Annotated in this window: 40 protein-coding genes, 4 tRNA genes and 1 pseudogene (2 of these 45 cut by a window edge); 20 read left to right on the forward strand and 25 right to left on the reverse strand. The window is 45.0% G+C overall.

Features of this window, described 5'->3' with window-relative positions; all coding sequences use genetic code 11:
- Together vexH and L8S15_RS01845 are read right to left on the reverse strand one after the other, a co-directional pair.
- Positions 1 to 767, reverse strand: partial view of a vibriobactin export RND transporter permease subunit VexH gene (vexH, locus tag L8S15_RS01840; RefSeq protein ID WP_010439574.1) — the 5' end (the start) only. 2,347 nt of this gene lie to the left of the window's left edge; the window shows 767 of its 3,114 coding nt (coding positions 1-767); its start codon is at positions 765 to 767; its stop codon lies beyond the left edge, outside the window.
- Entirely contained in the window at positions 767 to 1,864 is a 1,098-nt protein-coding gene (locus L8S15_RS01845) for an efflux RND transporter periplasmic adaptor subunit (protein WP_022570816.1), read from the reverse strand. The genes vexH and L8S15_RS01845 overlap by 1 nt, the downstream gene beginning before the upstream one ends.
- Positions 1,865 to 2,254: 390 nt before the next feature.
- On the opposite strand from L8S15_RS01845, the gene L8S15_RS01850 reads away from it, so the two are divergent.
- From L8S15_RS01850 to L8S15_RS01865, 4 genes are all read left to right on the forward strand, one after another.
- Positions 2,255 to 2,339 (forward strand) — tRNA-Tyr (locus tag L8S15_RS01850).
- Positions 2,340 to 2,441: 102 nt separating this feature from the next.
- Positions 2,442 to 2,526, forward strand: a tRNA-Tyr gene (locus L8S15_RS01855).
- A 102-nt stretch (positions 2,527 to 2,628) separates the two neighbouring features.
- Positions 2,629 to 2,713, forward strand: a tRNA-Tyr gene (locus L8S15_RS01860).
- A gap of 102 nt (positions 2,714 to 2,815) precedes the next feature.
- Positions 2,816 to 2,900, forward strand: a tRNA-Tyr gene (locus tag L8S15_RS01865).
- 178 nt (positions 2,901 to 3,078) lie between these two features.
- On the opposite strand, the gene L8S15_RS01870 is transcribed toward L8S15_RS01865, so the two are convergent.
- Positions 3,079 to 3,219 (reverse strand): hypothetical protein, encoded by a 141-nt coding sequence (locus L8S15_RS01870; RefSeq protein ID WP_016800939.1) that lies wholly within the window; start codon positions 3,217 to 3,219, stop codon positions 3,079 to 3,081.
- 318 nt (positions 3,220 to 3,537) lie between these two features.
- Positions 3,538 to 4,452 carry a TIM44-like domain-containing protein gene (locus L8S15_RS01875; protein ID WP_010439568.1) on the reverse strand — a complete coding sequence of 305 codons (915 nt, stop codon included), beginning with the start codon at positions 4,450 to 4,452 and terminating at the stop codon, positions 3,538 to 3,540.
- A gap of 196 nt (positions 4,453 to 4,648) precedes the next feature.
- Here L8S15_RS01875 and L8S15_RS01880 point away from each other — a divergent pair, with 196 nt between their 5' ends.
- From L8S15_RS01880 to L8S15_RS01890, 3 genes are all read left to right on the forward strand, one after another.
- Positions 4,649 to 5,239, forward strand: coding sequence for a TetR-like C-terminal domain-containing protein (locus tag L8S15_RS01880; protein WP_010439565.1), 591 nt, complete (start codon positions 4,649 to 4,651; stop codon positions 5,237 to 5,239).
- A 17-nt stretch (positions 5,240 to 5,256) separates the two neighbouring features.
- On the forward strand, positions 5,257 to 7,131 hold the full coding sequence (locus L8S15_RS01885; RefSeq protein WP_280571936.1) for an MFS transporter: 1,875 nt from the start codon (positions 5,257 to 5,259) through the stop codon (positions 7,129 to 7,131).
- Between the two features lie 259 nt (positions 7,132 to 7,390).
- On the forward strand, positions 7,391 to 8,311 hold the full coding sequence (locus L8S15_RS01890) for a putative sulfate exporter family transporter (protein ID WP_010439560.1): 921 nt from the start codon (positions 7,391 to 7,393) through the stop codon (positions 8,309 to 8,311).
- Positions 8,312 to 8,525: 214 nt separating this feature from the next.
- On the opposite strand, the gene L8S15_RS01895 is transcribed toward L8S15_RS01890, so the two are convergent.
- Together L8S15_RS01895 and L8S15_RS01900 are read right to left on the reverse strand one after the other, a co-directional pair.
- The gene (locus L8S15_RS01895) at positions 8,526 to 8,690 is read right to left on the reverse strand and encodes a hypothetical protein (protein ID WP_010439557.1); all 165 of its coding nucleotides are present in this window, start codon (positions 8,688 to 8,690) and stop codon (positions 8,526 to 8,528) included.
- A gap of 106 nt (positions 8,691 to 8,796) precedes the next feature.
- The gene (locus L8S15_RS01900; protein WP_010439555.1) at positions 8,797 to 9,675 is read right to left on the reverse strand and encodes a LysR substrate-binding domain-containing protein; all 879 of its coding nucleotides are present in this window, start codon (positions 9,673 to 9,675) and stop codon (positions 8,797 to 8,799) included.
- Between the two features lie 193 nt (positions 9,676 to 9,868).
- On the opposite strand from L8S15_RS01900, the gene nagE reads away from it, so the two are divergent.
- Entirely contained in the window at positions 9,869 to 11,314 is a 1,446-nt protein-coding gene (nagE, locus tag L8S15_RS01905) for an N-acetylglucosamine-specific PTS transporter subunit IIBC (RefSeq protein WP_016794406.1), read from the forward strand.
- A gap of 146 nt (positions 11,315 to 11,460) precedes the next feature.
- Here nagE and menE read toward each other — a convergent pair whose 3' ends face one another.
- The 6 genes from menE to L8S15_RS01935 form a co-directional block, all read right to left on the reverse strand.
- Positions 11,461 to 12,894 (reverse strand): o-succinylbenzoate--CoA ligase, encoded by a 1,434-nt coding sequence (menE, locus tag L8S15_RS01910; protein WP_102269981.1) that lies wholly within the window; start codon positions 12,892 to 12,894, stop codon positions 11,461 to 11,463.
- A gap of 89 nt (positions 12,895 to 12,983) precedes the next feature.
- Positions 12,984 to 13,991 (reverse strand): o-succinylbenzoate synthase, encoded by a 1,008-nt coding sequence (gene menC, locus L8S15_RS01915; protein ID WP_102269980.1) that lies wholly within the window; start codon positions 13,989 to 13,991, stop codon positions 12,984 to 12,986.
- A 72-nt stretch (positions 13,992 to 14,063) separates the two neighbouring features.
- On the reverse strand, positions 14,064 to 14,930 hold the full coding sequence (gene menB, locus L8S15_RS01920; RefSeq protein WP_010439547.1) for a 1,4-dihydroxy-2-naphthoyl-CoA synthase: 867 nt from the start codon (positions 14,928 to 14,930) through the stop codon (positions 14,064 to 14,066).
- 102 nt (positions 14,931 to 15,032) lie between these two features.
- On the reverse strand, positions 15,033 to 15,833 hold the full coding sequence (gene menH / locus L8S15_RS01925) for a 2-succinyl-6-hydroxy-2,4-cyclohexadiene-1-carboxylate synthase (protein WP_010439545.1): 801 nt from the start codon (positions 15,831 to 15,833) through the stop codon (positions 15,033 to 15,035).
- Positions 15,834 to 15,842: 9 nt separating this feature from the next.
- Positions 15,843 to 17,567: a 2-succinyl-5-enolpyruvyl-6-hydroxy-3-cyclohexene-1-carboxylic-acid synthase gene (menD, locus tag L8S15_RS01930; RefSeq protein WP_016788632.1), complete on the reverse strand. Its 1,725-nt coding sequence runs from the start codon at positions 17,565 to 17,567 to the stop codon at positions 15,843 to 15,845.
- A complete protein-coding gene (locus tag L8S15_RS01935; protein WP_016767086.1) occupies positions 17,564 to 18,871 on the reverse strand; it encodes an isochorismate synthase MenF in 1,308 nt (435 codons plus the stop codon). The genes menD and L8S15_RS01935 overlap by 4 nt, the downstream gene beginning before the upstream one ends.
- A 296-nt stretch (positions 18,872 to 19,167) precedes the next feature.
- Here L8S15_RS01935 and L8S15_RS01940 point away from each other — a divergent pair, with 296 nt between their 5' ends.
- From L8S15_RS01940 to L8S15_RS01950, 3 genes are all read left to right on the forward strand, one after another.
- On the forward strand, positions 19,168 to 20,400 hold the full coding sequence (locus tag L8S15_RS01940; protein WP_016767085.1) for a pyridoxal phosphate-dependent aminotransferase: 1,233 nt from the start codon (positions 19,168 to 19,170) through the stop codon (positions 20,398 to 20,400).
- Between the two features lie 169 nt (positions 20,401 to 20,569).
- On the forward strand, positions 20,570 to 21,154 hold the full coding sequence (gene yfbR / locus L8S15_RS01945; protein WP_010439536.1) for a 5'-deoxynucleotidase: 585 nt from the start codon (positions 20,570 to 20,572) through the stop codon (positions 21,152 to 21,154).
- A gap of 54 nt (positions 21,155 to 21,208) precedes the next feature.
- Positions 21,209 to 22,552, forward strand: a complete 1,344-nt coding sequence (locus L8S15_RS01950; protein ID WP_010439534.1) for an anti-phage deoxyguanosine triphosphatase — start codon at positions 21,209 to 21,211, stop codon at positions 22,550 to 22,552.
- A gap of 32 nt (positions 22,553 to 22,584) precedes the next feature.
- Here L8S15_RS01950 and L8S15_RS01955 read toward each other — a convergent pair whose 3' ends face one another.
- Complete coding sequence (locus L8S15_RS01955; protein WP_010439531.1) at positions 22,585 to 23,184, reverse strand: DTW domain-containing protein; 600 nt, start codon at positions 23,182 to 23,184, stop codon at positions 22,585 to 22,587.
- A gap of 9 nt (positions 23,185 to 23,193) precedes the next feature.
- On the opposite strand from L8S15_RS01955, the gene rrtA reads away from it, so the two are divergent.
- Positions 23,194 to 23,730: a rhombosortase gene (gene rrtA, locus L8S15_RS01960; protein ID WP_016767082.1), complete on the forward strand. Its 537-nt coding sequence runs from the start codon at positions 23,194 to 23,196 to the stop codon at positions 23,728 to 23,730.
- Positions 23,731 to 23,749: 19 nt separating this feature from the next.
- Here rrtA and L8S15_RS01965 read toward each other — a convergent pair whose 3' ends face one another.
- The 8 genes and pseudogenes from L8S15_RS01965 to L8S15_RS21810 form a co-directional block, all read right to left on the reverse strand.
- A complete protein-coding gene (locus L8S15_RS01965) occupies positions 23,750 to 24,049 on the reverse strand; it encodes a helix-hairpin-helix domain-containing protein (protein WP_010439527.1) in 300 nt (99 codons plus the stop codon).
- 244 nt (positions 24,050 to 24,293) lie between these two features.
- Positions 24,294 to 26,165, reverse strand: coding sequence for a peptidylprolyl isomerase (gene ppiD, locus L8S15_RS01970; RefSeq protein WP_016784700.1), 1,872 nt, complete (start codon positions 26,163 to 26,165; stop codon positions 24,294 to 24,296).
- Between the two features lie 221 nt (positions 26,166 to 26,386).
- Positions 26,387 to 26,680: an HU family DNA-binding protein gene (locus L8S15_RS01975; protein ID WP_012604504.1), complete on the reverse strand. Its 294-nt coding sequence runs from the start codon at positions 26,678 to 26,680 to the stop codon at positions 26,387 to 26,389.
- A gap of 170 nt (positions 26,681 to 26,850) precedes the next feature.
- On the reverse strand, positions 26,851 to 29,202 hold the full coding sequence (gene lon / locus L8S15_RS01980; protein WP_010439506.1) for an endopeptidase La: 2,352 nt from the start codon (positions 29,200 to 29,202) through the stop codon (positions 26,851 to 26,853).
- A gap of 132 nt (positions 29,203 to 29,334) precedes the next feature.
- Positions 29,335 to 30,615 (reverse strand): ATP-dependent protease ATP-binding subunit ClpX, encoded by a 1,281-nt coding sequence (clpX, locus tag L8S15_RS01985; protein WP_010439502.1) that lies wholly within the window; start codon positions 30,613 to 30,615, stop codon positions 29,335 to 29,337.
- A gap of 81 nt (positions 30,616 to 30,696) precedes the next feature.
- A complete protein-coding gene (clpP, locus tag L8S15_RS01990) occupies positions 30,697 to 31,323 on the reverse strand; it encodes an ATP-dependent Clp endopeptidase proteolytic subunit ClpP (protein WP_004736080.1) in 627 nt (208 codons plus the stop codon).
- Between the two features lie 105 nt (positions 31,324 to 31,428).
- Complete coding sequence (tig, locus tag L8S15_RS01995) at positions 31,429 to 32,727, reverse strand: trigger factor (RefSeq protein ID WP_065101226.1); 1,299 nt, start codon at positions 32,725 to 32,727, stop codon at positions 31,429 to 31,431.
- Positions 32,728 to 33,021: 294 nt separating this feature from the next.
- A pseudogene (locus L8S15_RS21810) lies at positions 33,022 to 33,204 on the reverse strand (hypothetical protein); the annotation flags it as partial.
- A 162-nt stretch (positions 33,205 to 33,366) separates the two neighbouring features.
- Here L8S15_RS21810 and L8S15_RS02000 point away from each other — a divergent pair.
- The 3 genes from L8S15_RS02000 to L8S15_RS02010 all read left to right on the forward strand — a co-directional run bounded on the left by L8S15_RS02000 (position 33,367) and on the right by L8S15_RS02010 (position 36,928).
- Complete coding sequence (locus tag L8S15_RS02000; protein ID WP_016784701.1) at positions 33,367 to 35,199, forward strand: ATP-binding protein; 1,833 nt, start codon at positions 33,367 to 33,369, stop codon at positions 35,197 to 35,199.
- Positions 35,200 to 35,326: 127 nt separating this feature from the next.
- Positions 35,327 to 36,676 carry a sigma-54 dependent transcriptional regulator gene (locus L8S15_RS02005; protein ID WP_010439492.1) on the forward strand — a complete coding sequence of 450 codons (1,350 nt, stop codon included), beginning with the start codon at positions 35,327 to 35,329 and terminating at the stop codon, positions 36,674 to 36,676.
- A 78-nt stretch (positions 36,677 to 36,754) separates the two neighbouring features.
- Positions 36,755 to 36,928 (forward strand): hypothetical protein, encoded by a 174-nt coding sequence (locus tag L8S15_RS02010; protein ID WP_016767079.1) that lies wholly within the window; start codon positions 36,755 to 36,757, stop codon positions 36,926 to 36,928.
- A gap of 33 nt (positions 36,929 to 36,961) precedes the next feature.
- Here the strand turns inward: L8S15_RS02010 and L8S15_RS02015 are convergent, their stop codons facing one another.
- The 3 genes from L8S15_RS02015 to L8S15_RS02025 all read right to left on the reverse strand — a co-directional run bounded on the left by L8S15_RS02015 (position 36,962) and on the right by L8S15_RS02025 (position 40,142).
- Positions 36,962 to 38,323, reverse strand: a complete 1,362-nt coding sequence (locus tag L8S15_RS02015; RefSeq protein ID WP_004736074.1) for a TRAP transporter large permease — start codon at positions 38,321 to 38,323, stop codon at positions 36,962 to 36,964.
- Positions 38,324 to 38,325: 2 nt separating this feature from the next.
- Positions 38,326 to 39,081, reverse strand: a complete 756-nt coding sequence (locus L8S15_RS02020) for a TRAP transporter small permease (RefSeq protein ID WP_016789153.1) — start codon at positions 39,079 to 39,081, stop codon at positions 38,326 to 38,328.
- A gap of 65 nt (positions 39,082 to 39,146) precedes the next feature.
- On the reverse strand, positions 39,147 to 40,142 hold the full coding sequence (locus L8S15_RS02025) for a TRAP transporter substrate-binding protein (protein ID WP_016788636.1): 996 nt from the start codon (positions 40,140 to 40,142) through the stop codon (positions 39,147 to 39,149).
- A gap of 356 nt (positions 40,143 to 40,498) precedes the next feature.
- Here L8S15_RS02025 and L8S15_RS02030 point away from each other — a divergent pair, with 356 nt between their 5' ends.
- Positions 40,499 to 40,906 carry a thioesterase family protein gene (locus tag L8S15_RS02030; RefSeq protein WP_016788637.1) on the forward strand — a complete coding sequence of 136 codons (408 nt, stop codon included), beginning with the start codon at positions 40,499 to 40,501 and terminating at the stop codon, positions 40,904 to 40,906.
- Between the two features lie 20 nt (positions 40,907 to 40,926).
- Here L8S15_RS02030 and L8S15_RS02035 read toward each other — a convergent pair whose 3' ends face one another.
- Positions 40,927 to 41,760: a 4'-phosphopantetheinyl transferase superfamily protein gene (locus L8S15_RS02035; protein WP_016798121.1), complete on the reverse strand. Its 834-nt coding sequence runs from the start codon at positions 41,758 to 41,760 to the stop codon at positions 40,927 to 40,929.
- Positions 41,761 to 42,289: 529 nt separating this feature from the next.
- Here L8S15_RS02035 and L8S15_RS21815 point away from each other — a divergent pair.
- The 4 genes in view from L8S15_RS21815 to L8S15_RS02050 are tightly spaced (each overlapping or abutting the next) and all read left to right on the forward strand, a layout consistent with a single transcriptional unit that may run on beyond the window.
- Positions 42,290 to 42,481: a hypothetical protein gene (locus L8S15_RS21815; RefSeq protein WP_017098773.1), complete on the forward strand. Its 192-nt coding sequence runs from the start codon at positions 42,290 to 42,292 to the stop codon at positions 42,479 to 42,481.
- Entirely contained in the window at positions 42,481 to 50,322 is a 7,842-nt protein-coding gene (locus L8S15_RS02040; RefSeq protein WP_280571937.1) for a type I polyketide synthase, read from the forward strand. The genes L8S15_RS21815 and L8S15_RS02040 overlap by 1 nt, the downstream gene beginning before the upstream one ends.
- Positions 50,322 to 52,379, forward strand: a complete 2,058-nt coding sequence (locus L8S15_RS02045) for a PfaB family protein (RefSeq protein WP_280571938.1) — start codon at positions 50,322 to 50,324, stop codon at positions 52,377 to 52,379. The genes L8S15_RS02040 and L8S15_RS02045 overlap by 1 nt, the downstream gene beginning before the upstream one ends.
- A protein-coding gene (locus L8S15_RS02050; RefSeq protein ID WP_280571939.1) for a beta-ketoacyl synthase N-terminal-like domain-containing protein crosses the window boundary here: on the forward strand, positions 52,376 to 57,671 show its 5' portion. The gene runs 653 nt beyond the window's last position; the window shows 5,296 of its 5,949 coding nt (coding positions 1-5,296); its start codon is at positions 52,376 to 52,378; its stop codon lies off the right edge, out of view. The genes L8S15_RS02045 and L8S15_RS02050 overlap by 4 nt, the downstream gene beginning before the upstream one ends.

The following is a 57,671-nucleotide window of genomic DNA, read 5'->3' on the forward strand; positions in this document are numbered from 1 at the left end:
AAATAGATAGGTGTATTATCAGAGGCACGTTTAACGACTAGGTATTCGAAATCTTCCGCTTCAGTGTAAGAACGAGCGGTACGCACCGACATTACAATCGCATCGTTACGTACTTCACCACCTGGGCTTTCAATGTTCTCACTGTTAAGAGCAGAAGTGATGTCCGAGGTAGTAACGCCACGACCCGCCATCTGCGCAGGTTTCAGCTTCACGTACATTACTTTGTACAAGCCACCCGAGATATCCACCGAACTCACACCAGAGATCAAACTAAAGCGGTCAATCAACACACGTTCTGTGTAGTCAGTTAACTGCGTTCGGTCCATCTCGGTTGAACTTAGGTTGATATAAACCGATGCTTCGCCACTACCGTTGTTCTTATAAACAATCGGGTCGTCGGCTTCATCAGGCAATGATCGCTGAGCACGAGCGACCGCATCACGCACATCACTCACACCCGTATTGAGGTCGTAACCAAGCTCAAAGGTAATCGTGATACGCGACATGCCGTTACGCGTTGTAGATTCGATCTCATCGATACCACTAATACCGGATAACTGATCTTCAAGATTGGAAGTTATTTGGCTTTCAATGATGGTGGCAGACGCACCCTCATAACGTGTACTGATCGACACCACTGGACTTTCAATATCTGGCATCTCACGAACAGCAAGCTTGTTAAATGAGACAATACCAAACACAACCAAAAGCAGGCTCAATACGATAGCCGCTACTGGTCTCTTTACAGAAACATCAGATAACAACATTAGTTAGCGCCTTCTTGTGTTGCTGCATTTTCATCAAGATTAGCTGTATCGGCCTCAAGTTTAGCGGGGCGATTAACGGCTAGCTCTTGAACCAAAACACCGTCGCGCATGTTCACGATACCTTGCACCACGATCTTCTGACCAATCTCGATACCTTTCTCAATCACGACTTCGTTATCGATACGTGCACCTAGGAACACTTCTGTTCGAGTTGCCTTGTTATCTTCATCAATTACGTAAACAAAACGTTTAGTGCCCGAATACTCCAATGCTTGAACTGGAATAATCGGCGCTTCTACTGGTGGAAAGTCCATATCAGCCGCCACTAACATGCCTGGCTTCAGATAATCATTGTTGTTATCGAAATGGATTCGAACTCGTAAGTTCAAGGTTTCAGCGTTGATACGAGAATCAATACCGACCACAGTACCTGTAAATTGAGTATCGCCCCACGCACTGGTGCGAGCCGTTACTTTCATGCCTTTAGATAGCTTAGAAAGATAACGCTCAGGAATTTGAAGGTCTAACTGCATCACAGACAAGTCATCTAATGTCACCAGTTCAGTGCCTGCAGTGACCATTTTTCCGCGGCTAAAGTCGATGAAACCAACGGTGCCAGAGAAAGGTGCGCTAATGTGAAGATCTTTTAGGTTTGCATTTGCGGCAGCCAGTCGAGCATTAGCAATTTCTACATTGGTTTTCTGAGCGTCGATTTCGGTTTGTGTGATCGCGTTACGTTTCACTAGGCGTTCAAATTCCGCTAGCTTACGTTTCTCATCTTTTAGATAAGCTTGCGCTTCTGAAACCGCAGCTTTAGCTTTGTCGTCATCTAACTGAACCAACATTTGCCCTTTGGTGACATCTTGATTAGCTTTGAAATTAATAGAATCAACTCTGCCAGCCACTTCAGAAGTAATAATCACAGATTGTTCGGCTTCTAACTTACCGACCAAAGAGAGAGATTGGCTAACTTGGTGAATATCAACCTGTTCAGTAACAACAGTAACAGTACTTGGGCCCATGCGTTTTGCGAGTGCGGCTGGAGACGCCATAAGAATAGACAAGCTAAGCAGGGTTAAAACAGATTTATGCTTCATAATAATGGTCTGCAAGTAAGATTTAAGATCTATAAATGAAATTAACGATATTCTATCAACTGATGAATGCTGTAACGTCAAGAAGTGTAAATCTAGGTCAAATTCCATTTACGTTTTGTCGCAAATTACACAAACCAAACACAATACAGAAAGCCAGTTACCTCAAGGTGTTACGTATCACTACGTAACACCTTAATAGAGATGTTCACTTCACGAGCAATATGCGTACTTTTCGCCATCTTTGCCCAAAAAGGCAGCATTTAACACAAAACCATAAGAAAAACTCTTTACAGGTTTAACGTGTTTGCTATGATGCGCTCCGCACTTGAGAGATGCGTTGGGAAAAACATCTCTTTAGCCTATCCATTACGAGTTAGGAAAAAACACCCTGGAGGGGTTCCCGAGTGGCCAAAGGGAGCAGACTGTAAATCTGCCGGCACTGCCTTCGATGGTTCGAATCCGTCTCCCTCCACCATATTCTTCTTACCTCTTTTAAGAGTTAAGAGAGCAACCTAGTTGATGGGCTTATGGGAAAACATCAATTTAGGCTTACTTTGTGAAGAGTAAGACATACCCTGGAGGGGTTCCCGAGTGGCCAAAGGGAGCAGACTGTAAATCTGCCGGCACTGCCTTCGATGGTTCGAATCCGTCTCCCTCCACCATATTCTTCTTACCTCTTTCGAGAGTTAAGAGAACAACCTAATTGATGGGCTTATGGGAAAACATCAATTTAGGCTTACTTTGTGAAAAGTAAGACACACCCTGGAGGGGTTCCCGAGTGGCCAAAGGGAGCAGACTGTAAATCTGCCGGCACTGCCTTCGATGGTTCGAATCCGTCTCCCTCCACCATATTCTTCTTACCTCTTTCTAGAGTTAAGAGAGCAACCTAGTTGATGGGCTTATGGGAAAACATCAATTTAGGCTTACTTTGTGAAAAGTAAGACACACCCTGGAGGGGTTCCCGAGTGGCCAAAGGGAGCAGACTGTAAATCTGCCGGCACTGCCTTCGATGGTTCGAATCCGTCTCCCTCCACCATATTCTCCTTAATTGGAAAATCGAAAAGCCAACTCATTGAGTTGGCTTTTTTCGTTTCCGAGCTTTATATCTTTCTAAACGCATCTTTCTAAACATTGCCCTCAACTTCCTAAACACTAACCCACTACTACAAAAAACTTGATCAGTCTGACTCATTCGGACATCAGTGCTCCCATACTTAAGCATGACGCTCACAAACCAGATAAGCAGCGCAACCTAAGTAGTTTGTAGAAACTTGCTCTTTGCATTTACTCTCAATGTCCTGTTTCTGATGCACCGTGATCTCAGGCGCCAATACGGATTCAAAGAACTTTGTCATTACTCATTACATCCAGATGAAATCAGTTAGTTAGTCTCAGGTTAATCCAATATTTGAATAAGATACATCTCTTATATTTGTCTTGATGACACTCTTCCTCTACTCATGTTATTTCTCTGTTCCGCATGTTTCGTCATATTGGTATTGCTCCGTGAATCTAAAACTCTCCCCCCTCAAAAAAAGCTTAAAGCCAATTTCCCAGACGCAACTTACAGATACATATTATTAGGCGCAAAAAAGCCCCTACAGATTTCTCCGTAGGGGCTTTCAATAATCAAAGCAATATCTAGTTAACTCATTTTTAGTTAACTATCGAGATTAACCTTGAATACCAACAATTAGCCAAGGCGCATTGTCAGTAGTTAGATCGCGTTCTAAATGCCAGATATCAGTGATATCTTCTTCGATGCCATCCGCTGTATCACGGTAACGACCACTAAACTGAAGGCTTAGCTGTGCTTTGCTACCATCGTGGTCTGCACGAACGATTTCAGCATCAACGTACATTACGTCTGTGTGCTGATCACCCTCTAGCTTGTTACGCTCAGCTTTCAGATCTTCAAATAAGCTTGGAGATACGTACTCTTCAATCGTGTTAAGCTCGTTGTGGTTCCATGCACCTTGCAGTGTACGGTAGTGCTCACGAGAGCCATTGATGAAGGCCGCTTGATCAAAACCCGGTGGGTAATTATGCGGAACATCGCTTTGAGCACCAAAGCCAAAGCCGCCAGCAGCACCTTGTGGTTGAGATTGAGGTTGTGCTTGCTCGAAGTTATGAACATTTGGCTGTTGCTTAGGTTGCTCATACTTGTTCTGACCCATACCACCGAATGCTGGCTGTTGGCCACGTCCATTCTGCTGATTCATTGAGCCCTGCTTGGCCCCCAACATTCCACGCAGGAATTTAAACGCTAGGAAAGCGATTAGACCCATAATCAGAATATCCATAAACTGGATACCTTCAAATGCGCCGCCAAAGAATGCAGCTAAAAGACCACCGGCAAGTAAACCACCTAGTAGACCGCCCATAAGGCCTTTCTTGCTAGAGTTAGCTGCTGTGTTCTTACCCGTCTGATCTTGTCGGATCGAGTTAGTGTTTTGTTGTTTTGGTGCTGGAGCCGTTTTGAAGCTTTTGCCAAATGACTTACCACCACCAAACTTTTTCGCTTCCGCGATTGGCGTCACCGCGACTGTTACCAACAGGATCGCGACTAGTGAGAAAAATCGTTTCATTATTATCCTTTATAGGGTTCTTTATCTTTCGACACCTTAATCATACTCGTTAACAAAGAACAATGAAATATTCACGGCGTTTACACATGTATCATAATATTGCTGCTATTAATTGGTTACTTAATTAGCGAAGGGATTGACGGCAATCGGGGGCAGCATTAAAATATTGAACGATGTTCATTTATAGAAAGTACTCATGGCAAGAAGAAACGATCATACTCGCGAACAATTAGTGCAATTAACTTTAAAGACAGTGACCGACTTCTTAGCTGAGCACTCCTACCACGAGTTAAGTCTACGTAAAATTGCCAATATGATTGGCTACGTTCCTAGTACCCTAGTTAATGTATTTGGTAACTACAACCTATTGCTCTTGCATGTTGTTGCGCAAACCCTAGACGAACTCGCTGCCGAATCCGCATCTGTCGTAGAACAATCGAGCAATCCTCAACAAGCATTGTTTAACCTTGCTTACTGTTATCACGACTACGCACAAAAGCACCCTCACCGCTGGCAGCTTATCTTCGAACACAACATGAATGGCGAAAACCTTCCTGAGTGGCAATCGAACCGAATCGATCGAATGACTGGCATGTTAGAACAATTACTTATAGCGATCGCACCAGAGCACACAGAAAGCGAAGTGGTTAAAGCGAGCCGTGTATTATGGTCAGGTGTGCATGGAATTACGCTACTTAGCGTTGATGACAAGTTTTTCGCGTCAGAGCCTATTGATGGTAAAGAGTTGATTAATAACCTAATCTCAAATTACTTGACCAACTGGTAATCATCCAAGGAAAGACAATGAACAACAGCAGCCACTCTTCGCTGTTAACGCAAAAAAGGTTCCTACCCTATTTTATCACCCAGTTTCTAGGAGCCTTTAATGACAACATATTCAAAAATGTGCTGTTGTTGTTTGTTGCCTTTGCGAGCATAGACACTCTTCCTATTTCCAGTAATTTATTCATTAACTTAGCTGCTGGCCTTTTTATTCTGCCCTTCTTCTTATTTTCTGCTTTAGCTGGCGTACTGGCTGATAAATACGAAAAATCTTGGTTTATCCGTAAAGTTAAGCTCCTTGAAATACTAATAATGTCATTGGGTGCGGTCGGATTTATCTACGAAAGCTACGGTATACTGCTTTTGCTTCTGTTTCTAATGGGAACGCAAAGTGCTTTCTTTGGCCCGGTGAAATATGCCCTGCTTCCTCAACAGTTAGAGACAAAAGAACTAGTAACCGGCAATGCGTTAGTCGAAACAGGCACATTCTTAGCGATCCTGATTGGCACTCTAGGCGCGGGGGTTATCGCGTCAGAAGAGAGCTCAAAGCTTATTGCCGCTGTGTGTATTGTTTTGTTTGCTGTTCTTGGGTACGTATCAAGCTGCTTTATTCCTGAAGCGCCAAGCAATGCTCCAGATCTAAAAGTGAAATGGCAGCCAGTGAAACTAACTCGCACCACACTGGCTATTGCTAAAAAAGATCGCCCTACTTTCCAAGCATTAATGTCTATTAGTTGGTTTTGGTTCCTTGGTGCAGCTTACCTAACTCAGTTCCCCAATTTCACCAAGCTGCATTTAAATGGCACAGAAAGCTCCGTTGCGTTTTTACTGGCGCTGTTTTCGGTAGGTATTGCGATAGGGTCTTTGGCTTGCGATAAACTATCTAATCATCGAATTGAAATCGGTATCGTGCCAATAGGCAGCCTTGGTATCTCAATATTTGGCTTGTTGATGGCAATATCGATTCCCGAATCACTGCCTGATTTTAGCTCTTTCCACCAATTCGTGACGTATTCTGAGCTGTGGCCACTATTTTTTCACCTCTTATTATTAGGCATATCAGGTGGTATCTTCATCGTTCCGCTTTATTCCTTAATGCAGTTGCGTGCCAAACCAAACGAGCGTGCACAGGTGATCGCAGGGCTCAACATCTACAACTCACTATTCATGGTGGGAAGCGCCGTTCTCGGTATCATCTGCCTAACTGTTCTTGAACTTTCGATTCCGCAACTGTTTGTATTACTCGCACTGTTTAACACGTTAGTTGTGTTTTACCTTTTCTATCAAGTACCTATCTATGCGTTCCGTTTTTTCACATGGGTAGTCACTCACACCATGTACCGTGTAAAGCATAAGAACCTACATCACCTACCAGAGAAAGGTGGAGCACTCATCGTATGTAACCATGTGAGCTATATGGATGCATTATTATTGAGTGCCGTTTGTCCTCGCCTTATCCGTTTTGTAATGGAAGAAGACTATGCAAAGCTTCCACCATTGCGACGCTTCTTGAGACGAGCTGGAGTTATTCCTATCTCATCAACAAATCGTAGTTCGATGCGTAATGCCTTCAAAGATGTTGAAGATGTACTGCGTGAAGGGCATATCGTCTGTATTTTCCCAGAAGGAAAGCTTACTTCAGACGGAGAAGTCGCCGAATTCATGCGTGGTATGGAACTCATCATCAGACGCTCTCCAGTCCCTGTCATTCCAATGGCACTTAAAGGATTGTGGGGCAGCTACTTCAGCCGTTTCAAAGGAAGAGCGTGCAAAGGCTTACCAACCCGTTTTTGGACGAAGCTAGAGATAGAAGCTGGCGAACCTATTCTACCGAAAGATGCAAATTGCGAGACACTCCGCCAGGCTGTTGCAGATCTTCGAGGCTCAAACCGCTAAGTTAAGTAAACTAAGCAGCGATTAGTTGAATGATTAAATAGTTAATATCGTTAAATAACGAGTTCTCTAGACAACATTTATGAAGCCGCATTCAACCGAGTAACATCCAGCCGCATCTATATCGATGGAAGAGTATATCCATGAACAAGCGTTAAGTTTTACTTAACGTTTGTTCAATTCATTTAGACTTACTTACCATTGAGTTAAGCGTATAGTCTTCCAATACGCTGCCATAACCATAAATGACAACCTAAATATAATGAATTTAAAAAAGTCTGTTCCATTTTATATTGCTGCTCTATTTTGCTTAACCCCTTGGGTAAGCTCACCGACTGCACTTGTTATTGGCTTCCTATTGGCGAGTCTAGGCTTGGTACCTGAGCACTTAGAAGTCGGCAAGTTAACGAAGAAGCTATTGGCCTACTCGATTGTTGGTTTAGGTTTTGGCATCCAGTTTGAAAAGGCACTGGCGGTAACAGGTGATGGCATTGGCTTGATTGTCACAACGATCATTGGCACGTTGGTCATTGGGTGGTTCTTAGCAAAACGTATGGGATTGGATCGCACCACGGGCTACCTTATCTCTTCTGGTACCGCTATTTGTGGTGGTAGCGCTATCGCAGCGGTCGCTCCTGCAATCAAAGCAGACGATGAGCAAATTGGCTTGGCATTAGCCACTGTGTTCGTATTGAACTCAGTCGCTCTGTTCTTATTCCCTATGATTGGCCATGCTCTTGAGCTAAGCCAGCAAACTTTCGGTACATGGGCGGCAATCGCAATTCATGATACTTCTTCGGTTGTCGGTGCAGCATCGGCGTATGGCGAAGAGGCACTCACGACAGCAACAACACTCAAGCTAGCTCGTGCACTTTGGATCATCCCAATCGCGCTGATCAGTGCAATGATTTTTAAGAACGATCAAAAGAAAATTACAGTCCCTTATTTCATTTTCTTCTATTGTGCCGCTATCGCCGTTAGCGACTTATTGCCGCAATTTGAGATGGTCTACCAGGGAATTTTTGATATATCTAAACGTGCACTCGTAGTGTGCCTGTTCTTGATCGGTTGTGGTATCTCAGTTGAGAAGCTCAAAGCAGCAGGACCAAAACCGTTAATGTTTGGTATTACGATGTGGGTAATGATTTCTACTGGGTCATTAGCGTGGTTAACACTCGTCTAATGCGAAGGGAAACGCGATCTATTGGTTAGCTTGCAACAAGCTAACGAGAAAAATAAAAAGGCAAAGCTCCAATGGGCTTTGCCTTTATCGTTTATTTCCTAAGTATCTATGGTTGCTTAAACATCTTTTGTTAATTAGGCACCTGTTGTTAATTAAGCATCCATTGTTGCTTAAGGATCTAATGTTACTTAAGTATCTGTGCTCGAAGCAGTCACTAATCAAACAGGGGCTTATCACTCTTTTTGCTCTCTTTTTTCATCAAAACAAGCACTACAACCAATACAAATGCGGTAAGCTCAGCTAATGATCGAGTCAATCCCGACGATGTTACTGCTTGGCCTATCTGCAGTAAGACCGCAACAATGAGGGCGATTTTCATAATAAGACCTTATTCTATAATCCGTTCTTTATAGGGCTTATTATGATGGATGGTTATAAAGATAATAAATTCTGTTTTGAACTATCTAATTGCTAAATTAACTAAACTAGTCCGATTGACCCTCTAACCACTTAATAAAAGTTCTGACCTTAGGCCGTTTTTCAGTGCCTAACGGACAAATTAAATCATATCCTTTGTCTGTATCCATACTCGGATAAGGCGTGATCAGTTCACCCGTCTCTATATATTGCTTAACAAAGTGATAGCGTCCCATCGCAACACCAATATTGTACAGTGCACTCTTTACACCCATATCTCGATGACTCACGCAATAAAACTGATCATACAGATCAACATCCAAACCGTTGTGCTTAATCCATCGTTGCCAAACATCGGACCCCAATGCATGTATAAAATTAATCCTATGTAACGACTCTACTCCATCATCAAAGATATTGTGTTCAGCAGCATAACTCGGTGTACATACCGGTATGTACTTTTCACCAAACAAGCGTTGTCGGTGCATATCTTTGAGGTCTTCAGCACCATAATAAATAGCAACATCTAAGTGGTTTTGATGAAAATCCTGCTCCTCTTGCGAGAAAATGTTGAGATTAAACTTAGGGTATCTCTGTTTAAAATCAGCCAGTCTTGGCAATAACCAACTGTTAGCAAATGCAGGGCTCGTACCAATATTGATCTGTCCGTACAAGTCTGTGTTAGTAATGTCTTCAATCTCACCAAAAATAGAACTTAACGACTTCGACAAGGTTCGTTTAAAACGCTGACCTTCTTCAGTTAACGCAAGCTTACGAGTTCCTCGCACAAACAAATTAAAACCGAGTTCTCCTTCTAATACTTTAATCCGATGGCTTACTGCACCTTGCGTGAGATGTAATTTTTTCGCCGCCAGTGTGAAGCTCATGTTCTCGGCAGCGACATTAAAAGTATGAAGGTTTCTCAGTAAAGATTGATGGTTAGCCATACGAACTCATGCATTAAAAATTTTAATTCATACTACTACCCGTTTCGTTTGTTTGCATCAAGAAATAAGTTTCTAATACCCACAGTTGCTTAAAATCCTGCTTCGATCAACATTTGGTTCTACGCTTTGACGATCAGGAACATTAAAAAAATTAATTACAAACTTAGGGGTACATATGAATATACTCGGGTATATGCAAAAAGTAGGTAAGGCATTAATGGTTCCAGTCGCCACACTGCCAGCTGCAGCAATCCTTATGGGGATCGGCTATTGGTTGGATCCTGTGGGATGGGGTTCAGAAAGTATTTTAGCCGCATTCTTGATCAAATCTGGCGGTGCTATCATCGACAACATGGCGGTTTTATTCGCGGTAGGTGTCGCATTTGGCTTAAGTCGAGATAAAAATGGCTCTGCCGCATTATCTGGTTTTGTGATGTTCCTTGTCGTCACCACACTTCTTGCTCCGGGCTCTGTTGCTCAATTAATGAATGTTGAACTCAGTGAAGTGCCTGCGGCATTTGGCAAAATCAGCAACCAATTCGTGGGCATCGTTGTTGGTATCATTTCTGCTGAAATCTATAATCGTTATTCAACCGTAGAACTTCCTCAAGCATTAGCCTTCTTCAGCGGTAAACGTTTGGTTCCTATCCTGACTTCAATCGCAGGTATGGCTCTCTCTTTTGCTCTGTTATACATCTGGCCAGCTGTGTACGACTCTTTAATCGTTTTGGGTATTAAACTCGAAGGTATGGGGGCTGTGGGAGCTGGCCTATTTGGCTTCTTTAACCGTCTGTTCCTATCAGTTGGTATGCACCACGCTCTTTATCCTGTGTTCTGGTTCGACGTTGTAGGCATTAATGATATTCCAACCTTCTTAGGCGGCGCACAATCTATCGCTAACGGTACGGGCATTCCGGGTAAAACAGGCATGTACCAAGCGGGCTTCTTCCCTATCATGATGTTTGGCTTACCCGCTGCGGCATTAGCGATGTACCACTGCTCAAATGCGGAAAACAAGAACCAAGTATTTGCAATCATGCTTGCAGCGGCCATGGCTTCATTCTTCACCGGTATCACAGAGCCGCTAGAGTTCAGTTTCATGTTCCTAGCACCAGTATTGTTCCTATTGCACGCAGTATTGACAGGTCTATCGCTTTACATTGCAGCAAGTATGGAATGGATGGCAGGGTTCGGCTTCTCTGCTGGTTTCGTTGACCTAGTACTATCAAGCCAAAACCCACTAGCAACTAACTGGTACATGCTCTTAGTTCAAGGTGTTGTATTCTTCGCGCTTTACTACTGCATTTTCCGCTTCGCTATCATTAAATTCAACCTGCGAACCCCGGGACGTGGTGAAGAGATGGAAGCAGAAAAAGAGCTAGAAACTCCAGAAGCACTGGCTAACCTAACCAATGGCTACATTGAAGCCGTCGGCGGTGCAGACAACATCCTAGAAGTAGATAACTGTATTACTCGCCTACGCTTAACTGTAAAAGACTCAGGGGCAGCTGATAGTGACAAACTGAAGAAACTAGGTGCGGCAGGTGTGGTACCTGTTGGTAAAGGTGGCCTACAAGTTATCATTGGCCTAGGTAAGGTCGATAAGGTCGCTGAACAAATGAAGAAGGCTCTTGCTTAAGTTAAGCAACCAGATGGAAAGATAAAAAACCTTAATGACCAGATGAAATACTAAGAATTTGTGACGGCTTCACCACCGTCACAACCCCCTGAAGCGCAATTACGACTAGTCACCGTGTATTGCGCTTCATTTTATTATTCTCAGTTCTATTTAGAACGTATCTGCTGTAACCACTGTGCCAACCCTGTGCGCGAAACCTTAATACCTTGCTGTTCTTGCTCTGGCATATGGTAGTACTCGACAGGAAATTTGAACCGTTCAAGACGGCCATTTAATTGCTCGGCAAACCATTCTTTGGGTGGTAAATCCGTACAATCTACAATAGCGACAGGTCGAAATCCGAATTCATCGTCTTCAATTGGAACGATAAACGCCTGATTGATTGCAGATAATTGATTCAGTGCTCGCTCAATTTCTTCACAGTGAATATTCTCACCTCCAGAAATAAATTGATTATCTGCACGGCCAATAATCGATACTTGTTCGCCAACCCACTCACCAAGATCTTTACTGTCGAACCAACCTTGGTCATCCACCAGAGGCGTTAAGTCACCTTGATAGTAATAACCAGAAGCAAGTGTATTACCGCCAATATAGATACGTTGATCTTCAATCTTCAATTGGCGTTGGTCGAGAACAAAGCCTGCCGTTTTGGTGCCATCGATGGGTTTCGCGGTCACTGTCGAAGCCGCTTCTGTCATGCCATATCCAAGCCAAGTTTCGATACCCATTTGTTGAGCTTCAAGCCCTAGCGCTTCTGGGATATGGCTCCCACCTAACAACACATGAGTTAAAGTAAGTGCTTGTTTACTCTTCAGTAATCGATGTAGCTGAGTAGCCACTAATGAGGCATGACTGCAACCTTCGATGTCTGACTCAAGCTTACCTGACCCTATTTTGATACAGCCACCAGCAGCTAACCAACGATGGACAATCGCTAATCCCGATACGTGGTACATCGGCAAGCTAAGTAGCCATGTATCAGCTTGTTCAAAGTGGAAAACGTCGAGTAAGCCCTGAGCTGAACATAAGTGTTGCTGCAACGTGTGCGCCACCGCCTTCGGGTTTCCGGTAGAGCCAGAAGTGAATACGATGCTCGCTAAAGATTGAGGACTAAAGTGTACGTTTTCCGGTGTTTTTGGTTTGTCATCATCATCGACCTTAACTTCGTTCAAGCAAGGCAACGTTACCAATATAGTCTTGAGTTCAACAGCATCAAAATGATCTAGCCCACAGCTATCTAATAACCACAGGTATCGCCTATCTGATTGGCCATAAAGGGATTCAAGCTTCTGCGTTAAACGAGCTTTCGGCTGAGGCATGGTAAACGCACAAACCACACCTAAATTTAAGGCCGCAAGATACACTGGAATCACTTCAGCTTGGTTCTTACCGGCAATCGTCAGTACATCACCTTTAGATAGGCCTTGTTGAGACAACTGTTGTTGGTACTCACTCACTAACGTTGATACTTGCAGCCAAGTGCAATTTCGGTCAGGAGTCACTAACGCTGTTTGATGTGGGTTCTGTTGCGCCCACTGTACCCAGAACGGGTGATGAATAGATTGTGGGCGCATCATAGAATAACCGAAAAATAAATGAAGAACCGACCGAGCTAATTAAATCGCCATTCAACTAGCTCGTAAAACGTACCGCACAATAGCTTTGTCTAAGAAGACCAAATCAATTGCTGCTGCTCAAGAGTTGAAACTGGAAGCTCACAACCTGGCCAAGAGACTTCTAGTTGCTGCTGATACAAGCCAATCGTATCAAGTCCCGGTACTTCGTTTGGTAGATACTGCTGGGCCAAACGAGCAATCTGCGTCAGACCTAGACTAGACTCTATACTTGAACTCAATATAGGTTTAATCCCAAGTTGCTGTGCTCGCTCAATGATTGCTACACAACGCTCTACAGAACCAATAAGAGTTGGCTTGATCACTACAGCTTTAACACCAGTTAGGTCACTTAGATCAAACTCTGGGCTTCTTACCGCTTCTTGTAGTGTTTCATCCCACGCAATTGCCACACCATGGTCGATAGCAAATGCCAAGCTGTCTTCAGGTTTCAGGCAAGGCTCTTCAATAAAGCTAATGCGTTGACGCAACGACGGCGAAATGTACTTAATAAATTGCTTCGCTTTTTCTGGCTTCCACGCACGGTTAGCATCTAGCCTCAAACTTAAGTCAGGAATTGATTCAAGGAATAAGCTCACCAGCATGCCATCACGAATGGCTTCATAAAGGCCCACTTTTACCTTGGCAACCTTCTCGCCTCTCATCCCATTGAGAACAGGAATCAGCTCATCCGGATCTCCTGTGCACAAAGGCGCAGCTTGATAATTACCTTCAGCGTTGAGATCACCGCGTAACTCCATCATCGCCATTGAAAGGCCAAACGCGACAGAAGGATATAGCTCTTCAAACGACGTTTGAGGATTATTGTGGCTCCAAAGCTCTAATTCGTGTTGAAGCTGGATGCCAGCTTGTTCGACATCTTCTTGGCTAAAGCCCGGTAACGGAGCAACTTCGCCAAAACCCGATTTACCATCGCACTCAAGTTGGATGATATAACCCATTCTTTCGCTCAACTTATTATCACGAAGTATCACACCGCTATCCATAGGCAATTGATAACGATAGAGTTTAGCTTGGCGCTGAGAATTCACTGAGTTCATTAGATTTCCTAAAAAACGAGAGCATTAAACAAAACGAGCCGCTATTAGCGACTCATTCTGAAGAGGAAAAGACTATGGATTACGCGGGAATTTGTCGAAATCAGGTCGACGTTTCTCGTTGAATGCGTTTCGGCCTTCTTGACCTTCCTCTGTCATGTAAAACATCATTGTTGCGTTACCAGCTAGCTCTTGAAGCCCAGCTTGGCCATCACAGTCCGCATTGAGTGCCGCTTTTAGACAACGCAGCGCCATTGGGCTGTGTTGAAGTACTTCACGACACCAACGAACGGTTTCTTTTTCTAGATCAGCAACAGGTACAACTGTGTTTACTAGGCCCATGTCCAATGCTTCTTGAGCATCGTAGAAACGACACAAAAACCAAATTTCACGCGCTTTCTTCTGGCCAACGATACGAGCCATGTAAGAAGCACCCCAGCCGCCGTCGAATGAACCCACTTTAGGACCCGTCTGACCGAACTGCGCGTTTTCAGCTGCAATAGTCAGGTCTGCCATCATGTGAAGTACATGACCGCCACCCACTGCCCAGCCAGATACCGCTGCGATAACCGGTTTTGGACAAGTACGAATTTGGCGTTGGAAATCAAGTACGTTCAAGTGGTGAGTACCTGAATCATCTTGATAGCCGCCGTAGTCACCACGGATACTTTGGTCACCACCAGAACAGAACGCCTTCTCACCAAGACCCGTCAAAATGATCACGCCTACTTTCTCGTCGTAACGAGCGTCAGCCAGTGCATTGATCATCTCTTTTACGGTTTGTGGACGGAACGCATTGTGCACTTGAGGACGCGCAATCGTGATTTTCGCAATACCGTCGTCAGATTTGTGGTACTGAATATCTTCAAATTGACTGCTTTCATCGCGCCAGTTAACGGCTGCGTAAAGTTCTTCTTCTGTGATGCCTACTGTTTTAGCCATGGTGATTCCCATTGTTCTATTAGAGACCACGACTATCGAATAGTCGTGACGGTGTTGCTTTGCTTTTGATAGTGCTTTATACGAGATAATTGCTCAGTCAAATTAGCGACGACTGGCGATGCATTCAATAATCAGGTTCGAAAACAGCTCTGGTTGTTCAAAATGAACATTATGACCCGCGTAATCAACCTGACTATATTCAAAGCCACTATTATCAGCTAGCTCCATGAATTTACGATCTTTTTCACCACACACATAATGCAATTGATGCTCATGAGATTTTAATGTGGCACGTAAATCTGGTTGCTTAGCTAATGAAGTCGATAACAACATATTTGCTACGGATACTCCAAGGTTACCACTACGCTTTATGACCAAAGTTTGTCTTTGCTCATGATTTAGTGAAGAAAAGACGCTTTGTTGATACCAATCGTCTAAAACATCTTCAATCGACTGCTGTGCAAAGCGAACCGCCCATTGCGTATCATGTACTAACCTTTGCGCTCTTTCTTCATCACACTCCAAACCAAAATTGCCACCTTCGATGATAACTTTTTCTAGGTTAAGTGTTTCAAAGCAAGGGCTTGTCACCCCATACATAGCGAGCCTACCTCCCATCGAGTAACCAATAACCACGATAGGATAGTCTGCAGGAAGATCGTTAAGAGCAAGCTGAGAAGTAATGCATTGAACGATTTTCTTGCAGCAATGGTCAAAGCCTACCGGGTCGATAAAGCGACTTTGTCCGTGCCCGGGCAAATCTATGCAAAGACGAGGAAAGTCCTCTAGGAATGGATGACATGCGCTCCAATCATCCCCGCTTCCGAGTAAACCATGTAAAAAAACAAGCAAAGGTTTATCAGAAGATACTTTTGAAGCTGGGTAATAATTGGAGTAAAGCATGTAAAGTCCTTAGGCTAGTGCCTCGGTGAGCATTGAACTGAATTGTTTCAGTAAAGTAGACGCTTGTTCGGGAGGCGTCTTAACTTCCACGATCAAGGTACCTTGACCTTGTTCGAAATGTTGTTCGATGATTGTTTGATACCCATTCAAGGTTTCAGGCGCAGCATAACCGAGCTGGAATTGCGCAGCGGCATGTTCAAAACCGAAACCATGAGGCATTTGATATAGAGATTGTTTTTGTTGCTCAGGAACGGGCAACAAGTCAAAGATCGCGCCACCGTTATTATTGGTCACAACAATAACCATCGGCGTTACATTGTAAGTTAGCAGAGCCAGTGAGTTGAGGTCATACAACAAAGAAGTATCACCAATCAACATCAATAAGGGATTCTGGTTGGCTTTCACTACACCCGCAGCTGTAGCCACCAAGCCATCAATGCCCGATGCACCACGATTACTGTAAACTTGATTCGCAGATATTGATGACAGCATATCCACCAGCCTTACCATCAAGCTGTTTCCCACAAACAACTCTCTGTCTTTAAGTCTAGTCGACAAATCAACGGCAACGCTCAGCTCGGTCAGTTGGTCGTTGTTAGATATCTGTGCCAGCGCCAATTGTTGAACGGTATTCGCGATTTCTACCAAAGGTGCCGCCCAACCTGCATGTTGACCTAACAAGGTAGGTAAATGCTGCTCGGACACCCACGATTCTATATCTGCACCAATGTGAGTTTGAGGCAGATGATCTTGATTGATACGGTGTGTATCTGGTGACACAACAATGTATTGAGATGCATCGAACAATACAGCTTGCCACTTAAGCCATTGGTTGAGCCGCTTGGATACAATGCGCTCACCGAACTGAAGGATGAAATCACATTGGTTAAGTTGTTCTTTCGCTACGTCAATCTGCATCCACAGATCATAATGCTTCCAATCACTTGTGATACCTGATTGAGGGTCGCAGAATACCGGCCATCCCAAAGTAGAAGCGAACTGCTGTACTTTCTTCGCCGCTTTTTTGTCAATAGAGCCAATAATCACGACACCTTTGCGTGTCACATAATCGCCAGGCGCGACTGGGTGAACATTAAAATGATTTGGCAGACAAGTATTAGAATAAGGGCTTGTTGAAGTGTTCCACCCCACTACACTCTTTGTGTAGTCAGCATATATCTCAGCACTGTTGGCTGAATAAAGTGGCTCTGGAAACGGGCAGTTGATGTGAATGGCTCCGCCGACACTGCGTTGTTTAGCGAGTGCTTTATCAACGGATGTCAGAAGCCAATTCAAAGAAATTCGTGTCGTTGGGCTTGGGAGATTTAAGGCCGTTTCAACATGGGAAGAAAAAATCCCCTGTTGTTGAATAGCTTGGTTGGCACCACAATCGACTAAATCAATTGGCCGATCAGAAGTTAGCAAAATAAGCTTCTCTCGTGTCAGCCCAGATTCAGCCGTCGCTGGCAGCAAGTTTGCAACAGCAGTACCAGAAGTAACAATCACTGCAACTGGCTTATCGCTGGCTTTTGCTAAGCCCAGCGCAAGAAAACCAAGACCACGTTCATCAAAATGCGTGTGTAAGGTTAACTTAGGATTAGCTTCAGCTTCGAGAGTTAACGGTGTTGAGCGAGAGCCCGGCGCAACACAAACATGTTCAACACCGTTGCGTGCTAGCTCTTCAAGTAGCGTGTTACACCAAACTCTATTTAATACGGCTTGGTCGTGATTCATGACGCCACACCTAAGGGTGGGTGGTCTGAAATCAAACTCAGGAGAGTCGACATCTTCTTGTTCAACTCTTGCCACTCATGTTCGGCAACCGATCCTGGCACGATCCCCGCGCCCGCAAACAGTTGTACTTGATCGTTTACAACCAAAGCACTTCGAATCGCGACACAAAATTCTGCTCGTCGATGGCTGATGTAACCAACTGAACCCGCATACCAACCCCTCGCAAATGGTTCATGTTCAAGAATGAAGTCCATCGCCTCTTTACGCGGTAAACCAGCAACCGCCGCAGTCGGCTGCAATGCAGCAAGCAACTGCACACCGTTGATACCATTATTAAGTTGAGCGTGAATATTACGCTTCAAATGCTGCACCTTACGCAGACGCACAAGACGGGCATCTTTTTCAACATGCACCGTTTGGGAATGAGGCGTCAAACGCTCAATGATATCGTCGACTACATATTGGTTTTCATTGAGGTTTTTGCTGTCTTGAGAAAGCCAATTGGCTAGCTCCATATCCTCGGTTGCGTTCTCCCCACGACCAATAGTTCCAGCAAGTGCTTCGGTATCAAGCTCCGTACCATGTCGGCTATATAAACGCTCTGGCGTCGAACCGATAAAGCTGTGTTTCGAATCCAATACCAACATAAAGTGAAAGCTGTGATGATTCTGCAGATAACTGGCTTTAAGTAATTGCGCAGCACAAATCGGCGCATCAAGCTGCAACGTGGTTTTACGAGCCAAAACGACTTTCTTGTACTCTTCATCGCTGATGCCCTTCAGGACTTTATCGACCAAGCTGTCCCACTGTTCTCTTTCTGGAACATGTTGAATCTGTTCGATATGCGCAGATAAAGGAGCCAATATCGCCGCTTCAACCGAAAGCTTGTTCAAAGCATTAATAGCAGCGACACGATCAGGAGACAAATTAACGGCTAACGACCATGTATCGTCAAAACGGATCAATTCAACCTGAGGAAGGAAGAAAAACGATTCCATACAACGACGGTTCTTTGCGGTATGTCCATCAAACGAACGTCCGCCCCAAATTCGTTGGTCTTCGCCAAGAATAGCGTATGCCGGAGCGGGATCGGAAAAAGTATGCAGTTGACCGAGTGCGACGACCTCTTCACGAGTGTCACGCGACTGCCAGTAGAACTTAGGAAAGAGCGGTTGAGCATGAAGCCATTCAATGAATGCAAACGATGGTTTTTGCGTTAGAACTTCAACACAACGAACTTCGCTTGCTTGGGCATTTTGTACTCGCTCAATCAAAGCGGAGATAGTTTGCTGGAAATGTGACAAATCGACCTCGTTCACATCTAAATTATTATTATATTAGTTTGATACTTTATGGGCAGCACCCACTTAGATCAAGAATGTATAAAATCTTTTGAACATTCCTGTGATTCTAAGCGATTCAGCGTATTTATTCATCTTAGCGAACAACCACAAAAGCGATTAATTAAAATTTAGATAATAGCGACAAAAAAAAGACCAAACGTGACACTGAAATGCGACATTCATCAGATTTTTATTCTATCAAACCCCATTTTGCGGTACTTTAATAAAGTATTTAAATTAATTTCAGGAAATCGGCAATGCAAAATATCGGGATGTCGTCAAAACTCAACAGCGTATGCTACGAAATCAGGGGGCCTGTACTCAAACATGCTAAGCGCATGGAAGAAGAAGGGCATAAAATACTGAAGCTTAATATTGGTAACCCCGCCCCATTTGGTTTTGACGCCCCTGATGAAATCCTTGTTGACGTTATCCGCAACCTGCCGACATCTCAGGGTTACTGCGACTCAAAAGGCATCTATTCAGCCCGCAAAGCGGTTGTTCAGCATTATCAAAAAAAAGGTCTGCGTAACCTCGATGTAGAGGACGTTTACATTGGTAACGGCGCGTCAGAGCTTATCGTTATGTCTATGCAGGCGCTACTTGATAATGGTGATGAAATCTTAGTTCCCGCTCCGGACTACCCACTATGGACAGCATCTGTTGCGCTTTCTGGTGGTACACCGGTTCATTACCTATGTGATGAAGATGCCGATTGGTATCCAGACCTAGATGATATGCGTGCGAAGATCTCACCAAAAACTCGCGGTATCGTTCTTATCAACCCGAACAACCCAACGGGCGCGGTATACAGTCGTGATTTCTTATTACAAGTTGTTGAGATTGCTCGTGAACACGGTTTGATTATTTTTGCCGACGAAATCTACGACAAAGTACTTTACGACGGTGCTGTACACACATCAGTGGCTACACTTGCTGAAGATGTATTAATGGTAACTTTCAACGGCCTATCTAAAGCTTATCGCGTATGTGGTTTCCGTGGTGGTTGGATGTTCTTAACCGGTCCAAAACACATCGCGAAAGGCTACGTTGAAGGGCTTGAGATGCTCGCCTCTATGCGTTTGTGTGCCAACGTACCAATGCAGCATGCAATACAAACCGCATTAGGTGGCTATCAAAGCATCAACGAACTGATTCTTCCGGGTGGTCGATTGCTTGAACAGCGTGATCGTGCATGGGAACTGATCAACAAAATCCCTGGCGTTTCTTGTGTGAAACCAAAAGGCGCGATGTACCTGTTCCCTAAGATCGACACCAACATGTACAACATCAAAGACGATCAGAAATTCGTGCTCGATTTCCTTAAGCAAGAGAAGGTGCTATTAGTTCAAGGTACTGGCTTCAACTGGCCGAAACCGGATCACTTCCGCATCGTGACTCTACCGCACATCGAAGATCTAGAAATCGCGATTGGTCGTCTAGAGCGCTTCTTGCAGACTTACAGCCAAGATGACATCACTAGTGATTAATGAACCCAAAGAAAAATGACTACAATTTACTGTTTTAAAAGACTTTAATTTGTATTCATTCGCTTCTATGCTTAAGAGGCTCCTGTTTAGGAGCCTTTTTTGTAACCGCTGTCTCGCACTATTTGTGAGAAAACTATTGCGAGTGGAGCACAGTTTAGAAAGGACGATTATGAAACAAAGCCATTTCTTTGCCCATCTAGCACGCATGAAGCTTATCCAGCGTTGGCCTCTCATGCGTTCAATCTCAAGCGAAAACATTTCAGAGCATAGCCTACAGGTTGCGTTCGTCGCGCACGCCTTGGCATTGATCAAAAACAAAAAGTTTGATGGTCAACTCAACGCAGAGCACATTGCACTGCTTGGCATGTACCACGATACCAGTGAAGTGCTCACTGGTGATTTGCCCACGCCGGTTAAGTACTACAACCCGGACATCGCCCAAGAGTACAAAAAGATAGAAGCAGCAGCAGAGCAAAGACTGCTTTCGATGTTGCCAGAAGAATTCCAAGATGACTTCGCCCCTTTCTTAATCTCTGGAACGGCAAGCAAAGAAGAACAAAGCATCGTCAAGCAAGCAGACACCATCTGTGCTTATCTAAAATGCCTTGAAGAACTCAGCGCGGGCAACCACGAATACGAGCAAGCCAAACGTAGATTGGAAGAGACTCTCGAACAACGTAAAAGCCCAGAAATGGATTACTTTCTCACCACCTTTGCACCGAGTTTTGAATTATCACTGGACGAAATCAGCTAGCTAGGTATAACTTGAGTGTAATTAGCTAAACAAATCAAATTGATAGGTGCTATTTTGACTTCTCTACTCGAACCACCATTTGAACTCGAACAAGAATGGCAACATCGAAACGACGATGAACATAAAATAAGACGTGATGACCATCGTAGTCCGTATCAACGCGATCGTGCGCGGGTGCTTCACTCTGCGGCTTTCCGTCGCCTACAAGCCAAAACTCAGGTACACGGTACCACCGTCAACGACTTCCACCGCACTCGCCTTACTCACTCTCTTGAGGCCGCTCAGCTTGGGACAGGTATCGTCGCTCAACTGAAGAAAAAGCAGCCAGAGTTTCGAGTTCTATTACCCTCGGACAGTTTGATTGACTCACTGTGTTTGGCGCACGATATTGGCCACCCACCTTATGGGCATGGCGGTGAAGTCGCACTCAACTACATGATGCGCGACCACGGTGGTTTTGAGGGTAATGCCCAAACGTTTCGCATTGTCACTCAGTTAGAACCTTATACCGAACATCACGGTATGAACCTATCTCGACGCACTTTGCTGGGGTTGATCAAATACCCTTCACTGCTTAGCGAAGTTCAAGCCAAGACTCAATCTCAACCTGTTAAACACCAACGACAGCTCCGAGCGCGAGATTGGATGCCAGCAAAAGGTATTTATGACCACGATGAAGAGTTATTCAACTGGGTACTTGAGCCACTTTCGAGTAACGACCGACAGCTTATAAAGCAAAAAAGAAAGTCGCACACCGAGCCACTTGAGCACAACAAGACTAAATATAAGTCGCTCGACTGTTCCATCATGGAGTTAGCTGACGACATCGCATATGGCGTACACGATTTGGAAGATGCGATTGTGCTAGGTTCAGTGACTAAAGCTCAATGGGTCGATTCTGCATACCCTCAGCTCAGAGAAATGGCTGACCCTTGGATTTGTAAGCACTTAGATTCAATTACAGAGATGCTATTCTCGGGCGAACAGTATCGTAGAAAAGATGCGATTGGTGGGATAGTCAACGCACTGTTGACCAGTATTTCGATTAAACGCGTTGATGAAAGCTTTGAGAACGTACTTTTGGCTTACAATGCAGTGCTTGAACCAAGCATGGACGGCACGCTCGATAAGCTGAAACACTTTGTCAGCGAGTTCGTTATTCAAGTGCCTCAGGTTCAGGTCATCGAATACAAGGGCCAGCAGATCATCATGGATATGTTTGAAGCATTCAGTGCTGACCCTGAACGTTTGTTACCACTGCCAATCAAGAAGCAATGGCTACAACATCAAGACGATTCAAGAAAGATGCGCGTGATTGCCGATTACATTTCGTCAATGACTGATGATCTTGCGCAGAAAATGCATCAGCAATTATTTTCAGCTCATACAGAGTTTTAAGTGCTCAATCACTTAAATATCGGGGGAACAGCTTAATCTAAATAGTTTTTCTCGAAGACACCTGGTGGCATTTGATTGATTTGAAACTGAATCATTTGGTCAAATGCCGTTAACAGAGGGCTAAAGTCTCGGTCATTTTCTAACAAGCGCAACAGATGATAACCCGCTTCTACTGTGGATAGACTGTTTTCACTGGGTGCTTTGCGAATTCGATAGTTACCCTTGAGGTCTTTCGGCAAGTGAACCGTTTTTAACGCATGCAAGTTACTCGATACCTGCCACATTTTGAACGCCTTCTTCCACGTCCCATCCAATAAAATTACACGTAGCTTTTTATTTGAATAAGTTACCGACTTAACAGGAACAGAATGTTCACTCGGGTATAAAATCACGTGCTGATAATGTTCATCGGCCAGCAATATGTTCAGTTGCTCGTTGTTAGAAAAGTCTTCACCGACAAACGTCACACTGTTATTTAGAGATAACGAGAGGATACGCGCAGTTCCCATCGGACGATGCTCTTCTGATGGGTGTTGAAGAATGATAAGCTCAACATTTGATTCGAGTGGTGTAACCCACTGACAAATACAAGCTTTCAAAGCCTTGCTGCATTGGGGGCAATAACGAGACATGGATTTAATGTGTACCCTGTATTAATTTTCACTTCACTTTTATGCGTCTTATTCCAATTTGAGCCAATACAAGCTTGGGTCGTTTGGGATAGCAATGCGATTGCCGAGGGGCAATGGTGGCGAATCCTAACAGGAAACTTTTCACATACCAACTACTCGCACCTTCTGATGAACCTAGCAGGCTTATGGATCATCAGCTATCTGTTTCAACCGAGTAAAAAACCGCTTGCTCTTGCTATGCTTGTGATTAGTTTAGTGACTGGGGTCGCTTTGTTGTTTTCGAGTATTCAGATCTATGTTGGCCTATCTGGCACTTTGCATGGGTTATTTGGCTTATTCGCTCTCAATGAAGCGCTGAGCGGCAGGAGGTCCAGCTGGCTCCTAGTGTTGGGATTAATAACTAAGATCGCTTGGGAGCAGCTTATTGGCCCTTCGAGCACGACTGGCGAACTGATTAATGCTCGAGTAGCCATTGAAGCCCACCTAGCAGGTGCTATCGCTGGAGGCTTCATGGCTATGGCGTTATGGCTACCGAATAAAAAGTAACCCTCAATAACCCGCCAAATTAAAGTTGAATTCGCTCACGATTCTTTTCAACCGTTGCCTCGCCAATACCTTTCACATTGACCAAGTCACTGGGTTTTGTAAATGCACCATGCTTATCCCGATAATCGACAATCTCTTGGGCTTTTTTGTCACCCACACCAACAAGTAATGCTGATAATTCCTCAGCCGTAGCTTTATTGATGTTTACGGTGATTTCAATGCCGTCGTACAACTCTGCCTTAGTCGGACTATCAGCAAACACTCCAGCACTCAGAGTAATTAGAAATGAAAGAAGTAATGTTGAATATATTGTTCGCATAAACCGTTCCTTTGTTCAAAAAAGGTAACTTATGCATTTACCGCGGCAGATAACACAATCACCAGATAAAAATAAAGCGGGTCACCTAAGTGACCCGCTTTGTTATACATCTTGTTTTCATCAGATTGTTTGTTAGCTCACAAATCTGATTTATCGGATAAACCTAACTTGCAAAGCAAAAGCCTTGTTTTGACTGACAGTAGTAAGAGACCAAAGTCATCTTGCTAGCCAGTTTAAGCTAACCTTAATGACCTTGACCTTGACCTACTACGTAGTATTCAACATCTGCGTTTTCACGAAGTACGTTTAGTACGTTGGTCAGGTCTTGTTGGTTGCCAACTCGTTCCAGTTGAGCACCAATTTGAGTGCTGTAAGCTGGGTCGATTTCAGCCGTTACTTTAGAAAGTTCTACAACAACGATGTTACCGTCTTGGTCTTTAGATTGGCCAAACACCGCTTGACCGCCTTCAGGCTTCGCTAGAGCGAATACAGAAGCTGCCAATGGAGAGTTACGGTCAATTGTTTCAAGTTCAGTGAACTCAAGGTTGTTATCCGCTAATACTGCTTCATTGCCTTGCTTAAGTTCGTTCACTAGAGAAACACCTAACTCAACCGCTTGCTGCTCGGCTTGTACAGCAGACAGCGCAGCCACAACTTGATCCTTCACTTGTTCTAGAGGAAGAACTGTTTCGTCACGAGTCTCTTCTACACGAATAACAATCACGTGTTCAGGAGCCACTTCGATAACTTCAGAGTTTAGGCCGTCTTCTTTCACTTCTGGGCTCAAGATAGCTTGCATAACAGCAGGCGTCATCAATACTTCTGGTGCATCTACTTGAGAGATGAAATCAGTCGTTGTGATCTTAGCGTTAATTGCTTCTGCAGAGTCATCTAGAGAGTCAGGGAATTCAAACGCTACTTTCTCTAATTCAGTTTGCTGTTCGTAGAACTGGTCTACTGCGTGCTGGTCTAGAAGCTCTGTCTTAATCTCTGCCGCTACTTCAGAGTAAGGCTGAGCTTGAGATGCTTTCAGTTCGTCTAGCTTGATGATGTGGTAGCCAAAATCAGATTTAACTAAACCCGTTGTATCACCAATATTCTGAAGAGCAAAAGCGGCTTCTTCGAATGCTGGGTCCATAACATCACGTTCGATCCAACCTAGGTCACCACCAACTTCAGCACTGCCGAAGTCATCAGATTTTTCTTCCGCTAACGTTGCGAAATCAGCGCCTGCGTTGAGTTCGTCCAGGATGGACTGCGCTTTCGCTTCATCGTCGCCTTGAACTAGGATGTGACTAACTTTACGCTGCTCTGAAGTTGAGTACTTATCTAGATGCTCTTCATAGTATTTCTGAGCTTCTTCATCACTCACTTTAAGCTGCGACTTAAGTGCTTCGGCTGAAAGTTCGATGTAAGACACCTTAGCTTGCTCTGGACGAGTGTAAGCTAATGGGTTTTCAGAGTAGTACTGTTCAATCTGCTCGTCGGTAAGCTCAATGTCTTTCGCTAAATCAGCAACAGAAAGCGTCACAGTACGAATATCACGAGTTTGAGCAATCAGTTTGCTTTGAGTATCGATTTCGCCTTGAAGAACAAATTCACTGCCTTGAAGTGCAGTAACAAGTTGATTACGCATTAGGTCACGACGCATGTATTCAGCGAAGCTTTCTGCGCTGAAACCTGCACGACGTAGTGCTGATTGGTAAACTTCTTGATCGAATTGGCCAGCCGTTTGGAACTGAGGCATTTCTAGAATCATGGTACGGATTTGAGAATCGCTGATTCGTAGACCTAAAGACTCAGCTTGCTGCTCAAGTAGAACATCGTTGATCATGCGATCAAGGACTGATTTACGGAAAGACTCTACGTATGCAGGGTCTGCAAGCATTTGAGCGAAGTAATCGCCAAGTTGAGATTGCATGCGATTACGTTCGTTTTGGTAAGCTTGTTCAAACTCGCCACGAGCAATTTCTGTGTTGCCAACTTTAGCTGCTGCGTTGTTACCGCCACCGGTGATGTAGCTGCCTACACCTGCGAATACGAATGACAGGATAATCAACCCAAGGATAATTTTTACCGCGATGCTATTCACGCCTTCGCGTAATCGATCCATCATAATTTAAGTGCTCTCCGGATATGAAGCATTGGCTTCAAAATAAAAATCTATTCACGCGATATTATCAGAAAAAGAAATGCGCATCAGTAGGATGCGCATAATTTAAATAAGTTCAATGTGCTTTGCACACATACTGCCTAAGAATGAAACATCATTGTTCAAACAGTAAACGCATGTTAATGCTTTCCCCTCTTCACATTCGAGGTTCCAGCAAACAAAAATTAGTTACATGCGTCTTTAAGTGCTTTACCCGCCTTGAAGCCAGGTACTTTAGCTTCTGCAATTTGGATCTCTTCACCAGTTTTTGGGTTACGACCTGTACGAGCAGCACGAGTACGAACACTGAAAGTACCAAAGCCAACAAGTGCAACTTGGTCACCTGATTGTAGCGTTGTGCCAACTGCTTCGATGAAAGCGTCTAGAGCGCGACCAGCTGAAGCTTTAGAGATGTCTGCGTTTTCTGCGATTGATTCTACTAGTTGTGTTTTATTCACTGTTTTTCCCCTATGTGTCATCTGTGACTAAATCTCGATGACTGTACGTTCCATTTTGGTTTTTATTTCGCCGCAAGCCTTATTGCAAAAGGGATTGCCGCTTTAGCGAATAACTTAGCGTCCAAAAAAAACGCTGACAAGCCTTTTCGAGCCTATCAGCGTAATTCTTTACTTATTTTTGCTACGCATCACTATTTTTTCACGTCAAACTCGACCCCTGACGGATCTCGTTCTAGCGCAACCTTAAGAACTTCATCAATCCATTGGACTGGAATCACCTTCAAGTCAGCAATAACGTTGTCCGGAATCTCTTCCAAATCACGCTCATTGTCTTTAGGAATCAAGACTGTTTTGATGCCACCACGGTGAGCTGCAAGCAGTTTTTCTTTCAAACCGCCGATAGGTAAAACTTCACCTCGTAGGGTAATTTCACCAGTCATACCCACCTCAGCTTTTACAGGATTACCCGTTAAGCTAGAAACAAGTGCAGTACACATTGCAATACCCGCGCTTGGGCCATCTTTTGGTGTCGCACCTTCAGGCACGTGAACGTGAATATCGCGTTTCTCGTAAAAATCAGTGTTGATACCTAGATTTTCAGCACGAGAGCGAACCACGGTCATTGCCGCCTGAATCGACTCTTTCATCACATCACCCAATGAGCCGGTTTGCGTTAGCTTACCTTTACCTGGCATTGATTCAGTTTCGATTGTCAGTAGGTCACCACCCACTTGAGTCCACGCTAGACCAGTTACCTGACCAATACGATTGCTCTCATCCGCTTTACCAAAGTCATGACGTTGAACGCCTAAGTACTCTTTCAGGTTATCAATGTTAACCGTTACAGACTTAAGGTCGCTGTCTAGCAAAATGTTTTTAACTGCTTTACGACAGATCTTAGAGATTTCACGCTCTAGGCTACGTACACCTGCTTCACGCGTGTAATAACGAATAATGCCGATGATTGCAGAGTCTTCAATCTCAATTTCATGAGGCTTAAGACCGTTGCGTTGAACTTGCTTGTCCAATAGGTGGCTCTTAGCAATATTCAGCTTTTCATCTTCTGTATAACCAGACAAACGAATCACTTCCATACGGTCCAGAAGAGGGCCAGGAATGTCCATCGAGTTCGACGTCGCAACAAACATAACATCTGACAGATCGTAATCTACTTCTAGATAATGATCGTTAAATGCGTTGTTTTGCTCAGGGTCTAGTACTTCTAGAAGCGCTGAAGATGGGTCGCCACGCATATCAGAAGACATCTTGTCGATTTCATCTAATAGGAACAGTGGGTTTTTAACGCCAACTTTAGACATCTTCTGGATAAGTTTACCCGGAAGAGAACCGATGTACGTACGACGGTGACCACGAATCTCAGCTTCATCACGAACGCCGCCTAGCGCCATACGAGTGTACTTACGACCCGTTGCCGCAGCAATAGAACGACCTAGAGAGGTTTTACCAACGCCAGGAGGACCAACAAGACAAAGGATTGGACCTTTCAGTTTGTTGATACGGTTTTGTACAGCCAAGTATTCAAGAATACGTTCTTTAACCCGCTCTAAGCCGTAGTGATCTTCATTTAAGATCTCTTCCGCTTTCGCTAAATTCTTTTTAACTTTTGAACGCTTAGCCCAAGGAACGCCTACCATCCAATCGATGTAGCTACGTACTACTGTTGCTTCAGCAGACATTGGCGACATCATTTTCAGTTTTTGCAGTTCTTGCTCTGTTTTCTCACGAGCTTCTTGAGGCATCTTAGAATCTTCGATTTTCTTCTTCAGAGTCTCGAATTCATCCGGTGCGTCGTCCATCTCGCCAAGTTCTTTCTGAATCGCTTTCATTTGCTCATTCAGATAGTACTCGCGCTGAGATTTCTCCATTTGTTTCTTAACGCGGCCACGAATGCGTTTTTCAACTTGTAGGATGTCAATTTCTGACTCCATTTGGCCCATCAAGAATTCCAGACGTTCAGTGACATCTAAAATTTCTAGAACGTGCTGCTTGTCTACCAATTTAAGTGGCATGTGCGCAGCAATCGTATCAGCAAGGCGAGCAGCCTCATCAATACCGTTCAGAGACGTTAGAACCTCTGGTGGAATCTTTTTGTTTAGCTTAATAAAGCCTTCGAATTGATTGATCGCACTACGAACAACCACTTCTTGTTCTTTTTCGTCAAGTTCTGAAGTAACAACGTATTCGGCATCCGCTAAGAAAAATTCACTTTCTTTGAATTGGTGAATTTTTGCACGCTGCTGACCTTCGACAAGTACTTTAACCGTACCATCAGGGAGCTTTAGTAACTGAAGAATGGTAGCGACTGTACCTACGTTAAATAGGTCGTCGATTGAAGGCTCATCAGTGTCCGCTTCTTTCTGCGCTACAAGTAGTACTTGTTTGTTAGCTTCCATTGCCGACTCAAGGCAAGTAATCGATTTTTCACGACCAACAAACAATGGAATAACCATGTGTGGGTAAACCACTACATCACGTAGAGGTAGCACGGGGATTTCGATACGCTCGGAACGTTCCAAGTTCATATATTTCTCTCTTCCGCTTTAACTTATAAAGCAGTATATGGGGCTTAAACGACTGGATTCAATGGAAGAATAAAAAAAAGGAGGTAATTGCTTACCTCCTTTTTCAATTTGAGCGTGTGGTCTAAAAAAGACCTACTCTGCAGCAGCTGCTTGATTATCTGAGTTACTGTAAATCAACAGTGGTTCTGACTCACCATTAATTACCGACTCATCAATCACAACTTTGCTTACATCAGTTGAAGATGGCAGTTCGTACATAGTTTCCAGTAGAACACCCTCCAAAATAGAGCGTAGACCACGAGCACCTGTTTTACGGTTCATTGCTTTCTTAGCAATGGCACGTAGTGCGTCTTCGCGGAATTCTAACTCTGTATCCTCAAGTTCAAATAATGCAGCGTACTGTTTTGTCAGTGCATTCTTTGGTTCACAAAGGATTTGGATTAGCGCTTCTTCATCAAGCTCTGTCAGTGTTGTTGTAACAGGTAGACGACCAATGAATTCTGGAATTAGACCATACTTCACTAGATCTTCAGGTTCTACTTGAGTGAACAGTTCACCGATAGTTTTGGTTTCGTCTTTAGAACGCACTTCTGCGCCAAAGCCGATACCGGAACCTGTTTCTACACGTTGCTCAATCACCTTATCTAGGCCTGCAAACGCACCACCACAGATAAATAGGATCTTAGATGTATCCACTTGCAAGAACTCTTGCTGTGGATGCTTACGACCACCTTGAGGTGGAACTGAAGCAACGGTGCCTTCAACAAGTTTTAGCAGAGCCTGCTGTACACCTTCACCAGACACGTCACGCGTGATGGATGGGTTTTCAGCTTTACGAGAAATCTTGTCGATTTCATCGATGTAAACAATGCCACGTTCCGCTTTCGCTACGTCATAATCACATTTTTGAAGCAACTTCTGGATGATGTTTTCAACATCTTCCCCCACGTAACCTGCTTCGGTTAGTGTCGTTGCATCTGCCATTGTGAAAGGAACGTCTAGGAAACGAGCCAATGTTTCAGCAAGGAGTGTTTTACCACTACCAGTAGGGCCGATAAGAAGAATGTTACTCTTACCTAGCTCTACGCCTTCAGCTGTCGTATCACCATTACGCAAACGCTTGTAGTGGTTATATACCGCAACTGCTAGCACTTTTTTCGCGTATTCTTGACCGATTACATAGTCGTCAAGATGCTCACGAATCTCACGCGGCGTTGGCAGCGATTCCGATTCTTTCTTAGGAAGAACATCTTTAATTTCTTCACGAATAATGTCGTTACAAAGATCGACACATTCATCACAAATGTAAACAGAAGGACCTGCGATTAACTTGCGAACTTCGTGCTGGCTTTTGCCACAGAAAGAGCAGTAAAGCAGTTTACCGCTACCACCCTCTTTGCTTTTGTCTGTCATTCGCTAACCTCTTAGCCTTTACTCTCTATGTTTGAGTGTATAACAATTTGAATCACTTTGCGTTAAACAATTGCCTTGCAATTATTGACCGCGGTGATTAAGAACCGAATCCACCAAACCGTATTCTACTGCTTGATCAGCAGACATGAAATTATCACGATCTGTATCACGCTCAACAACTTCTAGAGGCTGGCCTGTATGCTCTGCCAATAGTTTGTTTAGCTTTTGTTTGATCGTTAGGATCTCTTGCGCGTGAATTTGAATATCAGACGCTTGGCCTTGGAAGCCGCCAAGTGGCTGGTGAATCATTACACGTGAGTTTGGAAGTACGTGACGCTTACCTGGAGTACCACCCGCTAGTAAGAACGCACCCATAGAGCAAGCTTGACCCATACATACTGTGCTCACGTTTGGCTTGATGAACTGCATTGTGTCGTAGATAGACATGCCCGCTGTTACGCTACCGCCAGGTGAGTTGATGTAAAGATAGATATCTTTGTCTGGGTTTTCTGATTCCAAGAAAAGCAGTTGAGCCACGACAAGATTTGCCATGTGGTCTTCCACTTGACCGGTTAAGAAAATGATACGTTCTTTTAATAGACGAGAATAAATATCGTAAGAACGTTCACCACGGGAAGTCTGTTCAACCACCATAGGAACTAGTGCGTCCATAATCGATGGCATTGTATTTTTTTCTTGGTAGCTCATATTCTTATGTCCCTAAAATAAATGGCCCGAATGATTAAATCATACGGACCATTGTTAGCAGAATTGTTGACCGTACGTCAACCTTCTACGTCAGATATTACTATATTAAGCAGGTTGCTGATTCATTAGCTCGTTGAAGCTAACTTCTTTATCAGAAACTTGAGCTTTAGCGATGATTGCATCAATAGCTTGCTCTTCTAAAGCAACATTGCGCATGTTGTTCATCATTTGCTCGTTTTGCTCGTAGTAAGCAATAACTTCTGTTGGATCTTCGTATGCTGTAGCCATCTCTTCGATGATAGCTTTAACTTTCTCATCATCAGCTTTTAGCTCTTCAGTCTTGATTACTTCACCAAGAAGAAGACCTACAACTACGCGACGTTTAGCTTGCTCTTCGAACAACTCACGAGGAAGTTGGTCAGCAGCTTCAGTGTTACCACCGAAACGTTGAGCAGCTTGTTGACGTAGAACACCGATCTCTTGATCGATTAGAGCAGAAGGTACGTCGATGTTGTTTTCGTTAACTAGACCGTCGATAGCTTGCTCTTTGATGCGGTTCTTAACAGCTTGCTTAAGCTCGCGCTCCATGTTCTTACGAACTTCAGCTTTAAGGCCTTCAATGCCGTCAGTAGCACCAAACTTAGAAACGAATTCTTCGTTAAGCTCTGGAAGTTCACGAGCTTCAACTTTGTTCAGCTTGATAGAAAACTTAGCTTCTTTACCTTTTAGGTTTTCAGCGTGGTAATCTTCTGGGAAGTTTACGTCGATTTCGAATTCCATACCTGCTGTTTTACCAACGATACCGTCTTCAAAACCAGGAATCATGCGACCAGCACCCATTTCTAGTGGGAAGTTCTCAGCTTTACCGCCTTCGAACTCTTCACCGTCGATAGAACCAACGAAATCGATAGTTGCACGAGAACCAGCGTCAGCAGCAGCTTCAACTTCAGTCCAAGTTGCTTGTTGCTTACGTAGAGTTTCGATCATCTCTTCAACGTCAGCTTCTTTAACTTCTACTGCTGGTTTCTCAACAGTGATGTTTTCTAGACCTTTCAGCTCAACTTCTGGGTAAACTTCAAAAGTTGCATTGAATACTAGGTCAGCGCCTTCGTTGTTTTCAACTGGTGCGAAAGTAGGTGCGCCAGCTGGGTTGATTTTCTCTTTAACGATCGCTTCGATGAAGTGACGTTGCATTACTTCGCCCATCACGTCTTGACGTACTGCTTTGCCGTACATTTTAGCAACCATCTTCATTGGCACTTTGCCTTTACGGAAACCATCGAAACGACGATTTTTCGCGATGTTGCGTAGTTCAGCTGTAACTGCATCTTCGATGTTAGCAGCAGGAACAGTAATATTAAGACGGCGCTCTAGGCCTTCTAGCGTTTCAACAGTAACTTGCATTATATAAACCTCAAAACTGGCTCAGTAATCTGAGCATATGAGCCGTAACTTAGCTTTAATTCAAAAGCCGACGTTGTTGGCTGCATCCTTGTGTAGTGCTCTATCCGAACACCTAATTTAAAATCGAGCATTGATGTTTGAATTGATTATTCAACTAAACACCAGACTAATCAGCGATATCTTCGTTCTTCACACGCCGACTAAAACGCAACAAAGCTTGTTTTCAGAAACAAGAAAGGTATCTCCGATTAGCCTCAGGACAGAAATTTTAGACGCGACATTCTAGCGATCTGTTTAATCTCTGTCGAGCCGTTCGCCTCTGCTTGATGATGAATGCTCTAAATTCGTCCAACTAAATGATAAAAAAACGATCAAAACATCACTTAGCACAACAGAAATGGGGACAATAGCGACTTTTTCAAGGGAATCGAGGCCTTTTTTTGCTAAAAACCTTAAAAAGAGATCTTGCTCTTGTTTTACCCCTCAGAGTCGATAACTTTTTCAACAATCTCCGTTACAAAGCCTTAACCTACCACCATCTGTTATCTCTCTATTTTAAGAAAAAACTACCGCTAGTTGCTGTCATAAACGAGAAAACACAGGTGTATTTGTTTACCTAGAATTTAGCGGAGAGCGTTCATGTTTCGAGCTTTAAGAATCCCTTTACTACTGCTCATCACCTATGTCTTGCTGATGGTTCTCGGTGGTCACTGGGTATGGAGCACAAGCCATCAAAGTTTGTTAAATGATCACCAGTCTAAGTTAGATCGATTTTCCGTTCATATTTCTAGCCAATTGGATAAGTTTGCCCATATCCCAGAACTGCTCTCAAAAGATAAAGAACTAGTCGATGCCCTACACTCACCAAGTAATTCCGCGCAAATCGAGCTGACTAATCGGTATCTAGAGCACGTAAACACAGTAATTCAAGCGTCCGACACTTACCTACTCGACAGTATCGGTACCACCATAGCTGCTAGTAACTGGAACCTGAAACACTCTTTCGTTGGACGTAACTTTGCTTTTCGTCCCTACTATCAACAAGCAATTCTCGGCAATGAAAACCAGTACTTTGCTTTAGGTTCTACCTCGGGAAAGCGAGGCTATTATTATTCTTACCCTGTCTCCTACGCGGCCGAAATCATTGGCGTGATTGTCGTAAAAATGGATTTATCACTGATTGAAGCAAGTTGGAAAGGAAAGCAGAGTTTTTTTGTTGCCGACGATAAAGACCAGATTGTTTTTATGTCGAGCAAGCCTGAATGGTTGTTCAAAAGCCTTCAACCTTTAGATAAAGCGCAAAAAACTCGCATTCAAGAAAGCAGACAATACCTTGATACCAAGATCGAGAGCCTTCACTTTTCAGGAGACTTAGAAAGCGCCACCAGCAGCATTCAATCACCACACCAGCTCGTAAAAGAACGTTTTTTTACTTCATCACGCTTCCTCGATGACCCGAAACTAACTGTCAGAGTATTTTCTCCAACACACTTAGTTTGGTGGGATCTCATCGCTTACCTTGTGGTGCTGAGTTTAGTGTTTGCCATTATCTATCTCACGATGCAACTCAACCATCACCGCCAACAAAAGCGTACGCAAATCGATAGGCTACAATCTGAAGCCAAACAAAAACTCGAGTTTCAAGTCCTCGAAAGAACCTCTGAGCTCCATATCGAGATCAAACAGCGTATCGAAACAGAACGGGTGCTCAGGCAAACACAAGATGAGCTTATCCAAGCCGCTAAACTAGCGGTATTGGGTCAAATGTCAGCGAGCATCAGTCACGAACTGAATAACCCACTCGCTGCGATTCGCAGTTATGCCGATAACGGCCGACTGTTTCTTGCAAAAGAAAAGACCGAGCGTGTTGATGACAACCTATCTCGAATTTCATCACTCACCGATCGTATGGCGAAAATTAGCCACCAGCTTCGCTCCTTCGCAAAAAAGTCCACGGCGGAAGAGCTACACACATTGCAGATATTGCCTGTTCTTCATTCCTCTAAAGAGCTGATGAAACCGCAATTGAAAACTGAGCGAGTCAAAGTAAATGAGCTCCCTGAAACCTTCAATGCTTGCGTGCTCGCCAATGCGATTCAACTGGAACAGGTAATCATTAACCTACTGACCAATGCAGTTCAAGCTATGGAAAATCAAGAAGATAAACAATTGGCTATCCTGTTAGAGATTAGGGAATCAAATAATGAACAATCAAAAACTCTGTTGATTCACGTTGATGATAATGGCCCCGGCTTTATGTCACCTTCGACGGGAGGTTTTTTTGAACCCTTCCATACCACCAAAAAAAATGGTCTTGGACTCGGGCTATCGATTTCTCAACAAATAATCGGTGGAATTAACGGAAAACTGTTGACCGATAGCAGCCCACAAGGTGGCGCTCGTTTTAGTATCGAACTCCCAATTGTGCCTGATGAGCACCGTGCACGAACAGAACGCGCGCAAGCAGATTAAGGCTAACTCATTAAATTAGCTAACTTCACAAGCAAGCAAACAAGCAAACAAGCAAACAAGCAAACAAGCAAACAAGCAAACAAGCAAACTCAACGATAATTAGAACAAAAGAGTAAAGGAATAAACTATGTGTCACGTCTATTTCATTGATGATGAATCCGATCTAAGAATGGCCATTGAGCAAAGCTTTGAACTTGCCGAGATTGACGCCGAATTCTTTCCCGATGCAGAATCTGCGCTGATCGCCATCCAGAAAAATGGTCTTCCCCACGTGATCATTACCGATATCTGTTTGCCGGGTATTTCTGGGCATGACCTACTCAGCACGGTCATGCATAAAGACAAAGAAATCCCGGTCATCATGATCACTGGTCATGGTGATATCTCAATGGCCGTTCAAGCTATCCATAACGGTGCCTATGATTTCATTGAAAAGCCCTTTGCGAATGAACGCTTAATTGAGACGACCAAACGCGCCATCGAAAAACGCCAGTTAACTCTCGAAAACCAAGAACTCAAGCGCTCATTGAAGGCGAGTAAAGCACTAGGACCGAGAATCATTGGTGACACACAATCTATGACAGAGCTACGTTCTATCATCACTCATGTTGCCGATACCAACGCCGATATTTTATTGTTTGGCGAAACGGGGACGGGCAAAGAGCTAGTTGCTCGTTCTCTGCATGAACAAAGCAGTCGCCGAGAGCAAAACTTTGTTGCGGTCAACTGTGGCGCCGTTCCTGAAAACCTGATTGAAAGTGAGCTCTATGGTCATGAAAAAGGTGCTTTTACGGGAGCCGAAAACAAACGTGTAGGTAAGTTCGAGTTTGCGCAAGGCGGCACCCTATTCTTAGATGAAATAGAATCCATGCCAATGCAGGCGCAAATACGACTATTGCGCGTATTACAAGAGCGAGTCATTGAAAGAGTCGGCTCGAACGGATTAGTACCGCTCGATATTCGCGTGATTGCTGCAACTAAAGTCGACCTAAAAAAAGCTTCTGAGGAAGGAGCTTTCCGCCAAGATCTCTATTATCGGCTCAATGTAGTTACTTTAGACTTGCCGCCATTAAGAAGTCGCCAAGAAGATATACCTGCACTCTTTCACCATTTCTTGCTCGTCGCGGCGGCTCGTTATGGCAAAACAGCCCCTGCACTTCCACAAACAGAACTGCACGCACTTTTAGCTCATGATTGGCCCGGAAATGTACGAGAATTACGTAATACTGCCGAGCGTTTTGTACTTTTAGGCAAGCTTTCTCATTTATCAGACAACACCGTTGAATCAAACCAGCATTTATCGCTAGCTGAGTTGGTCTCTGACTTTGAGAAAAGCACTCTAAAGCAAGCACTTATTGAGTGTAACGGCAGTATAAAAGAGACCATGGAAAGGCTTCAACTTCCGCGCAAAACCCTCTATGACAAGATGCAAAAACATCAACTTGCGAAAGAGTCATACCGACAGAGCGAAAACTAAATTAGATATGCGAGCAAGATCACCTATACTTAAACCGCTAACAGGATGTTATGCAATAAAGTTGATAGGAAAATGGTTATGGGTGAGAAAACAAAAGTTCCATCAATTACCGACACAATGGAGATCGACGGTGTTTATTATATCGATCAACATGTCGACTTAAACACGCCGGAACTAGAAGCAAAAAGAGCCCTCTATCAACAGAGCGACTCTTACTTGAACTTCGGTAGGAATATTGATGAGGAGGTTTAATACCTCCTCACCTTTTTAAAATGACATAACATCCTACTTAGTGATGATTTCTGGCCCCATCAACGTGGTTGGTAACCATGTTGATACCCAAGGTACGTAAGTTACGATAATCAGGAATAAGAACATCACGCCTACCCAAGGCAATGCCGCTTTCACCACGTTCATCATCGACATCTTGGCGACACCTGCTGTCACAAACAGATTAAGCCCCACAGGCGGCGTTATCATCCCTATCTCCATGTTCACCACCATCATGATACCTAGGTGAATAGGGTCGATGCCAAGTGCAATTGCAATTGGGAATACCAAAGGTGCTACGATGATCAGCAAGCCTGATGGCTCCATGAACTGCCCACCAATCAAGAGTAGAACGTTCACCACAATCAAGAAGGTGATCGGACCTAAGCCTGCAGAAAGCATAGACTCAGTGATCATCTGAGGAATGCGTTCCTCTGTCAGTACATGCTTAAGAATCAGAGCATTGGCAATGATAAACAGCAGCATGATCGTCAACTTGCCGGCATCATAGAGCGTGTCTTTGGTATCTTTATGGAAGAAGGTTTGGAACACCTTAACCAAAGCAGGCTTTGTATTCTTCTTGTCAGCGAAAGGCCCCATATCTTTATAGATAAAGTTGGCAATAAAGAACGCGTATACCGCTGCAACAGCCGCCGCTTCCGTCGGTGTAAAGATACCGCCGTAGATACCACCCAAAATGATGACAATCAGTAGCAGACCCCAACTTGCGTCTTTTGCTGCTGCGAACATCTCACCCCAGCCCACAAAAGGCTGTGCAGGAATCTTCTTAATACGTGCTGCAATGTAGATAGCAATCATCAACATCACACCTGCCAACAGGCCAGGAATCACGCCACCGAGGAACATACGACCTACAGATACATCCGTCGCCGCAGCGTAAACTACCATCACGATTGACGGTGGAATCAAGATACCCAAAGTACCCGCATTACAGATAACCCCTGCCGCGAACTCTTTTGTGTAGCCGTTTTTGATCATACCAGCGATAACAATACTACCGATTGCCACTACCGTTGCTGGAGACGATCCAGATAACGCTGCGAACATCATACATGCCACAACCGACGCCATCGCTAAACCGCCGCGGAACCAGCCGACCATTGCGATAGCAAAACGGATAATACGTTTCGCCACACCACCTGTAGACATGAAACTAGAGGCCAAGATAAAGAAAGGGATCGCTAAGAGTGTGTAGTGGCCTGCAAATGCATTAAACAGCGTTTGTGCAACCGAAGCTAGTGACGCATCAGAGTGCATCAACAAGAATATGACGCTCGATAAACCAAGGGAAATCGCAATTGGTACACCGACCAACATGAAAGCAATTACCATTAAAAATAGAAATAACATTGCCATGATTAGTCTTCCTTACCGTTAGATTTTGTACCCGACTCGTTCGCCTTGTTTTGCTTAGTCGAATCCAATACCGCTGTCGCGTCTTCATCAGAACCCGCTAACACATCAGCTTTCAATGCATCCAGCTCTTCTTCGGCTTCATGGCCTGCAATCATGCGGTCAAGCTTTCCCGTCGCCACTTGATAAGCGATTTGGATAAATCGGAACGTCAGCATTGCCATACCAATCGGCAGCGCCATATAAGGAATAAAACGTGGCAGTTTCTCGTATCGCTCACCTTCATTCATCCAGTCAGAAAGAAACTGAAGCATCTCGGGCATTGGAATATCATCGGTCTCATACCATGCACGATCGGTCGCGAACGGGTACCAATAATTCCAAGAACCGATAAGAAGTAGGATTGAAAAGGCCAGGCAGCTTGTAACGGCAATTAACGCATACATTTTACGTAGCTTTTCTGGGGCAAGGTTAATGATGACATCAACGCCAATGTGGAAGTGTTTTTTAACGCCATAAGATGCGCCCACTAACACCATCCAAGCGAACATGAACACTGTCAGTTCTAGTGCCCACAAGATATTGCCATTGAATGCGTATCTGAATACCACGTTGGCAAAAGTAAGTAGCGTCATTGCGCCAAGGAAAAATGCGATTAATGACTCTTCAATCACATCCGTAACTCTTCCGACTTTGGAAAAAAGAGAGGTTTCCAGTGCTGATTCGCTAGAATTTGGTTGTTCCATTTGAGGCTTTTCCATAATTGACTCCGCTTATAATTGTTTTAATAAGGAGTGGCGAAATGCACGCCACTCCCTTAGCGGTGTTATTGGTTTGAAGCTAACGCTGCATCGATAAGATCTGAACCGATGTCTTTTTCAAACTTCTTCCATACTGGTTGAAGTGCAGCTACCCATGCTTCACGCTGTTCAGGCGTAAGTGTACGAACCTCACCACCGGCTTCGATGATGTTATTCTTGTTCGCTAGGTTAACTTTTGAAGATTCTGCATTACGTGTTTCAGATACTTCTTGAACGATAGTACCAAGCTGTGTACGTACATCTTCAGGTAGGTCTTTCCAGAAGTCGTTTGACGTTACAACTAGGTAATCCAAGATACCGTGATTGGTTTCAGTTACGCCGTCTTGTACTTCAAAGAACTTCTTACCGTAGATGTTTGACCATGTGTTCTCTTGGCCATCGATAACCTTAGTTTGCAGGCCGCCGTATACTTCTTTAAAAGACATCTTCTGTGGATTAGCGCCTAGTTGTTCAAACTGAGCCACCAATACGTCTGATGCTTGAACACGGAATTTCAAACCTTTCGCGTCTTCAGGGCTAATAAGAGGTTTGTTCGCCGACATCTGTTTCATACCATTGTGCCAAAACGCTAGACCCTGTAGGCCACGACGCTTCATTGCATTTTTCAGCTTTTCACCAGATTCTGAATTTTGGAAACGATCAACGGCTTCTACGTCTTCAAATAAAAAAGGAAGGTCAAAAATGCGGTATTTCTTAGTGAACTTCTCAAATTTAGACAGCGATGGCGCCGCCATTTGAACATCACCATTTAACAGGGCTTCCAGTACCTTATTATCATCGTAAAGTGTTGAGTTAGGGAAAACTTGCATACAAGCTTTGCCATTCATTTCCGTGTTTACTCGCTCTTCCAGTAAAGAAGCGGCGATGCCTTTCGGGTGCTTATCGGTATTGGTTACATGACTGAATTTAATCACGATTTCACCAGGGTCACAGTTTGCAGCAGCATTAAAACTGGTGAGCGCCAGAGCAGATACAGACAGTAGGGTAAGAGGCTTAAACATTATTATTCTCCTTAGTAAACAAAGCAGCCCTTCAATGGGAACTGCGTGCTTTCACTAAGGCAATTAGCGCGCCACGTTGATACAAAACATTAACAACCCTTTAACTACAAGGCTTCATCATAGTTGCCAACATCAGTCGCCAGTTGTTTGCAAAATTTAATGGGTGGGAAATGACACATAGAATATTTGTAAATGGGTGGGAGTTGACCAACGTATCACTAATGGATACAGCCGAATGAGGTCTGACCAAGAGCCACATTGCCGATGATGCCTTGAAGTAATTTCAACCTATCCTGTAGAGTGCTGCACAACTTAGCCAGATTTACCACTCCACTACTTAACAAGAGTTGATACCAATGAGTCAGATCTACCATCACTCAGTACAAATTTACTATGAAGATACCGATCACTCAGGTGTGGTTTATCACCCGAACTTTCTTAAATACTTCGAGCGTGCGCGCGAACATGTCTTGGGTAGCGATAAACTGGCAGAATTGTGGAATGAGCAAGGATTAGGTTTTGCGGTCTATAAAGCCAACATGACTTTTCAAGATGGAGTTGAGTTCGCTGAGATCTGCGACATCCGAACCTCTTTTGAACTCGATGGAAAATACAAAACGCTATGGCGACAAGAAGTGTGGCGCAAAGATGCAACTAAGCCTGCGGTGATTGGTGATATCGAAATGGTTTGCCTAGATAAAGACAAGCAACTGCAGCCAGTGCCTGCCGAAGTATTAAAAGCGATGCTTGGCGAAACGAGCTAACTTCACCTCACCAAACTAGCTTAAAAGAGATGAGACAACGAAAAGGTTCTCATCTCTATCTGCATGGGTAGCAAATTTCCACCAAGAGTCACGGCAAAACGGTACTGGTCATCTAATCGACCCAAGCAACATTGCCAATCTGTAGAAATATCGTCTTCTTGAGCAGAATCCAAATCCAACCTGATTCCATTATGTAGCCTAATTTCGCGATACAATCTAATTTCATCTTGCAAGTTTGGTTGAAAATCCGAAGCGTGAATTGGAAATGTTTGCTCCGTCAGATTGGAGAATTCGAACGAAAAGCTTCGCAACGATGTGGCTAACCCATGACCCGTAGCTTTGATGTACGACTCTTTCAACGCCCACAGATCGAAAAAACGCTCTCTCTGTTCTTCTTTGCTGAGCTCAAGTAAATCCGCCAATTCTTTATCTGAAAAGTAGTGCTTCATGATCGAGTCGATATTGGTCGAACTTCTTGCGTGTTCAATATCAACACCCAATTGAACTTGCTTCCCTTCTATCTGGCAAACTGCAATCAACAAATGTTCTTTGCTATGACTAATATTGAAATTTAACCCCGTCTTGAGTTGCTGTTCGGCGACTAAACTTGGCTTTCCTTTCTCGCCATATTCAAACCGCCACTCTTCTGGCCTCAAATCAGAATAGCAAGACAACACCTTTCTTAGATAGTTACGAACGTACAAAGCTTGAACCTGAGATGAGGGCATTCGATAGCGATCAACTTTGGCTATCTCATCCATCGTGAGCCTCTGTTTTAAGTACGACACGCTATCGATATCATCATGTAAATCACTCAGGGAGCAAAGCCACAAATCCACAATCGGTATTCCCATATCTCTAGCACTCATTTATTAAAATCACTCTCATCAAGCTATCAAAAAAACATCAAAACGAACAAATTTAACTCACCTATGATTTGCTATAAACATAGAGAAATCGGGAAGGAAACATCCTTCATATGAGAGCTTGGAACTTGATTTTAAAATAATAACAAATTAAAACACAGATCACACTCAGCCTTGTTAAACAGTCATCTATTAAACCTTACTTACAAAAACCTGACATAGATCTCACTAGGCCAAAAAATAGAGTATAAACACTAAAAAACAATTCATACCCATTAAATATCAATAAGTTAAATACAATAAAAATACAAAAATCAAAAACACATTCGATTCATCTGGTCTGAACAGATCATAGTGGCCGCTGGGAGCATTGTATCAACTACTCACCTCGGGTAGCCTGCTCAACCATTAAACAAATTCACACGTTTTTTTTGCGGATACCTGCTTTGCACAAAAGCAGTACTTTGGACAGGATTTTAATGGACATGACCCTCACATTCGAATGCTCTCTTCGCACATGAAACACCTCCCCTACTCTCGTAAGTCAACGCACTTCGAAAAACTAATTTCTATCTGGTTGCCGCCACTCAGCAACCTGAATTTTCAGCTGCGCTTCCCTAAGTCTGTTTCAGATTTTCTTTCTATAGCTTTAAAAGCGCAGCCTCAAAACACGACATCACTTTCTGTGATTTCTAGTGGAGACTCATAATGAGCCAACCCGAGACAAATACACCGGAACCAGTCGACGATTCTCGACTGAATAAACGCCTTAAAGATATGCCTGTCGCTATCGTTGGTATGGCGAGCATGTTTGCAAACTCTCGCTACCTGAATAAATTTTGGGATCTTATCAGCGAAAAGATCGATGCGATTACTGAAGTACCAGATACGCACTGGCGTCCAGAAGATTACTACGATTCAGATCGTACTACGCCAGACAAGTCTTACTGTAAGCGCGGTGGTTTCATCCCAGAAGTAGACTTCAACCCAATGGAGTTCGGCCTTCCGCCAAATATCCTAGAACTGACAGACACTTCACAGCTGCTTTCTCTGATCGTTGCTAAAGAAGTACTTGAAGATGCCAAGCTGCCTGAAGGCTACGATCGCGATAAGATCGGTATCACGCTCGGTGTTGGTGGTGGTCAAAAGATCGCTCAAAGCCTAAATGCACGTCTTCAATACCCTGTTTTGAAAAAAGTCTTCAAGAGCAGTGGTATCAGCGACGACGACAGCGAAATGCTGATCAAAAAATTCCAAGACCAATACATCCACTGGGAAGAGAACTCCTTCCCTGGTTCATTGGGTAACGTAATTTCAGGTCGCATTGCTAACCGCTTTGACCTTGGTGGCATCAACTGTGTGGTAGATGCTGCGTGTGCAGGTTCTCTAGCCGCAATGCGTATGGCTCTAAGTGAGCTGGTTGAAGGCCGCAGTGAAATGATGATCACAGGTGGTGTGTGTACTGATAACTCGCCAACCATGTACATGAGCTTCTCTAAAACACCTGCGTTTACCACCAATGAAACCATTCAACCTTTCGACATCGACTCAAAAGGCATGATGATTGGTGAAGGTATTGGCATGGTTGCTCTTAAGCGCCTTGAAGATGCAGAGCGCGATGGCGACAGAATCTATTCCGTAATCAAAGGTGTCGGTTCTTCTTCAGACGGCAAGTTCAAAAGTATTTACGCGCCTCGCCCTGAAGGACAAGCAAAAGCTCTGAAACGTGCTTACGATGATGCTGGTTTCGCACCACACACACTTGGTCTTTTAGAAGCGCACGGCACAGGTACAGCAGCAGGCGATGTGGCTGAATTTGGTGGCTTAAACTCGGTATTCAGTGAGAACAATGAAGAGAAGCAACACATTGCGTTAGGCTCTGTGAAATCTCAAATTGGTCACACTAAATCAACCGCGGGTACTGCAGGTTTAATCAAAGCTGCATTAGCACTGCACCACAAAGTACTGCCGCCAACGATCAACGTATCGGCTCCGAATCCTAAGTTGGATATCGAGAACTCACCGTTCTACCTAAACACACAAACACGTCCTTGGATGAAACGTGTCGACGGCACACCGCGCCGTGCAGGCATCAGCTCGTTTGGATTTGGTGGCACGAACTTCCATGTGGTGTTGGAAGAGTACACGCCAGAACACGCTCGCGGTGACAAATACCGTCAACGCCAAGTACCGCAAACTCTGCTATTCAGCGCGGAATCTCGTCAAGCACTGATCAATGAGCTCAAGCAGGTTTCAACTCAAGCTGCAGATGCCGCGTTCAAGCTAGAAGCGGTTGCTGAGCAGTACGCTCTACGCGAAGTAGACGCTAAGCATGCTCGCCTTGGTTTAGTTGTCACTGACCAAGCAGACCTTCAAGCGCAACTGACTCAGGCTGTTTCTATGCTTGAGAGCCAAACCAAAGCACATTGGCAAATGCCAAACGGCACTAGCTACCGTGAGTCGGCACTGATTGCTGAAAACGGCGCAGGTAAAGTGGCAGCGCTATTTGCAGGTCAAGGTTCGCAATACCTAAACATGGGTCGCGAGCTTGCTTGTCACTACCCTGAGATGCGCCAACAGCTTGCTCAAGCGGATCAAGTATTTGGTCAGCACAAGAAAACGGCTCTGTCGCAAATTCTGTTCCCAATTCCAACCTTCACACCAGAAGCAACCAAAGCGCAAGAAGCGGTACTTACCAACACGGCCAATGCTCAAAGTGCGATTGGTACTGTGTCTATGGGTCAGTTCGACATCATGACTCAAGCTGGCTTCAAAGCAGACATGGTCGCAGGCCACAGCTTTGGTGAGCTAAGCGCGTTATGTGCATCGGGTGTTATCTCGCAAGACGATTACTACCAGCTAGCTTTCGCTCGTGGCGATGCTATGGCGGCGACACCAGAACAAGGCGACAGCGGTACTATGTTTGCGGTCATCTTAGACGCAGACAAACTTCCAGCCGTTGAAAGCTGCATCAGCCAATTCGAAGGCGTGAGCATTGCCAACTACAACGCTCCGACTCAACTGGTTATTGCAGGTCCAACTGCGACGGTTCAACAAGCAGCACAAGCGCTAACAGAACAAGGCTTCAAAGCGATTGCTCTGCCAGTATCTGGCGCTTTCCACACACCACTTGTTGCTCACGCTCAAAAACCATTTGCTGCTGCAATTGATAAAGCTTCATTCAGCGCTCCAACGCTGCCGCTTTACTCGAACGCAACGGGCAAACTACACAGCAAAGACGCGAAAGCGATTAAGAAAGCGTTCAAGCAACACATGCTGCAATCGGTTCGTTTCAGCGAGCAAATTGAAGCGATGTATGAAGCCGGTGCGCGTGTATTCGTTGAGTTCGGTCCGAAAAACATTCTTCAAAAGCTGGTTGAGAAAACATTGGCTGATAAGAACGAAGAGCTTTACGCAATCAGCATCAACCCAAGCCCTAAAGGCGACAGTGACCAACAGCTTCGTTTAGCTGCAGTTCAACTGTGCGTGGCAGGTGTTTCATTAGACAACATTGACCCTTACCAAGCTGACATTGCTGAACCTGCGAAGGCATCACCAATGAACATCAAGCTGAATGCAACCAACTACATCAGCCCTGCTACTCGTAAGAAAATGGATCAATCATTGGCTTCGGGCAACGTCACCGAAAAGACTGAGATTGTTGAAGTGAAAGTTGAAGTCGAGAAAATCGTGGAAAAAGAAGTGATCAAAACAGAAATCGTTGAAGTACCTGTGGCTGCTCCTCAAGCTTCAAATGTACAACAGTCAGCTGCTCTAGCACCAAGCGCACAAGTAGCAACAACAGCTCAGCAGCCTCAAGTGGTTCAAACAGCCCCGTCTAACGTAACGGTTGATGAATCTTCATTGCAGTCGTTCTTCAATGCTCAACAACAAGCAGCAGAAGTACATCAGCAGTTCTTGGCGATTCCTCAGCAATACGGTGACACATTCAACACCTTAATGTCTGAGCAAGCGAAAATGGCAACGGCAGGCGTAGCAATTCCTGAGAACCTTCAGCGTTCTATGGAAATGTTCCACCAGCACCAAGCTGAAACGCTAAAAGCTCACGCTCATTACCTAGAGATGCAAGCACACAGCAACAGCTCTGCACTTAACATGCTGACGCAAGGTTCAGTACAAACAGCGCAACCAACCTTCGTTGCGCCAGTAAATGCTCAACCATCAATTGAAGCACCAGCTACTCCAACTACTTCAGCAGCTATCGTTCAACAGCCTGTAGCTCAAGTACAAGCGACTCCTGTACAAGCTCAGTCTGTTCAAGCAGCACCAGTTCAAAATACAACAGCTCAGCAAGCTCCAGTCCAGAAAGCCGTTCCTGCACCACAAGTAGCCGCTCAAGCAGCAGCACCGGTTGCAGCTCAGCCTGTGCCAGTTAAAGCACAACCAGCTCCTGTGGCTGCACCAGTAGCAGTACAATCAGCAGATGCTGAAAAAGTGATGCTAGAAGTGGTCGCCGAGAAAACGGGTTACCCAACGGAGATGCTTGATCTAGAAATGGACATGGAAGCAGACCTTGGTATCGACTCAATCAAGCGCGTAGAGATCCTTGGTACCGTTCAAGACGAAATGCCAAACCTACCTGAGCTGAACCCTGAAGATTTAGCTGAGTGTCGTACTCTTGGCGAAATCGTTACTTACATGAACAGCAAGATGCCTTCTGGAGTTTCAACTAATGAAGCTGCACCAGTTCAAGCAGCTGCCGTAGTTAATGGTCTTGATGCAAAAATCGTTCAACAAACCATGCTAGAAGTGGTTGCTGAGAAGACAGGTTACCCAACGGAAATGCTTGATCTAGAAATGGATATGGAAGCAGACCTTGGTATCGATTCAATCAAGCGTGTTGAGATTCTTGGTACGGTTCAAGATGAACTGCCTACTCTTCCAGAGCTAAACCCTGAAGACTTAGCTGAGTGTCGTACTCTTGGCGAAATCGTTGCTTACATGAACAGCAAGCTTCCGGCTTCTGCTCCAGTCTCTTCACAAGCACCAGTAGTTGCTCCGGCAACAGCTAGCAATGGTCTAGATGCGGCTGTCGTTCAAAAAACCATGTTAGAAGTAGTGGCAGAGAAGACGGGCTACCCGACTGAAATGCTAGACCTAGCAATGGACATGGAAGCTGACCTTGGTATCGACTCAATCAAACGTGTTGAAATTCTAGGTACAGTTCAAGACGAGCTACCGACTCTTCCAGAGCTAAACCCTGAAGACTTAGCTGAATGTCGCACTCTGGGCGAAATCGTAGCCTACATGAACAGTAAGCTTCCAGCTTCTGCTCCAGTAGCGGCTCAAGCATCTGCACCAGCGCAAGCAGTATCAAACAGTTTAAACGCAGAACAAGTTCAAAGCACAATGCTGAGTGTAGTGGCTGATAAAACAGGCTACCCAACAGAAATGCTCGACCTAGCAATGGACATGGAAGCAGACCTTGGCATCGACTCAATCAAACGTGTTGAGATCCTTGGAACAGTTCAAGACCAGCTACCAACATTGCCAGAGCTAAACCCTGAAGACCTAGCTGAGTGTCGTACTCTGGGTGAAATCGTTGACTACATGAACAGCAAGTTAGCTCCTAGTTCGGAAGCAGCGACAGTAGCTCCTGCTGCAGAAGTAGAGGCAATTGTAGAAAGCGCAAGCAACGACCTAAACCCTGCTCACGTTCAATCAACAATGATGGAAGTGGTTGCCGACAAAACAGGCTACCCAGCAGAAATGCTCGACCTAGCGATGGACATGGAAGCAGACCTTGGTATCGACTCAATCAAACGCGTTGAGATCTTGGGTACGGTTCAAGACCAGCTACCAACGCTGCCAGAGCTAAACCCTGAAGACCTAGCTGAGTGTCGTACGCTTGGTGAAATCGTTACTTACATGCAAAGCAAGCTATCCGCTGCTGCACCCGTAGCGACTCCAAAAGCTGAATCAGTAACGCCTATCGCAGAAACAGCGACAGCGGAACTTCCTCCACACAATGAGGTGGCGCTAAAAAAGCTACCAGCGGCAGATAAACTCGTCGATTGTTTCTCAAAAGACGCTTGTGTCGTGATCACAGATGATGGTCACAACGCTGGTGTTCTAGCAGAAAAGTTGACCGCTAACGGCATTCAAGTTGCTGTAGTGCGTAGTGCTCTTTCTGCCGCGTCACCTTTAAACAGTGAAATCGCAAGCTACACACTCAACAGCGTTGATGATGCTGGTGTGACTTCGGTTATTAAAGACATCGAAGCAGACCTTAAAACGTCGAACAAAGTGATTGCTGGCTTCATTCACCTACAAACTATCGTTGATGCAAAACAAAGCAACGAGCAAGCGGTTAACTTGAATGTAGACTCAAGAGCTTCACTGACGACAGCGTTCTTATTCGCCAAGCACCTAAATGGCCAACTGAATGCGATTTCTGGTCGCAGCGTGTTCTTCACACTAAGCCGTATCGATGGTGGCTTTGGTTACCTGGATGCTAAGCAACTAGCGAATGCAGAACTTAACCAAGCCGCATTGTCTGGTCTCACTAAGACACTAAGCCATGAATGGTCAAACGTGTTCTGCCGTGCATTGGATGCTGACGCTTCTATTGATGCTCGTCACCTAGCTGAAGCTATCACAGGTGAACTGTTCGATATCGATACCAACACGGTTGAAATCGGCCTTAGCCATGCGGAAAACGGTGAATCTGGTCGTGCAACATTGATTGCAGCAACACCAGGAGCTGCACAAACGAAGAACACAGGCGCTCAACTCACCAAGAGCGACAAAGTTCTCGTGACGGGTGGCGCTAAAGGCGTGACGTTTGAATGTGCACTCACGCTTGCTAAGCAATGTAAGTCTCATTTCATTCTTGCAGGTCGTAGTAAGCATATTACTTCAGCTGAGCTACCTCAGTGGGCACAGGGCAAGCAAGAGAAAGAGCTAAAACCAGCGGCTATCGCTCACCTACAAGCAACAGGTGACAAACCAACGCCTAAGAAAGTTGATACCTTGCTAAAACCTGTATTGAGCAGCCTTGAAATCAACGCAGCACTTGCCGCTTTCAACGAGATTGGCGCGAGCGCTGAATACCTAAGCCTAGATGTATCGAACCATGAGTCAGTAGCGAAAACGCTGGCGAATTTCGAAGGCATCACAGGTCTTATCCACGGCGCTGGTGTACTGGCTGACAAACACATTCAAGACAAAACACTTGATGAACTGAACATGGTTTACGGCACGAAAGTGGGCGGACTAGAAGCGGTTCTTGGTGCTCTTGATTGCAGCAAGCTAAAACTGATTGCGATGTTCTCTTCGGCGGCGGGTTTCTACGGAAACACAGGTCAAAGTGATTACTCGATGTCTAACGAGATCCTAAACAAAGCGGCTCTACAACTATCTGTTCGTAACCCTCAAGCGAAAGTGATGAGCTTCAACTGGGGACCGTGGGACGGTGGCATGGTCAACGCAGCACTGAAACGTATGTTCACAGAGCGCGGTGTTTACGTGATTCCTCTTCAGGCGGGTGCAGAGCTATTTAGTTCTCAACTACTGAACGAAACTGGCATTCAACTGCTGGTTGGTACGAGCATGCAAGGTTCTGACAACAAGGAAGCTGCTGTAAAAAAGCTTAATGCGGAGTCTGTGCATCTTGCAAAGAGTCCGCTGAATACAAGCATCACTGTGACACGTCATCTTGATCCAAAGGCATTGCCTTTCATTCAAGATCACTGCATTGCCGGTAACCCTGTGTTACCGACAGTGTGTGCCATCCAATGGATGCGTGAAGTGGCAGAGCAACTGTTAGGGGTGAACGTTAGCGTTCACAACTACAAACTGCTTAAGGGTGTGATTTTTGATACCGATGAAGTGCAAGAGCTGAAACTGGTTCTTTCTTCTGACGCTAAATCAAAAGATCAGCTAAAAGCGGTGATCAGTTGCCAAGGGCGACCACAGTATCAAGCTCAGTTGCAAGTGGCCTCTGTGCAAGTCTCTGAAGATGTTCAACAAGCGTCAGTAAAACGCTTTGAGGCCAACACTTCAGCACCTGTAACAACGGCACAAGCTCTATACAGTGACGGCACTCTGTTTCATGGACCAAGATTGCAAGGTATTACCTCAGTCGAACGCTTTGACGACTTAGGTTTATTGGCTCAATGCCAGTTGCCTCAGATTGAAAACAGCGACTGCGGATCATTTATTCCTAAGCAAGGCTTTGGCGATAGCCAACCATTTGCTGAAGATTATCTGTTACAAGCAATGCTGGTATGGGCTCGATTGAAATACGGCGCGGCAAGCCTACCGTCTGCAATCGGTGAGTTTATTTGTTACACACCGATGCACGATGGTGACCAAGGTTGGCTAGAGCTGAGCGTGATAAAAAGCACGGCTCGTTCGCTGCAAGCTGATATCTCGCTTTACCACCAAGATGGTCGTTTAAGCGCAGTAATGAAAGGTGCAAAAGTCACCATCAGCAAGAGCTTAAACGACGCATTTTTGCCGAAGTCTAGCTCAGCAGTATCGAAGAAAGAAGCGACTAAGAACCCAGAAAAGGAGCAATTGTCATAGTGACTGTTCCTTCTAATAAAGCGATGCCATTACGCATCGCTCTTTTAGCTCAGCCAGCAAATGCGGCTGAGCTTTCTGCCGACTTATTCCCCTCGTTCCCAGACATAATGACTGTTGTGGTTGATGGCAATTTTAATCAAGCACTTACTCAAGCGATTGAGGCAGTCAATCAAGGCAGTATGGTTAAGCTTTGTTTGGATTCTCACTCACCATCATTGTTGATGTTGAGTGCGCTGATCGCTGCTCAGAATAAGATTCACCCACACGCGAATTTAGCGGGCTTTGTCGAAGCTCTCGATCTAAATAATGGAGATAGCGTTCAGCTTGCTCTAGAGATGTCACGCCGCCCCGCTTCAGACTTAAGCCATCAACAACAATATTCTGCACTTTCTGCTTCGCAGCAGTTTGATGAGTTGTTGAATATAGTTGAGGCGATATCGAGCCGTTCATTGCCGAGCTATTCATTACCGAGCAATTACTGGTTCACTGAGCCGAACAAAGCACGTGTTGCTGCGTTAACCTTCAGCGAAAAAAACAAGAAACCCACCAGCCTGATATTGACTCAAGCAACCGGTTTGCAAGAACCAAAGCCACTGCTATCCAGCGAACGTTTGATGTTTGTGGTTTCTGGCAATGACCAAGTTGAATTGGTTTCTAAGTTAACCTCGTTAAGAGAAGAGCTTAAATGCATTAGCGATTCTGCGGACAGCGAACTTGCTATCGCCAACTTGATGCATTCAAACCTAAGCCACTTCCAAAGCGTTCAGCACAATGCTGGCGTTGGTGCGAACATCGTGATTCAAGCGGCTTCAATTGAGGCTGCAATACAAGAGATCACTGCGCTAGAAAATGCGTTGCCAAAAGTAATGGCTGACAATAGCCAATACAAAACGCCAGCGGGCAGTTGTTTCTCACCGAAGCCTCAAAGCAAAGGTGGCGTTACATTTGTTTACCCTGGTGTTGGCACGGTTTATCCCGGTATGTTGCGCGAATTTCACCACCATTTCCCACAGTTATTTGCTCGCTTAGAACGCGAAGGTAACTTGAAAGAGATGCTACAGGCTGAAAAAACCTACGCTGACGACGCGCAAGAAATGTCGCTCAGTGAACTGGCAATTGGCGGTGTCGGCAGTAGTTATCTGTTAACACAACTGCTATGTGATGAATTCAAAGTACAGCCAGATTTCGCTTTGGGTTACTCCAAGGGTGAAGCATCCATGTGGGCGAGCTTAAATGTTTGGAAAAACCCACATGCGCTGATTGAGATGACTCAAACTAGCCCTATTTTCACGACGGCTATTTCTGGTGAACTCACAGCCGTGCGTCAAGATTGGCAGCTGAACGACGACGAAAGCATCCAATGGAACAGCTTTGTGGTTCGCAGTGATGCGCAAGCGATTGAGGCTCTGTTACCAGAGTTTCCGCGTGCTTATCTCGCTATCATCCAAGGTGATACTTGCGTGCTAGCAGGTTGTGAAAGCTCATGTCGTGCATTGCTCAAGAAACTGGGTAAACGTGGCATTGCCGCTAACCGTGTTACTGCAATGCACACCACGCCAGCGTTGAGCCAGCATAGCCAAGTGCAAGAGTTTTACACGCAACCACTGTTCGACGAGTTGCCAAAGCATATCCGCTTTATCAGCGCAGCAGGTCTACCGACTGGCGCACCAATCAATATCGACAGCGACAGCATCGCCCTTTCGATTGCCGACACTTTCTGTTCAACGCTGGATTTCACCGCGTTGATCCAGAGTGCACGTCAACAAGGTGCTCGCCTGTTTGTAGAAGTCGGTGCCGATCGTCAAACTAGCACATTGATCGACAAGATCAATCGTAGCGACAACGTAGCCGACCAATACTGCACAATCGCTTCCAATGCCAAAGGTGGTGACGATATTGTCACGCTCATCAAGTGCATTGGTCAGCTCATTACTCATCAAATTCCATTGTCTGTCGAGCCAATTATTCAAGGGCTAGAACAACAGGTCACCGCCGCTAAGCAATTAAGTGGTGTATCTCAAGGCAGCGCAGTGAATCATCAAGGAGAGCTAGTATGAGTTCTCAATCGAAGCCATCTCAAGATCAAGCTCAGGCTCAAGCTAAGAATAAGCAGCAAGTGAAGTGCAATAAGATCGCGATTGTTGGTATTGCTAACCAATACCCAGAAGCGGATACACCAAAAGACTTTTGGCAAAACTTGCTGAATAAAAAAGATTCTCGGACCACATTAAGCGCTGAAAAGTTAGGTGCTAAGCCTGAAAGCTATCAGGGTGTGCAAGGTGAATCAGACCGCTTTTACTGTGACAAAGGCGGCTACATCGAAAACTTCAATTTCGATAGCAATGGCTACCGCTTAACAGCAGAATCGTTCAACGGTGTTGACCAGAGTTTCCTATGGGCTTTGGATACCAGCCGTAAGGCGTTAGTCGACGCAGGCATTGATCTGAATTCCGATGTTTTAGAGCGTACCGGCGTGATCATGGGTGCCCTTTCGTTCCCAACTACACGCTCAAACGACCTGTTTCTGCCGATGTATCACTCGGTGGTCGAAAAAGCACTGAAAGATAAATTAGCTAATGACCAGTTTTCACTGCTACCAACCAATGAAACCGCGCAAGACCTCAACCCTATCAATGGTGCTGCAGCACATAATTCCTCTAAGTTAGTGGCTGATGCATTGGGTCTAGGCAACGTGCAACTTAGCCTAGACGCGGCATGTGCAAGCTCAGTGTATTCATTGAAGTTAGCCTGTGATTACTTGAATACGGGCAAGGCCGACATGATGTTGGCAGGCGCGGTATCCGGTGCTGACCCATTCTTTATCAACATGGGTTTTTCCATTTTCCACGCTTACCCTGACCACGGTGTGTCGGTTCCGTTTGATAGCAACAGTAAAGGTCTATTTGCTGGCGAAGGTGCCGGTGTTTTAGTCCTAAAACGCTTAGCTGATGCAGAGCGTGATGGCGACAACATTTACGCAGTCGTCAGCGGTATTGGCTTGTCGAACGATGGTCGTGGTCAGTTCGTATTAAGCCCAAATAGCAAAGGGCAAGTCCAAGCCTTTGAACGCGCTTACGAAGCATCAAACCTAACACCAGACAGCATTGAGGTGATTGAGTGTCACGCAACCGGCACACCATTAGGTGACAAGGTTGAGTTAACCTCAATGGAGCGTTTCTTTGCTGACAAATTGAATGGTTCTAATCCGCCATTGATTGGCTCTGCGAAGTCCAACCTCGGTCACTTGCTGACTGCAGCCGGCATGCCGGGGATCATGAAGATGATCTTTGCGATGAAAGAAGGAGTGCTTCCTCCAAGTATTAATTTGGACAAGCCACTATCGTCGCCAGAAGGTTTATTTGGTTCACAGACCCTGCCAACGCAGGTTCAACCTTGGCCAAGTAAAGCGGGCAACCCAGAGCGCTGTGCGGGTGTTTCTGTATTTGGTTTCGGTGGTTGTAATGCTCACTTACTGCTTGAAGCGTATTCAGACACCAGTCATGTAAACCAGACTCTAGAGTCAGCATCTCCAAGCCTACAGCCGTCTAATTTAAGCATTACTGGTCTCGCGTCTCACTTCGGTTCTCTGCAAAGTATCAAGACGCTAAGCACTGCGATTGAGACCAACAACGATGCTTTCATTGCTTTGCCTAAGAAACGCTGGAAAGGCTTAGATCAACATCTAGAACTACTGAATCAGTTTGGTTTACATGGTATTCCAAACGGAGCGTACATCGATCAATTCGATCTCGATTTCCTACGCTTCAAAGTGCCGCCGAATGAAGATGACCGTTTGATCTCTCAGCAGTTGCTACTGATGAAAGTTGCAGACGAAGCCATCAAAGACGCCAAGCTCGTGGCAGGCCAAAAGGTTGCAGTACTGGTAGCGATGGAAACAGAGCTTGAAATGCACCAATTCCGTGGACGCGTAAACCTGCATAGCCAATTGGCTGACAGCTTTACCAACATGGGGATTGAGCTAACACAAGATGAATACCAATCGCTAGAAACCATCGCGATGGACAGTGTGATGGACGCAGCCAAGCTGAACCAATACACCAGTTTCATTGGTAACATCATGGCTTCGCGTATCTCTTCACTGTGGGACTTTAACGGCCCTGCCTTTACGATTTCAGCCGCTGAACAGTCGGTTGCTCGTTGTATCGATGTCGCGCAAAACCTAATGTCGCAAGAATCAATGGACGCAGTCGTGATTGCAGCCGTTGACCTTAGTGGCAGTGCAGAACATGTGATTCTGAAGAACAGCGTCAGCCCAGTGTCACTTGCTCCAAAATTCGGACAACCGCAAGACGGTAGTTGGAATGTGGGCGAAGGCGCAGGTGCAATTGTTCTTGTTGAAGAAAGCCGAGTAGCGCGCAACCAAGACACTGCTTACGGCAGCATCAACGCATTGGCCTTTGGTTCAAGCGAGAATAACAACGCCGTGGCTGATGAGTTATTGACTCAAGTCGGTATGAGCTCGAACGATGTTTCTCTGCTTGAGCTTAACCATGCACCTGAATCTTCATTACATCAGTCTTCGTCATATCAGTCTTCGTCTCTAAGTTTAGCGAGCACAAGGACGACTCAAGCGAGTCTACGTGTTGGGCACTGCTCCGCAGCTTCTGGCATGGCAAGCCTGCTACACGGTCTGCTCAACCTGAACCTTGAGTCTCTGAATCCAAATGTCAGCTCTAAGAACGCGATTGTTGCCAACATCAGCGAAGGACAATGTTCACAGCTGCTAATAAGCCAGTCGAGTGTTGAATCTCAATCACTATCGGTTCGTTTAAGCAGTGAACTGGCGAGTGATGCTAAACGTCAATTGGTTAAGCAAGTGACTCTCGGTGGTCGCGATATCTATCAACATATTGCCCAGACTCCAGTGACTAACTTGGCTGCAATTAAGCAGAAAGCTTCTGGTAAACAAGCAGCAAGAGTGGCGTCGGTTCCAACGACAGCAAGCATTCAAGCAGCTCTTGTGCAAAAAGAGTTAGAGAAGAAAGCATTAGCGCAGAACGCGGTAGAGCCAGCAATCGAAACTCCTACATCAGTATCCCCTACTCTGGCGCCAACTCGCCACAGTCAGCTAACAGGTAACCACAGCAATATGACTCATGTCCTATCCGCTAAAAATGGCGTATCAAACATCAACGCTAATACGGATGCAGCATCACAGCCGTCTGTAACACCACACAACCAAGCTTTTGCTCAAAACCAGCAAGCAGCGCAGCAAGTGCACAAAGCATTCTTGCACACTCGTGCCCAAGGCATGCAGATGGCTGATGCACTATTAAAAGCACAGCTAAACGCCGTTACGTCTGGTTTAGAGAACAATGCCATTTCTCAACAAACGAATGGTCAACAAACATCAGTTCAGCCTGTTCAAGCTCAACCAGCTCAGGTTCAGTCAACACCAGTAAAACCTATCCGTAAGCCATGTATCTGGGATTATGATGATCTGGTTGAATACGCTGAAGGCGACATCGCCAACGTATTTGGCCCTGATTACGCGATCATCGATAGCTACTCGCGCCGCGTTCGCTTGCCAACTACCGACTACCTATTGGTATCTCGTGTAACCAAGCTCAACGCGACCGTCAACGAGTACAAGCCAAGCACAATGACTACCGAATACGACATTCCTGTTGATGCGCCGTACCTTGTTGATGGCCAGATCCCTTGGGCTGTTGCGGTAGAATCTGGTCAGTGTGACCTAATGCTGATCAGCTACTTAGGCATTGATTTTGAAAACAAAGGCGAGCGTGTTTATCGCCTGCTTGATTGTACGCTGACCTTCCTTGGCGACTTGCCTCGTGGTGGCGATACACTGCGTTACGATATCTCAATCAACAGCTTTGCTCGCAATGGCGACACGCTGCTGTTCTTCTTCTCGTACGAATGTTTCGTTGGCGACAAGATGATCCTGAAAATGGACAACGGTTGTGCGGGCTTCTTCACTGATGAAGAGCTAGCAGACGGCAAGGGTGTGATTCAGACTGAAGATGAAATCAAGGCGCGTAAGCTGGCAACTAAGCAACGCTTCGACCCTATGCTGCACTGCCCTAAAACTCAGTTTAACCACCAAGAGCTGCGCCACCTACTGACTGCAAACATCGCAGAGTGTTTTGGCCCAACTCACCAATCCAATAGCCACCAGCCTTCTTTGTGCTTCAGCTCAGAGAAGTTCATGATGATCGAAAAGGTTAGCCGTGTTGAACCACAAGGTGGCACATGGGGACTTGGTCTGATTGAAGGTCACAAACAGCTAGAGCCTGAGCACTGGTACTTCCCTTGTCACTTCAAAGATGACTCAGTAATGGCTGGATCTTTGATGGCAGAAGGTTGTGGTCAACTACTGCAATTCTTCATGATGCACCTTGGCATGCACACGCTTGTTCAAAATGGCCGTTTCCAACCGCTTGAAAATGCCCCTCAACAAGTACGTTGCCGTGGTCAAGTTCTACCACAATCGGCAGAACTGACTTACCGCATGGAAGTGACTGAGATTGGTCTAAGTCCTCGCCCATACGCGAAAGCTAACATCGATATTTTGCTCAACGGCAAAGTGATTGTTGATTTCCAAAACTTGGGTGTGATGATCAAAGAAGACGACGAATGTACCCGTTACCAGCCTTCTTTAGAGACGACTGAAACGGTTATCACAACACCTGCGTTGCAGAATGAAGTTCAGCACATTGCTCAAACGCCAGCAGTGAACCAACAGGCTTCAGCGAATGCACCACTCATGGCGCAAATTGAAGACCTAGCAACAGCGCCAAATAAAGGTGTGGTTCCTCTTCAACACGTTGAAGCTCCGGTAACGCCTGATTACCCAAACCGCACACCTGATACGGTTCCATTCACGCCTTATCACATGTTCGAATTCGCGACTGGTGATATTGAGAAATGTTTCGGTCCTGATTTCTCTATCTACCGCGGAATGATTCCACCACGTACTCCGTGTGGCGACCTACAGCTAACCACTCGTGTTGTTGAGATCGATGGCAAGCGTGGTGACTTCAAAAAGCCTTCATCATGTATCGCTGAATACGAAGTGCCAGAAAACGCATGGTACTTTGATGAAAACAGCCATCACACCTTGATGCCTTACTCGGTATTGATGGAAATTTCATTGCAGCCAAACGGCTTCATCTCAGGCTACATGGGCACCACTCTGGGCTTCCCAGGTGAAGAACTGTTTTTCCGTAACCTAGACGGCAGCGGCAAAATGCTGCGTAACGTCGATTTACGTGGCAAAACGATCACCAACGATTCTCGCCTGCTTTCAACCGTAATGATGGGCACCAACATCGTACAGAGCTTTAGCTTCAAACTGAGCACCGATG

Origin of the sequence: Vibrio sp. S/42/10 (genome assembly GCF_029890535.1) — a bacterium.
In the GTDB taxonomy this organism is placed as follows: Bacteria; Pseudomonadota; Gammaproteobacteria; order Enterobacterales; family Vibrionaceae; genus Vibrio; species Vibrio cyclitrophicus.

What these genes read in the sequence shown, in the direction of transcription:
- L8S15_RS01965 (WP_010439527.1), bottom strand. Translation starts at nt 24,049, where the DNA reads ATGCGAACAATATATTCAACATTACTTCTTTCATTTCTAATTACTCTG.
- L8S15_RS02025 (WP_016788636.1), bottom strand. Translation starts at nt 40,142, where the DNA reads ATGTTTAAGCCTCTTACCCTACTGTCTGTATCTGCTCTGGCGCTCACC.
- L8S15_RS01975 (WP_012604504.1), bottom strand. Translation starts at nt 26,680, where the DNA reads ATGACACATAGGGGAAAAACAGTGAATAAAACACAACTAGTAGAATCA.
- L8S15_RS01880 (WP_010439565.1), top strand. Translation starts at nt 4,649, where the DNA reads ATGGCAAGAAGAAACGATCATACTCGCGAACAATTAGTGCAATTAACT.
- L8S15_RS01890 (WP_010439560.1), top strand. Translation starts at nt 7,391, where the DNA reads ATGAATTTAAAAAAGTCTGTTCCATTTTATATTGCTGCTCTATTTTGC.
- clpP (WP_004736080.1), bottom strand. Translation starts at nt 31,323, where the DNA reads ATGAGCTACCAAGAAAAAAATACAATGCCATCGATTATGGACGCACTA.
- L8S15_RS01940 (WP_016767085.1), top strand. Translation starts at nt 19,168, where the DNA reads ATGCAAAATATCGGGATGTCGTCAAAACTCAACAGCGTATGCTACGAA.
- nagE (WP_016794406.1), top strand. Translation starts at nt 9,869, where the DNA reads ATGCAAAAAGTAGGTAAGGCATTAATGGTTCCAGTCGCCACACTGCCA.
- L8S15_RS02020 (WP_016789153.1), bottom strand. Translation starts at nt 39,081, where the DNA reads ATGGAAAAGCCTCAAATGGAACAACCAAATTCTAGCGAATCAGCACTG.
- menC (WP_102269980.1), bottom strand. Translation starts at nt 13,991, where the DNA reads ATGAACTCAGTGAATTCTCAGCGCCAAGCTAAACTCTATCGTTATCAA.
- L8S15_RS01870 (WP_016800939.1), bottom strand. Translation starts at nt 3,219, where the DNA reads ATGACAAAGTTCTTTGAATCCGTATTGGCGCCTGAGATCACGGTGCAT.
- L8S15_RS01875 (WP_010439568.1), bottom strand. Translation starts at nt 4,452, where the DNA reads ATGAAACGATTTTTCTCACTAGTCGCGATCCTGTTGGTAACAGTCGCG.
- L8S15_RS01845 (WP_022570816.1), bottom strand. Translation starts at nt 1,864, where the DNA reads ATGAAGCATAAATCTGTTTTAACCCTGCTTAGCTTGTCTATTCTTATG.
- menH (WP_010439545.1), bottom strand. Translation starts at nt 15,833, where the DNA reads ATGCTTTACTCCAATTATTACCCAGCTTCAAAAGTATCTTCTGATAAA.
- tig (WP_065101226.1), bottom strand. Translation starts at nt 32,727, where the DNA reads ATGCAAGTTACTGTTGAAACGCTAGAAGGCCTAGAGCGCCGTCTTAAT.
- clpX (WP_010439502.1), bottom strand. Translation starts at nt 30,615, where the DNA reads ATGACAGACAAAAGCAAAGAGGGTGGTAGCGGTAAACTGCTTTACTGC.
- L8S15_RS02030 (WP_016788637.1), top strand. Translation starts at nt 40,499, where the DNA reads ATGAGTCAGATCTACCATCACTCAGTACAAATTTACTATGAAGATACC.
- L8S15_RS02015 (WP_004736074.1), bottom strand. Translation starts at nt 38,323, where the DNA reads ATGGCAATGTTATTTCTATTTTTAATGGTAATTGCTTTCATGTTGGTC.
- L8S15_RS02005 (WP_010439492.1), top strand. Translation starts at nt 35,327, where the DNA reads ATGTGTCACGTCTATTTCATTGATGATGAATCCGATCTAAGAATGGCC.
- lon (WP_010439506.1), bottom strand. Translation starts at nt 29,202, where the DNA reads ATGAACTTGGAACGTTCCGAGCGTATCGAAATCCCCGTGCTACCTCTA.
- ppiD (WP_016784700.1), bottom strand. Translation starts at nt 26,165, where the DNA reads ATGATGGATCGATTACGCGAAGGCGTGAATAGCATCGCGGTAAAAATT.
- L8S15_RS02035 (WP_016798121.1), bottom strand. Translation starts at nt 41,760, where the DNA reads ATGGGAATACCGATTGTGGATTTGTGGCTTTGCTCCCTGAGTGATTTA.
- L8S15_RS02040 (WP_280571937.1), top strand. Translation starts at nt 42,481, where the DNA reads ATGAGCCAACCCGAGACAAATACACCGGAACCAGTCGACGATTCTCGA.
- L8S15_RS21815 (WP_017098773.1), top strand. Translation starts at nt 42,290, where the DNA reads ATGAAACACCTCCCCTACTCTCGTAAGTCAACGCACTTCGAAAAACTA.
- menB (WP_010439547.1), bottom strand. Translation starts at nt 14,930, where the DNA reads ATGGCTAAAACAGTAGGCATCACAGAAGAAGAACTTTACGCAGCCGTT.
- L8S15_RS01900 (WP_010439555.1), bottom strand. Translation starts at nt 9,675, where the DNA reads ATGGCTAACCATCAATCTTTACTGAGAAACCTTCATACTTTTAATGTC.
- menE (WP_102269981.1), bottom strand. Translation starts at nt 12,894, where the DNA reads ATGATGCGCCCACAATCTATTCATCACCCGTTCTGGGTACAGTGGGCG.
- L8S15_RS02010 (WP_016767079.1), top strand. Translation starts at nt 36,755, where the DNA reads ATGGGTGAGAAAACAAAAGTTCCATCAATTACCGACACAATGGAGATC.
- menD (WP_016788632.1), bottom strand. Translation starts at nt 17,567, where the DNA reads ATGAATCACGACCAAGCCGTATTAAATAGAGTTTGGTGTAACACGCTA.
- L8S15_RS01895 (WP_010439557.1), bottom strand. Translation starts at nt 8,690, where the DNA reads ATGAAAATCGCCCTCATTGTTGCGGTCTTACTGCAGATAGGCCAAGCA.
- L8S15_RS01955 (WP_010439531.1), bottom strand. Translation starts at nt 23,184, where the DNA reads ATGTCTCGTTATTGCCCCCAATGCAGCAAGGCTTTGAAAGCTTGTATT.
- L8S15_RS01885 (WP_280571936.1), top strand. Translation starts at nt 5,257, where the DNA reads ATGAACAACAGCAGCCACTCTTCGCTGTTAACGCAAAAAAGGTTCCTA.
- L8S15_RS02000 (WP_016784701.1), top strand. Translation starts at nt 33,367, where the DNA reads ATGTTTCGAGCTTTAAGAATCCCTTTACTACTGCTCATCACCTATGTC.
- yfbR (WP_010439536.1), top strand. Translation starts at nt 20,570, where the DNA reads ATGAAACAAAGCCATTTCTTTGCCCATCTAGCACGCATGAAGCTTATC.